The organism is Magnetovibrio sp. PR-2 (assembly GCF_036689815.1).
Classification (GTDB): Bacteria; Pseudomonadota; Alphaproteobacteria; order Rhodospirillales; family Magnetovibrionaceae; genus Magnetovibrio.
Genome location: NZ_JBAHUR010000006.1, coordinates 173,015 through 230,438, shown reverse-complemented (window position 1 = coordinate 230,438; position 57,424 = coordinate 173,015). Strand labels below are relative to the sequence as shown.

55 protein-coding genes (2 of these 55 cut by a window edge) are annotated in these 57,424 nt (G+C 55.6%); 34 read left to right on the top strand and 21 right to left on the bottom strand.

What is annotated here, in order from left to right; all coding sequences use genetic code 11:
* Positions 1-690, bottom strand: partial view of a tyrosine-type recombinase/integrase gene (locus V5T82_RS09510; RefSeq protein ID WP_332895390.1) — the 5' portion only. The gene continues 600 nt to the left of window position 1, outside the view; 690 of the gene's 1,290 nt are visible here — the first part of the coding sequence; the start codon lies at positions 688-690; the stop codon falls past the left edge of the window.
* Between the two features lie 415 nt (positions 691-1,105).
* On the opposite strand from V5T82_RS09510, the gene V5T82_RS09505 reads away from it, so the two are divergent.
* The 5 genes from V5T82_RS09505 to phnE all read left to right on the top strand — a co-directional run bounded on the left by V5T82_RS09505 (position 1,106) and on the right by phnE (position 5,564).
* Complete coding sequence (locus V5T82_RS09505; RefSeq protein WP_332895389.1) at positions 1,106-1,876, top strand: endonuclease/exonuclease/phosphatase family protein; 771 nt, start codon at positions 1,106-1,108, stop codon at positions 1,874-1,876.
* Positions 1,877-1,930: 54 nt separating this feature from the next.
* Positions 1,931-2,578, top strand: coding sequence for a DapH/DapD/GlmU-related protein (locus V5T82_RS09500; protein WP_332895388.1), 648 nt, complete (start codon positions 1,931-1,933; stop codon positions 2,576-2,578).
* A 131-nt stretch (positions 2,579-2,709) separates the two neighbouring features.
* Entirely contained in the window at positions 2,710-3,594 is an 885-nt protein-coding gene (gene phnC, locus V5T82_RS09495; RefSeq protein ID WP_332895387.1) for a phosphonate ABC transporter ATP-binding protein, read from the top strand.
* Positions 3,595-3,654: 60 nt separating this feature from the next.
* Positions 3,655-4,662: a phosphonate ABC transporter substrate-binding protein gene (gene phnD, locus V5T82_RS09490; RefSeq protein ID WP_332895386.1), complete on the top strand. Its 1,008-nt coding sequence runs from the start codon at positions 3,655-3,657 to the stop codon at positions 4,660-4,662.
* Positions 4,663-4,754: 92 nt separating this feature from the next.
* Complete coding sequence (gene phnE, locus V5T82_RS09485; protein WP_332895385.1) at positions 4,755-5,564, top strand: phosphonate ABC transporter, permease protein PhnE; 810 nt, start codon at positions 4,755-4,757, stop codon at positions 5,562-5,564.
* Positions 5,565-5,570: 6 nt separating this feature from the next.
* Here phnE and phnF read toward each other — a convergent pair whose 3' ends face one another.
* Positions 5,571-6,293, bottom strand: coding sequence for a phosphonate metabolism transcriptional regulator PhnF (phnF, locus tag V5T82_RS09480; RefSeq protein ID WP_332895384.1), 723 nt, complete (start codon positions 6,291-6,293; stop codon positions 5,571-5,573).
* A 124-nt stretch (positions 6,294-6,417) separates the two neighbouring features.
* Between phnF and phnG the strand changes: the two genes are divergently transcribed.
* From phnG to V5T82_RS09435, 9 genes are read left to right on the top strand one after another with little or no spacing between them, the layout of a single operon-like run.
* Positions 6,418-6,921 (top strand): phosphonate C-P lyase system protein PhnG, encoded by a 504-nt coding sequence (gene phnG, locus V5T82_RS09475; protein WP_332895383.1) that lies wholly within the window; start codon positions 6,418-6,420, stop codon positions 6,919-6,921.
* An 11-nt stretch (positions 6,922-6,932) separates the two neighbouring features.
* Positions 6,933-7,541 carry a phosphonate C-P lyase system protein PhnH gene (gene phnH, locus V5T82_RS09470; RefSeq protein WP_332895382.1) on the top strand — a complete coding sequence of 203 codons (609 nt, stop codon included), beginning with the start codon at positions 6,933-6,935 and terminating at the stop codon, positions 7,539-7,541.
* A gap of 1 nt (position 7,542) precedes the next feature.
* Positions 7,543-8,625 (top strand): carbon-phosphorus lyase complex subunit, encoded by a 1,083-nt coding sequence (locus V5T82_RS09465; RefSeq protein ID WP_332895381.1) that lies wholly within the window; start codon positions 7,543-7,545, stop codon positions 8,623-8,625.
* 2 nt (positions 8,626-8,627) lie between these two features.
* Positions 8,628-9,512, top strand: coding sequence for an alpha-D-ribose 1-methylphosphonate 5-phosphate C-P-lyase PhnJ (locus V5T82_RS09460; protein ID WP_332895380.1), 885 nt, complete (start codon positions 8,628-8,630; stop codon positions 9,510-9,512).
* A gap of 11 nt (positions 9,513-9,523) precedes the next feature.
* Positions 9,524-10,303, top strand: a complete 780-nt coding sequence (gene phnK / locus V5T82_RS09455) for a phosphonate C-P lyase system protein PhnK (protein ID WP_442917493.1) — start codon at positions 9,524-9,526, stop codon at positions 10,301-10,303.
* 10 nt (positions 10,304-10,313) lie between these two features.
* Positions 10,314-11,024, top strand: a complete 711-nt coding sequence (gene phnL / locus V5T82_RS09450) for a phosphonate C-P lyase system protein PhnL (RefSeq protein ID WP_332895379.1) — start codon at positions 10,314-10,316, stop codon at positions 11,022-11,024.
* Complete coding sequence (locus tag V5T82_RS09445; RefSeq protein ID WP_332895378.1) at positions 11,021-12,163, top strand: alpha-D-ribose 1-methylphosphonate 5-triphosphate diphosphatase; 1,143 nt, start codon at positions 11,021-11,023, stop codon at positions 12,161-12,163. The genes phnL and V5T82_RS09445 overlap by 4 nt, the downstream gene beginning before the upstream one ends.
* A 22-nt stretch (positions 12,164-12,185) precedes the next feature.
* Complete coding sequence (locus V5T82_RS09440; protein ID WP_332895377.1) at positions 12,186-12,920, top strand: DUF1045 domain-containing protein; 735 nt, start codon at positions 12,186-12,188, stop codon at positions 12,918-12,920.
* 45 nt (positions 12,921-12,965) lie between these two features.
* Positions 12,966-14,207 (top strand): MFS transporter, encoded by a 1,242-nt coding sequence (locus tag V5T82_RS09435; RefSeq protein ID WP_332895376.1) that lies wholly within the window; start codon positions 12,966-12,968, stop codon positions 14,205-14,207.
* A 16-nt stretch (positions 14,208-14,223) separates the two neighbouring features.
* Here V5T82_RS09435 and V5T82_RS09430 read toward each other — a convergent pair whose 3' ends face one another.
* Positions 14,224-14,889, bottom strand: coding sequence for a hypothetical protein (locus V5T82_RS09430; protein WP_332895375.1), 666 nt, complete (start codon positions 14,887-14,889; stop codon positions 14,224-14,226).
* A gap of 20 nt (positions 14,890-14,909) precedes the next feature.
* Complete coding sequence (locus V5T82_RS09425; protein ID WP_332895374.1) at positions 14,910-15,533, bottom strand: class I SAM-dependent methyltransferase; 624 nt, start codon at positions 15,531-15,533, stop codon at positions 14,910-14,912.
* 168 nt (positions 15,534-15,701) lie between these two features.
* Between V5T82_RS09425 and V5T82_RS09420 the strand changes: the two genes are divergently transcribed.
* A complete protein-coding gene (locus V5T82_RS09420) occupies positions 15,702-16,394 on the top strand; it encodes a c-type cytochrome domain-containing protein (RefSeq protein WP_332895373.1) in 693 nt (230 codons plus the stop codon).
* A 66-nt stretch (positions 16,395-16,460) separates the two neighbouring features.
* Here V5T82_RS09420 and V5T82_RS09415 read toward each other — a convergent pair whose 3' ends face one another.
* From V5T82_RS09415 to V5T82_RS09400, 4 genes are all read right to left on the bottom strand, one after another.
* Positions 16,461-16,766 carry a hypothetical protein gene (locus V5T82_RS09415; protein ID WP_332895372.1) on the bottom strand — a complete coding sequence of 102 codons (306 nt, stop codon included), beginning with the start codon at positions 16,764-16,766 and terminating at the stop codon, positions 16,461-16,463.
* Positions 16,767-16,835: 69 nt separating this feature from the next.
* Positions 16,836-16,994, bottom strand: coding sequence for a hypothetical protein (locus V5T82_RS09410; protein WP_332895371.1), 159 nt, complete (start codon positions 16,992-16,994; stop codon positions 16,836-16,838).
* A gap of 24 nt (positions 16,995-17,018) precedes the next feature.
* A complete protein-coding gene (locus tag V5T82_RS09405; protein WP_332895370.1) occupies positions 17,019-17,228 on the bottom strand; it encodes a cold-shock protein in 210 nt (69 codons plus the stop codon).
* Positions 17,229-17,466: 238 nt separating this feature from the next.
* Positions 17,467-18,225, bottom strand: a complete 759-nt coding sequence (locus V5T82_RS09400; RefSeq protein WP_332895369.1) for a FecR family protein — start codon at positions 18,223-18,225, stop codon at positions 17,467-17,469.
* 297 nt (positions 18,226-18,522) lie between these two features.
* Between V5T82_RS09400 and acnB the strand changes: the two genes are divergently transcribed.
* Positions 18,523-21,099, top strand: a complete 2,577-nt coding sequence (gene acnB, locus V5T82_RS09395) for a bifunctional aconitate hydratase 2/2-methylisocitrate dehydratase (RefSeq protein ID WP_332895368.1) — start codon at positions 18,523-18,525, stop codon at positions 21,097-21,099.
* Between the two features lie 60 nt (positions 21,100-21,159).
* Here acnB and V5T82_RS09390 read toward each other — a convergent pair whose 3' ends face one another.
* Positions 21,160-23,475 carry a response regulator gene (locus V5T82_RS09390; RefSeq protein WP_332895367.1) on the bottom strand — a complete coding sequence of 772 codons (2,316 nt, stop codon included), beginning with the start codon at positions 23,473-23,475 and terminating at the stop codon, positions 21,160-21,162.
* A 233-nt stretch (positions 23,476-23,708) separates the two neighbouring features.
* Here V5T82_RS09390 and V5T82_RS09385 point away from each other — a divergent pair, with 233 nt between their 5' ends.
* Together V5T82_RS09385 and V5T82_RS09380 are read left to right on the top strand one after the other, a co-directional pair.
* Entirely contained in the window at positions 23,709-24,491 is a 783-nt protein-coding gene (locus tag V5T82_RS09385) for a sensor histidine kinase (protein ID WP_332895366.1), read from the top strand.
* A gap of 17 nt (positions 24,492-24,508) precedes the next feature.
* Positions 24,509-24,859, top strand: a complete 351-nt coding sequence (locus tag V5T82_RS09380; RefSeq protein WP_332895365.1) for a hypothetical protein — start codon at positions 24,509-24,511, stop codon at positions 24,857-24,859.
* 73 nt (positions 24,860-24,932) lie between these two features.
* On the opposite strand, the gene V5T82_RS09375 is transcribed toward V5T82_RS09380, so the two are convergent.
* The 5 genes from V5T82_RS09375 to gatC all read right to left on the bottom strand — a co-directional run bounded on the left by V5T82_RS09375 (position 24,933) and on the right by gatC (position 30,156).
* Positions 24,933-25,313: a hypothetical protein gene (locus tag V5T82_RS09375; protein WP_332895364.1), complete on the bottom strand. Its 381-nt coding sequence runs from the start codon at positions 25,311-25,313 to the stop codon at positions 24,933-24,935.
* 68 nt (positions 25,314-25,381) lie between these two features.
* Positions 25,382-26,641: a Fic family protein gene (locus V5T82_RS09370; RefSeq protein WP_332895363.1), complete on the bottom strand. Its 1,260-nt coding sequence runs from the start codon at positions 26,639-26,641 to the stop codon at positions 25,382-25,384.
* A gap of 291 nt (positions 26,642-26,932) precedes the next feature.
* Positions 26,933-28,390: an Asp-tRNA(Asn)/Glu-tRNA(Gln) amidotransferase subunit GatB gene (gatB, locus tag V5T82_RS09365; protein WP_332895362.1), complete on the bottom strand. Its 1,458-nt coding sequence runs from the start codon at positions 28,388-28,390 to the stop codon at positions 26,933-26,935.
* Between the two features lie 2 nt (positions 28,391-28,392).
* Positions 28,393-29,865: an Asp-tRNA(Asn)/Glu-tRNA(Gln) amidotransferase subunit GatA gene (gatA, locus tag V5T82_RS09360; protein ID WP_332895361.1), complete on the bottom strand. Its 1,473-nt coding sequence runs from the start codon at positions 29,863-29,865 to the stop codon at positions 28,393-28,395.
* Positions 29,866-29,868: 3 nt separating this feature from the next.
* The gene (gatC, locus tag V5T82_RS09355) at positions 29,869-30,156 is read right to left on the bottom strand and encodes an Asp-tRNA(Asn)/Glu-tRNA(Gln) amidotransferase subunit GatC (RefSeq protein WP_332895360.1); all 288 of its coding nucleotides are present in this window, start codon (positions 30,154-30,156) and stop codon (positions 29,869-29,871) included.
* 187 nt (positions 30,157-30,343) lie between these two features.
* Here gatC and V5T82_RS09350 point away from each other — a divergent pair, with 187 nt between their 5' ends.
* Positions 30,344-31,123, top strand: a complete 780-nt coding sequence (locus tag V5T82_RS09350; protein ID WP_332895359.1) for a substrate-binding periplasmic protein — start codon at positions 30,344-30,346, stop codon at positions 31,121-31,123.
* Here V5T82_RS09350 and V5T82_RS09345 read toward each other — a convergent pair.
* The gene (locus V5T82_RS09345; RefSeq protein ID WP_332895358.1) at positions 31,111-32,022 is read right to left on the bottom strand and encodes an SH3 domain-containing protein; all 912 of its coding nucleotides are present in this window, start codon (positions 32,020-32,022) and stop codon (positions 31,111-31,113) included. The genes V5T82_RS09350 and V5T82_RS09345 overlap by 13 nt on opposite strands.
* Entirely contained in the window at positions 32,019-32,576 is a 558-nt protein-coding gene (locus V5T82_RS09340; protein ID WP_332895357.1) for a GNAT family N-acetyltransferase, read from the bottom strand. The genes V5T82_RS09345 and V5T82_RS09340 overlap by 4 nt, the downstream gene beginning before the upstream one ends.
* Between V5T82_RS09340 and ruvX the strand changes: the two genes are divergently transcribed.
* Together ruvX and V5T82_RS09330 are read left to right on the top strand one after the other, a co-directional pair.
* Positions 32,575-33,060, top strand: a complete 486-nt coding sequence (gene ruvX / locus V5T82_RS09335; RefSeq protein ID WP_332895356.1) for a Holliday junction resolvase RuvX — start codon at positions 32,575-32,577, stop codon at positions 33,058-33,060. The two genes, V5T82_RS09340 and ruvX, sit on opposite strands and share 2 nt — an antisense overlap.
* A 3-nt stretch (positions 33,061-33,063) precedes the next feature.
* Complete coding sequence (locus V5T82_RS09330; RefSeq protein ID WP_332895355.1) at positions 33,064-33,984, top strand: AEC family transporter; 921 nt, start codon at positions 33,064-33,066, stop codon at positions 33,982-33,984.
* Here the strand turns inward: V5T82_RS09330 and V5T82_RS09325 are convergent.
* Complete coding sequence (locus V5T82_RS09325) at positions 33,968-36,427, bottom strand: TPR end-of-group domain-containing protein (RefSeq protein WP_332895354.1); 2,460 nt, start codon at positions 36,425-36,427, stop codon at positions 33,968-33,970. The genes V5T82_RS09330 and V5T82_RS09325 overlap by 17 nt on opposite strands.
* A 134-nt stretch (positions 36,428-36,561) precedes the next feature.
* Between V5T82_RS09325 and V5T82_RS09320 the strand changes: the two genes are divergently transcribed.
* From V5T82_RS09320 to V5T82_RS09305, 4 genes are all read left to right on the top strand, one after another.
* Entirely contained in the window at positions 36,562-37,548 is a 987-nt protein-coding gene (locus tag V5T82_RS09320) for an aspartate carbamoyltransferase catalytic subunit (protein WP_442917524.1), read from the top strand.
* A complete protein-coding gene (pyrC, locus tag V5T82_RS09315; RefSeq protein WP_332895352.1) occupies positions 37,545-38,843 on the top strand; it encodes a dihydroorotase in 1,299 nt (432 codons plus the stop codon). Before V5T82_RS09320 ends, pyrC begins: the two co-directional genes overlap by 4 nt.
* Positions 38,844-39,021: 178 nt before the next feature.
* A complete protein-coding gene (gene plsY, locus V5T82_RS09310; protein WP_442917485.1) occupies positions 39,022-39,630 on the top strand; it encodes a glycerol-3-phosphate 1-O-acyltransferase PlsY in 609 nt (202 codons plus the stop codon).
* Between the two features lie 31 nt (positions 39,631-39,661).
* Entirely contained in the window at positions 39,662-40,108 is a 447-nt protein-coding gene (locus V5T82_RS09305) for a hypothetical protein (protein ID WP_332895351.1), read from the top strand.
* Here the strand turns inward: V5T82_RS09305 and V5T82_RS09300 are convergent.
* A complete protein-coding gene (locus tag V5T82_RS09300) occupies positions 40,077-40,295 on the bottom strand; it encodes an HAD family hydrolase (RefSeq protein ID WP_332895350.1) in 219 nt (72 codons plus the stop codon). The genes V5T82_RS09305 and V5T82_RS09300 overlap by 32 nt on opposite strands.
* Positions 40,296-40,426: 131 nt before the next feature.
* On the opposite strand from V5T82_RS09300, the gene dprA reads away from it, so the two are divergent.
* The 7 genes from dprA (at position 40,427) to rpmG (ending at position 52,488) form a co-directional block, all read left to right on the top strand.
* The gene (gene dprA / locus V5T82_RS09295) at positions 40,427-41,530 is read left to right on the top strand and encodes a DNA-processing protein DprA (RefSeq protein ID WP_332895349.1); all 1,104 of its coding nucleotides are present in this window, start codon (positions 40,427-40,429) and stop codon (positions 41,528-41,530) included.
* A gap of 34 nt (positions 41,531-41,564) precedes the next feature.
* Positions 41,565-44,207, top strand: a complete 2,643-nt coding sequence (topA, locus tag V5T82_RS09290; RefSeq protein WP_332895348.1) for a type I DNA topoisomerase — start codon at positions 41,565-41,567, stop codon at positions 44,205-44,207.
* A 64-nt stretch (positions 44,208-44,271) separates the two neighbouring features.
* Complete coding sequence (locus V5T82_RS09285) at positions 44,272-45,828, top strand: Lcl C-terminal domain-containing protein (protein ID WP_332895347.1); 1,557 nt, start codon at positions 44,272-44,274, stop codon at positions 45,826-45,828.
* Between the two features lie 115 nt (positions 45,829-45,943).
* Positions 45,944-48,121 carry a sensor domain-containing protein gene (locus V5T82_RS09280; RefSeq protein ID WP_332895346.1) on the top strand — a complete coding sequence of 726 codons (2,178 nt, stop codon included), beginning with the start codon at positions 45,944-45,946 and terminating at the stop codon, positions 48,119-48,121.
* A 52-nt stretch (positions 48,122-48,173) separates the two neighbouring features.
* Positions 48,174-50,486 (top strand): ribonuclease R, encoded by a 2,313-nt coding sequence (gene rnr, locus V5T82_RS09275; protein ID WP_332895345.1) that lies wholly within the window; start codon positions 48,174-48,176, stop codon positions 50,484-50,486.
* Between the two features lie 91 nt (positions 50,487-50,577).
* Positions 50,578-52,224, top strand: a complete 1,647-nt coding sequence (locus tag V5T82_RS09270) for a S41 family peptidase (RefSeq protein WP_332895344.1) — start codon at positions 50,578-50,580, stop codon at positions 52,222-52,224.
* 96 nt (positions 52,225-52,320) lie between these two features.
* On the top strand, positions 52,321-52,488 hold the full coding sequence (gene rpmG / locus V5T82_RS09265; RefSeq protein ID WP_069958166.1) for a 50S ribosomal protein L33: 168 nt from the start codon (positions 52,321-52,323) through the stop codon (positions 52,486-52,488).
* Positions 52,489-52,625: 137 nt separating this feature from the next.
* Here the strand turns inward: rpmG and V5T82_RS09260 are convergent, their stop codons facing one another.
* Entirely contained in the window at positions 52,626-52,991 is a 366-nt protein-coding gene (locus tag V5T82_RS09260) for a response regulator (RefSeq protein WP_332895343.1), read from the bottom strand.
* Positions 52,992-53,681: 690 nt separating this feature from the next.
* Between V5T82_RS09260 and V5T82_RS09255 the strand changes: the two genes are divergently transcribed.
* On the top strand, positions 53,682-55,754 hold the full coding sequence (locus tag V5T82_RS09255; RefSeq protein ID WP_332895342.1) for a methyl-accepting chemotaxis protein: 2,073 nt from the start codon (positions 53,682-53,684) through the stop codon (positions 55,752-55,754).
* 70 nt (positions 55,755-55,824) lie between these two features.
* On the opposite strand, the gene V5T82_RS09250 is transcribed toward V5T82_RS09255, so the two are convergent.
* Positions 55,825-56,511 carry a Crp/Fnr family transcriptional regulator gene (locus tag V5T82_RS09250; RefSeq protein ID WP_332895341.1) on the bottom strand — a complete coding sequence of 229 codons (687 nt, stop codon included), beginning with the start codon at positions 56,509-56,511 and terminating at the stop codon, positions 55,825-55,827.
* Between the two features lie 219 nt (positions 56,512-56,730).
* Here V5T82_RS09250 and V5T82_RS09245 point away from each other — a divergent pair, with 219 nt between their 5' ends.
* Positions 56,731-57,021: a hypothetical protein gene (locus tag V5T82_RS09245; protein ID WP_332895340.1), complete on the top strand. Its 291-nt coding sequence runs from the start codon at positions 56,731-56,733 to the stop codon at positions 57,019-57,021.
* On the opposite strand, the gene ggt is transcribed toward V5T82_RS09245, so the two are convergent.
* Positions 57,018-57,424 carry the 3' end of a gamma-glutamyltransferase gene (gene ggt, locus V5T82_RS09240; protein WP_332895339.1) on the bottom strand. Its footprint extends 1,156 nt past the window's final position, so only the last 407 of its 1,563 coding nucleotides appear in the window; the start codon falls outside the window, past its right edge; its stop codon occupies positions 57,018-57,020. The two genes, V5T82_RS09245 and ggt, sit on opposite strands and share 4 nt — an antisense overlap.

Here is a 57,424-nt window from a genome sequence, read left to right as displayed (position 1 = left end):
CATTTGGGCTAGGTTTTTTTCCCGCAATGCATTGTCGACCAGATTTTGTTTGGGTAGAGAAAGATGCTTGGACGGATCAGGAAAATCATCTTCAAGGATTTTCGCCGTTTTGGCCCATGTGAGGATGCTGGAAACCACCTCACCACACCGCCGGGCCGTGGTTGACCGCGTCTTGGCAATGTCATCAACCATGTCTTGGACATTATCTTTCGTTAGCATGTGGATTTGAATGTCACCAATCGTCGGATTGATGTCTTTGCGCAACCAGCGCCCGGCGTCATATCTATATTTGTCGCCGAGATCATCATTCTCGGCAATGTATCGAGTGGCAAGCTCCGAAAACCGGTCCTCTTTAGGATCGTCCGCAGCAGCCTTTATGGCTTTGTAGCGTTCTTTTTCAATGATGCGATGTTCAGAAGGGTCGATATGGTTCGCGACTTGTCCCGCCAGATTTCGAACCGTGGTGCGCACGTCTTCCAGCTTCAAGCTTTTGGCGTCTCCAATCGTCATGCGGCGTTGCTGGCCGAGCGCATTACGATAGTAATAGACGAACCGCTTTGTTCCAGAAGGGCGAACGCGGAGCCCAAAGCCCGCCTGATCAAGGTCCCAGATCGTGTAATCGCTCGTTTTTGGCTTTGCGGTAGCGATTACCGACTTCGTGATCCGCTCACCTTCGCGTTTTCGTCCCATTTTCGCACCTAAAACCAAAGAAACCGTGGGTAGCTATTGGGTAGCAAAATATTTGCAACCAACTCATTCCTCTGAAAAGGCTTCAGAGAGCGTTTCAGACCCAATAATGCTATTTTACAAGCAAATATAAGCGGTTATTTTCAGGCAGCAAGTGGTCGGAAGTGATTTATACGAGCTTGAAATAAGATAACAACTGGTTCAATCCCAGTCGTGCCCACCATGATAAGGCTTCAGGGAAACCTGGAGCCTTTTCTTGTTTCTAAAGTTCCTAGGCTGGAATTGACCTTTATTTGAGCGCATGCGCGCTCGGGGCCCAGTCGTGCCTAGCACAAAAACCATGCAAACACATTGTGTTCGCGGGCGTGCTTGGGCACGGCTTCATCTTGTTGCAATATTCAAGGCCTAAACATGTGCCATGAAGCAGCTGCGCACCGTGACGTTCAACACCTGGAATTGCCAAGGCCAACTTGAGGCGCGCTTGGCGTTGATGGAAGCTGGCCTTCAGGCCTTGGATGGCGATATAATCTTGCTTCAAGAAGTGTATTCTGAAGTCCCCAGCGGCTTGAACGTTGCCGACCATTTGGCGCAAAGCTTAAACCTGAACGTTGCTTTCGCCCCGGCCCGCAAAAAAATTCGCACCTATCGAAACGATCCCGTGTTGTGCCATTCGGGCCTGGCCGTGCTGTCAAAAGGCAACATCTCGGATCAATCCACCCGCCAACTTCCCCAAGATGAACGCGACGGGGAAAGATTGGCGCAGTTCGTTAGTTTACAAATGGAAGGAAACCGCGTTCTGGTCGCCAACACGCATTTGAGCCACTTGAGCGATGCGGGCGATTTGCGCCGCCACGAATTGGAAGTTCTGGCCGCACACCTCGAAGACTGTCCGCCCCATGACATGGTTATCGTCGGCGGCGATATGAACGCAGATGAAACCGATGACGTGTTCAACGTTTTGGCGGGATTCCAAGCCTTTCCAGTCTCAACCGTTTCCGACACAACCTTGAACGCTGTCAACGGGGCGTCGCCAAAACCGGGGTTTATCGACCACCTTTTTGTCGCAGCACAAGATGGTGAACTCGAAGGCCTCGCAACGCTTGCCCTCGACCAAAGAGTTGGTCCTTTGGATTTGTTCCCCAGCGATCACAAAGCCGTCGTTTTGGACCTGCCTCTCAATCCGTCATAAATCAGTCATCACAAAGACCTAAAAAGTTCGTTCCTTTTTTAAAGAGAGCGCCCCATGACGCCTTTGGACCAACCCGAAAATGCTTGGACCCGCACGTTGGGCGATAAGCCCTGCATTCATCCCACCGCTAAGGTCAAACCCGATTGTGAATTCGGCGCGTGGACCGAAGTGGGAGAACGCACCCATATGGCCGAAGCGACCATGGGCGACTACTCCTATATCTGTAATGATGGCGATGTGATCTACACCACCATCGGCAAATTCTGTTCCATTGCCGCTCAAGTGCGCATCAATCCGGGTAACCACCCGTTAGAGCGCGCCGCCCTGCACCACTTCACCTATCGTTCGGCTCTGTTTGAACTTGGGGAAGACGATCCCAGCTTTTTTGACTGGCGACGCCAATCCCACGTCACCATTGGCAACGATGTCTGGATCGGACACGGCGTCACCGTGATGCCTGGCGTCAGCATTGGGGACGGCGCGGCTATCGGATCTGGGACCATCGTGACCAAGGACGTCGAGCCGTTTTCCGTCGTCGTCGGCGTGCCGGGTAAAGTCCTGCGCAAGCGCTTTGACGATGAAACGTGTGAGAAATTATTAGCGCTGAAGTGGTGGGATTGGTCCCATTCACAGATCAAAGAGCGTCTGGGTGATTTTCGCACGCTTGGCGCAATAGCCTTTGCGGACAAGTACCTAGACTAAATCCTCCACAGGACAGAGCAGACAAGTCTCGAATTTGTCGCTTTTGTTTCGCATGGCTGTAACAGTTCTGACAAATAGGAGTCACCCGGTCCGACTAGATTCCCCCCCGTATTTAATGGAGGAATCGGCTTATGGCCCAAAGCATTCACGTCACTGGATTGAACAAAACGTTCAAGAAAGACAAAGCGCTCGACAACATCGATTTTTCGGCTGAAGCCGGAGAAATGGTCGCGCTGATCGGTGCTTCCGGTTCCGGTAAGTCCACCCTGATCCGTCATATTGCTGGCCTCATGCCCGCTGATAAAGGGACCGGCCGCGTGGAAGTTCTGGGCAACGTCATTCAAGAAAAGGGCAAGATCGCCCGCAACGTGCGCCATCATCGCCAACACATCAGCGTCATTTTTCAACAATTCAACTTGGTCAGCCGCATGAGCGTGCTGACCAATGTTTTATTGGGCAAGTTGGGTTCGATCTCCACATGGCGCGGATCCTTGGCGCTGTTTACGAAGGAAGAAAAACTGGACGCCATGCGCGCGCTTGAACAAGTGGGCATGGCCAAGTATGCCACGCAACGCGCATCGACCTTGTCCGGTGGTCAACAGCAACGCGTCGCCATTGCACGCGCCTTGTTGCAAAAATCCGACATCATCTTGGCGGACGAACCGATCGCATCGCTAGATCCGGAATCGTCACGCAAAGTCATGGAAGCCTTGGCGCACATCCACCGCGAGTTTGGCAAAACCGTGGTCGTGTCTTTGCACCAAGTTGACTACGCTTTGAAATACTGCCCGCGCACTTTGGCGTTGAAAGATGGCAAAACCCATTACGACGGACTGTCTCGCGACTTGTCCGTCAATTTTTTGCAGAACCTCTATGGGTCCGACAGTTTGGACATGCATATTCCGGTACCCCTGGATGTGGTGGATGAAACATCTGCCACGCCCCAACCCAACATGATCCAGGGTCCGGCCTCGGTATTCGGACTTGAATCCGAAACCGCTTTGGGAACGGCTTAACAGGCCGGAACGAACGGGCCATTTACAGGCCCACACTTAATCACGACAGGAGTGAGATACATGATGAAGAAGACCTTGATGGCTGTTGCCGCCACCGCCGTTATGATGGCCGGTGCTGCCAAGGCTGATTACAAACCGTTGGAAAAAGATCCCGAAGTCATCAACTTCGGCATCATCTCCACCGAGTCCACGTCTAACCTCAAGGACCAATGGATTCCGTTGATGAAAGACATGGAATCCGCATTGGGCATGAAAGTGAAGCCGTTCTTCGCACCTGACTATGCAGGTGTTATCGAAGCCATGCGTTTCGGCAAAGTGCACGTTGCTTGGTTCGGCAACAAATCCGGCATGGAAGCTGTTGACCGCGCCGGTGGCGAAGTCTTCGTTCAAACCTCCAAAGCCGATGGTGGCCAAGGTTACTACTCCCACATCATCACCAACGTCAAAAACACGGGCATCAACAAACTTGAAGACATCTTCAAGTGCGACAAGTCCTTGAATTTCGGCATCGGTGATCCGAACTCCACCTCCGGTTTCTTGGTTCCGTCCTACTACGTGTTTGCTCAAAACGGTGTTGATCCGAAGAAATGCTTCAAAACCGTTCGCAATGCCAACCACGAAACCAACTTGATGGCCACCGCCAACGAACAAGTTCACGTTGCCGCCAACAACTCCGAACAAATCGGTCGCTCCAAGCTGAAAGCTCCGGAAGCTGCTGCAAAGATCAAAGTGATCTGGACGTCTCCGCTGATCCCGTCCGACCCGATGGTATATCGCAAAGACATGACCAAAGAACTGAAGTCCAAAATCAAAGGCTTCTTCTTGGGCTACGGTCGCATCGGTAACACCGAGCACGCCACCAAAGTTCTGCACGGCATTTCCGACGGTCAAGGCTACTTCATGGAAAGCAACAACACCCAGTTGTACCCGATCCGTCAGCTGGCTTTGTTCAAAAACAAGCTGAAAATCGAAAACAGCGAAGCGCTTTCTGCTGCTGAGAAGAAAGAAAAAGTTGCTGCAATTGACGAGCAACTGGCTGAACTGGACGTTTTGGTCAAGCACCAATAAACGCCCAAACATTGAAACGTCGGGGCACATAAGCCCCGGCGTTTTGTTTGTCCCTTTTTAAATTTAAATAAACAATCCCCCGGAGAAGCCCCATGAGCACAGCAACCACACCGACGCAAAACGACGTGAGCTTGCCGCCGCGTGATTTGAAGCGATCAATCGGCAATTTGGTCATGTGGGGTATCGCGCTGGGGCTCTTGATGATGTCGTGGGAAGGTGCCGATATGCGCCCCATGGCTCTGTACGAAGACGCCGCCAACATGGCGTCTTTCATGGAAGGTTTCTTTCCGCCCAATTTCACCGAATGGAACCTCTATTTGGATGAGATGTGGATCACGATCCAAATCGCCATCTGGGGCACCGCGTTGTCTATTGTGACGGCCATTCCCTTCGGCATTTTGTCTTCTGAAAACGTAGCACCTTGGTGGATTTATCAACCCATCCGCCGTTTGATGGACGCCGCGCGCGCCATCAACGAAATGGTCTTCGCCATGTTGTTCGTTGTGGCGGTGGGCTTAGGCCCTTTTGCCGGTGTGTTGGCGCTTTGGATCCACACCACGGGCATTTTGGCCAAGCTGTTTTCCGAAGCCGTTGAAGCCATCGACCCGCGCCCCGTCGAAGGGGTGCGCGCCACGGGTGCGACGCCCATGCAAGAAGTGATCTTCGGCATCATTCCCCAAGTGCTTCCGCTGTGGATTTCGTATTCGCTCTATCGTTTTGAATCAAACGTCCGCTCGGCGACCGTTTTGGGCATCGTTGGTGCGGGCGGCATCGGCATGGTGCTGTGGGAAGCCATTCGCGGTTTTTATTACGCGGAAACAGCAGCCGTGATGATCATTATCATCATCTCAGTCTCGCTGTTGGACGTCATCTCACAACGCTTGCGCAAGATGGTCATCTGACGCGCGTTAAGACTTCGGTTCAAACACCAGCTGAACACGATCCCCAGCAAACAAGGTGCGCCCATATTCGATGGGCTCACCGTCCGCTGTGACGTTGATGTTTTCCGTTAACAACACGGGGCGCTGCACGGGTTGTTTCAACAGATCTGCTTCTTCCCGAGACGGAATGTGAGCGGTGACATACGACTTTTCACGCACATAATCCTCGACGCCAAATTCTGCCAGCGCTTTAGAGACAGAGCCAAATCCGGTAATGAGCTTTTCAATGCCGGGAAACCGCGACGCGACATAATGATGATCGCCAAGGCTCAACGGGCTGCCGTCGGCTTCCCCAAGAATACGCACCATCAACAACTGCGTGCCTTTGCGCACACCGAGCATCCGCGCCTGATGGGCGTCAGCCTTAAATTGATCCACGTTGAGAACACGGCTTTTGGGCACGCGGCTTTGCGCGGTCACAGCTTCGGAAAACCGCGTGCGTTTTTTGATGGCGTAATCGACAACCGTTTCAGGCACATACGTCCCCGCCCCTTGACGGGTGACCACAAGACCGCGTTCAGACAGCGCCTGCACGGCACGGCGCACCGTGTGACGATTGACGCCGAAACGATCGGACAGTTCTTTTTCCGTTGGCAGCATATCGCCTGGCTTAATCGTGCCTTCAAAAATTTCACTACGCAGAGCTTCGTAAATTTGCCGCCACAAGGCGACACCGCTTCCTCGTTCCATCTTTTGGCTCACGCTTCACAGAGTTGTTACAAAAAATTCATCCAATCGGTCTTTCTGCCGAAAAGGAATGTGTGTATGTAAACACTGAAAGATGCAGATGTCTAGACAAATTTAGGAAATGTCCATGACGACCGAAAACACGTCGAATGCGAATGGGGCGGGCGAGAACGTTACCTCGTTCCCCGTTTCAGAAATCAAAGACCGTCAAGCGTGGATGGCCGTGTTGGCCCGCGCCCATGCAAGCGAGCTGGAAACAGCTTGGCAAGACACGGCTGACAAGCCTGACTACAGCCTTTTGCGCGCACCCGAATGCGGCATGGTCATGGTCCGCGCACGTGCCGGTGGCGAAGGCCAGCGTTTCAACATGGGTGAAATGTCGGTGACGCGCTGTGTTGTGACGATTGGGGAAGGTCTGCAAGGACATGCCTATATCGCCGGGCGCGACAAACACCATGCACAGTTGGCAGCGGTGTTTGATGCATTGCTGCAAGACGAAACCCGGCGCGCGGACATCGAAAACCGTGTCTTAAAGCCGGTGCGCGAACGCCTCAGCACGGAACAAACACAAACGGACCGCAAGGTCGCAGCGACGCGTGTGGATTTCTTCACCATGGTCCGCGGTCACTAGGGAGAGTTCAGATGAACATGCAAACCACCAACCACCAGCCCATGCCCGGTTTCCAAAACCCTGTTCACGACGCAGGGCATGTGTTTCGCACAGTCTTGGATGCCATGTCCCATCCCGGCAAGGTGATCGAGCTGGCCGACATCCCCGAAGCCCCTACCCCATTGTTTAACACCACGGCCGCCGTGTGTTTGGCCTTGGTGGATTATGAAACCCCGCTTTGGGTCGATAGCGTGATTGCCGAAAGCGGCCAGGCCGTCGCTCATCTGCGCTTTTATTGCGGCTGCCCCATGGTCACCAACCCCAAAGAGGCCCGCAAAGCCTTGGTGACGTCCATATCGCAAGTCAAAAACTTAGACCGCTTTCACATCGGCACGGATGAACGCCCGGACACCTCCACAACCGTGGTTGTTCAAGTGGGACACGTGATCTCTGGGGAAGGCGTGAAGCTGACCGGTCCCGGCATTGAGACACAAACGCATTTGACTGTAGCTGGGGGGGATGAAGATTTCTGGCAATCCGTTCACAACAACACACAATTCTTCCCGCGCGGTGTCGATCTGATTTTGACCACACCGACAGAAGTGGTGTGTTTGCCGCGCACGACGCAGGTGGAGTTCTAAAATGTATGTTGCTGTCAAAGGTGGCGAAAAAGCCATCGAAAACGCTCACCGTCTGTTGGCTGAAGAACGCCGGGGTGAGACCTCTGTTCCCGAACTCACGGTCGATCAAATCAAGGAACAAATGACCTTGGCCGTGGATCGGGTGATGACCGAGGGATCGCTCTATGACCACAACTTGGCCGCCTTGGCGATCAAGCAAGCGCGTGGGGATTTGATGGAAGCCATTTTTCTGTTGCGCGCCTTTCGTACCACCTTGCCGCGTTTTGGCGAAAGCCATGCCATCAACACCACCGAGATGAAAGCACGCCGCCGCATCTCCGCCACCTATAAGGACTTGCCCGGTGGACAAGTCTTGGGCCCGACCTTTGACTACACCCATCGTCTGCTGGATTTCGCCTTGTTGGCAGAAGGCGAAGCGCCGCTCACGCAAGAAGAAGACAGCGGCATTGATGATATGCCGCGTGTCACGTCGTTGCTCAACAACGAAGGCTTGATCCAACAAGAGCTTGCCGACGACGATCAACCCGTCAGCGACTTGACCCGCGAACCCATCGACTTTCCGGCGGACCGCGATGTGCGTCTACAAAACTTAGCGCGTGGAGACGAAGGATTTGTGCTCGCCATGGGCTATTCGTCACAACGCGGCTATGGCAACACCCATCCGTTCGCCGGCGAAATTCGTATGGGCGAAGTCGAAGTCGTGTTTGAACCCGAAGAGTTGGGCTTCCCCGTTTCCATCGGCGACATCACCGTGACGGAATGCGAGATGATCAACAAGTTCGACGGATCCAAGACCGAGCCCGCGAAGTTTACTCGCGGCTATGGTTTGAGCTTCGGGGCAGGTGAGCGCAAAGCCATGGCCATGGCCTTGGTGGACCGCTCGCTGCGTGCTGCCGAACTGGGTGAAGAGGTCGTGGGCCCGGCCCAGGACGAAGAGTTCATGATGTATCACTCCGACAATGTTGAGGCGTCGGGCTTTGTACAGCACTTGAAACTGCCGCACTACGTCGACTTTCAAGGCGAGCTGGAAATGGTGCGCAATCTGCGCAAGGAACAAGAGCAACTGCTGAAAGCGGGAGAATAAAGATGTCTCAAGACCAAACCCTTGAAGGCTATAACTTCGCTTATTTGGACGAGCAGACCAAACGCATGATCCGTCGTGCAATCTTAAAAGCGGTCGCCATTCCCGGCTACCAAGTGCCGTTCGGGTCGCGCGAAATGCCCCTGCCCTACGGTTGGGGTACGGGCGGCATTCAGGTCACGGCGTCCGTCATCGGTGCGGATGACACCTTAAAGGTCATTGACCAAGGGGCCGACGATACCACCAACGCGGTGTCGATCCGGCGCTTTTTCGCGCGTACCACAGGCGTAAAGACCACGGAAAAAACCCGTGAAGCGACCATGATCCAAACCCGCCACCGCATTCCGGAAAAGGATCTCAAAGCAGGTCAAATCCTGGTCTACCAAGTTCCCATCCCCGAACCGCTGCGGTGGCTAGAGCCCCGCGAAACCGAAACGCGCAAGATGCATGCTCTGGAAGAGTACGGCATCATGTCGGTGAAGATTTACGAAGACATCGCGCGCTTTGGCCGCATCGCCACATCTTATGATTATCCCGTGGTGGTGAACGACCGTTACTTGATGCGCCCGTCGCCCATTCCGAAATTCGACAATCCGAAAATGCACCAGATGCCTGCGTTGCAGTTGTTCGGCGCAGGCCGCGAAAAACGCATTTATGCGGTTCCGCCTTACACCAAAGTCAAAAGCTTGGACTTCGACGATTATCCGTTCGAAGTGCAAAGTTGGGAAGAAAACTGCGCGCTCTGCGGTGCTGAAGACAGTTATCTGGACGAAGTCATCACCGATGACAAGGGCGGACGCATGTTTGTGTGTTCCGACACGGATTATTGCGAAGACCGCCGCGCCGATGGGCACTTAGGCCCCCTGGGCACGCCCCAAGCCGCTGAATAAGGAACTTAGAGATGATGGATAAAACACCACTGCTCAGCGTCCAGGATGTGGGCAAGGACTACGGCGCACAAATTGGCTGCACCGATGTGTCGTTCGATTTGTGGCCGGGCGAAGTGCTCGGCATTGTGGGCGAGTCGGGCTCCGGCAAGACCACGTTGATGAACTGCCTGTCCGCTCAGTTGAAAACGTCACGTGGTAAAGTCATCTATGACACCCGCGTGGACGGTCCCCGCAATATCTTTGATATGACCGAATCTGAACGGCGTTTGCTGATGCGCACTGACTGGGGGTTGGTACGCCAAAACCCACGTGACGGTTTGCGCTTGGGTGTGAGCGCCGGGGCCAATGTGGGCGAGCGCCTGATGGCTGTGGGCGCACGTCACTACGGCGACATCCGCCAAGTGGCGTCCGATTGGTTGGGCAAAGTTGAAATCGACCAAGGCCGCATCGACAACCTGCCGTCGACCTTTTCCGGTGGCATGCAGCAACGTCTACAAATCGCACGCAATCTGGTGACCGAACCGCGCTTGGTGTTCATGGACGAACCCACAGGTGGCTTGGACGTTTCCGTGCAAGCACGTCTGTTGGACTTGCTGCGCGGTCTGGTGAACCGTCTGGGGCTCAGCGCCATCATCGTCACCCACGACTTGGCCGTTGCGCGTCTATTGGCGCACCGCCTGATGGTGATGAAAGAAGGCCGCGTGGTGGAGCAGGGCTTGACCGATCAAGTGTTGGACGACCCGCAACACCCCTACACCCAGCTTCTCGTTTCCTCCATTTTGCAGCCCTAAGGACAAGAGCATGACTTTAGAAACCAAACCCATGATCTCAGCCGAAGGCTTAGCGAAAACCTTTGTGTTGCACAATCAAGGCAGCCAAAAAATCCCCGTCTTTGCGGATATGGATTTGACCATCAACGCAGGCGAATGCGTGGTGCTCCACGGCCCATCCGGTGCCGGTAAGTCGACCTTGATGCGCGCCCTTTATGGAAACTACCTGGTCAACGCCGGGTCGTTGAAAGTCCGCCACATGGGTGAGTGGATTGACCTCACCCAAGCCGAACCGCAAGAGATTTTGTCTGTGCGCAAACACACCATGGGCTATGTGTCACAGTTCCTGCGCGCCATCCCGCGTGTGACGTCCCAAGACATCGTGGCCGAACCTCTGGTGGCTTTGGGTGAAGACGAAACCTTGGCCCGCACGCGCGCAGGCGAGCTGTTGAGCCGCTTGCGCGTGCCTGAAAGCCTTTGGTCCTTAGCCCCCGCAACCTTTTCGGGGGGCGAGCAACAACGCGTCAACATCGCACGCGGTTTTATCGTCGATTATCCGATTATGTTGCTGGATGAGCCCACCGCATCGCTGGATGCCACAAATCGGCAAACTGTTACGGATATGATCTGCGAAGCCACTGAGCGCGGCGCCGCCATCGTCGGCATCTTCCACGACGAAGATGTGCGCGAAAAAGTCTGCACCCGTTTGTTTGAAGTCGAAGCCCAGGAGAAAGCCGCATGAGTTCCATGATCCTCACCAATGCCAAAGTCGTCACCCGCGATGAGGTTGTGACAGGCACCGTCGAGGTTGAAGCCGGGCGTATCGTTTCGGTGGAACGCGGCAACACCTCTTTGCCAATAGCCCAAGACTTGGACGGCGATTACCTGATCCCCGGCTTGATCGAGCTGCACACCGACAATATGGAAAAAAGCTTCACGCCGCGCCCCGGCGTGCGCTGGCCGTCTTTGCCGGCTGCGGTGGCGCATGATGTGCAAGTGATCGGTGCGGGCATCACCACGGTGTTCGATGCTTTGGCCGTTGGCGCCATCTTGGATGGATCCACGCGTTTGGCGCAGTTGAAGGATATGTCTGAAACCATCACCGATGTAAAAAGCAAAGGCCTGTTTCGCGCAGATCACTACCTGCACATGCGTTGTGAGTTGAGCTTTGAGACCGTGGTCGATTTGTTTGAGCCATTTGCACACCACGACTTGGTCAAGCTGGTATCCTTGATGGACCACGCACCGGGGCAACGTCAATTTGCCGACATTGAAAAATATCGCGAATATTATCAGGGCAAATATCACTTCTCGCCGGAAAAGATGGACGCGTTTATCAAAGAGCACATCGAAACGTCGGAAAAATTCAGCGCACCCAACCGCGACAAGATCGTTGAAATCAGCAAAGCGCACAACCTGCCCCTCGCCAGCCACGATGACGCCACCCTGTCCCACGTGGACGAAGCCAAAGGCGAAGGGGTCAGCATTTCTGAATTTCCCACAACCATCGAAGCCGCCCGTGCGGCCCGCGATGAGGGGCTTCACATCCTCATGGGCGCACCGAACATGGTCCGTGGCAAGTCACATTCCGGTAACATTTCTGCGCGAGAATTGGCCCAAGAAGGGGCCATGGACATTCTGTCGTCCGACTATTATCCCGGCTCCATATTGCAGGGCATTTTCACCATGTGCCAAGAGGTCGACGGCATTCATTTGCCCGAAGCTGTTCGCACGGCGACCGTCAACCCGGCCGACGCGGCAAACTTGACGGATCGCGGTGAAATTGCGCCGGGCAAACGCGCCGATTTGGTGCGCGTGCGCATGGCGGATAAAATGCCCTTGGTCAATCAAGTCTGGTGCGCTGGCGAACGGGCGTACTAAGCTCAATAAAAAGGGGGCCTCTATGGCCAAGGCGCGCTACGCGATCTATTACATGCCTGAGCCGGACAGCAAGCTGTGGCGCTGTGCGTCAAAACTGTTGGGCTGGGACAGTTTCCAAGGCGTTGACGTTAAGCCTCCCAAGCTGGACGGCATCAAACCGGAGCGTTTACGCGAGATCACCGCATCTGCGCGCCATTATGGGTTCCATGGGACCTTAAAACCGCCGTTTTATCTGTCCAAGACGACGGACCGGGCCATGTTGGACGAAGCCTTGGAAGCGTTCGCAGCCGGGCAAAAGCCGTTTAAGGTCCCGGCGTTGGAGCTGGCGGAACTCGACGGGTTTATCGCCTTGCGCCCGAAAAAGGCGTGTGAAGATTTGGACGCGTTCGCCAAGACGTGCGTCAAATCGTTCGACAACTTCCGCGCACCGCCCAGCGCAGAAGAAACGCAAAAACGCCTCAAAGCGGATCTCACCAAGTCGCAAAAAAAGATGCTTGATAAATGGGGCTATCCCTATGTGATGGATGAATTTCGCTTTCACATGACCTTGAGCGAACGCTTGAAAGACAAAGAGCGCAAAACTGTGTTCGACGCCATAGAGCCGGAAATCGCCAAGGTCTTGACCGACAAATCCTGGACCTTCAACCTGATCGCGCTGGTGCGTCAAAAATCAAAAGACGAACCGTTCACTGTGGTCAAAACCTACCCGCTTAAGCCGCACGCAAAAAGCCGCTGGCCGCTGAGAAAAAAGAAATAAACTGTGTCACACACGTTTGCGTGTCCGGCTCGCTTAGGTCCATAAATGCTTAAATCTGTGAAAACCATGGTCTTCAAAGCGGACCGCGCCGTTTGGTCCTTAGCGTTTGGGGAGACATTGGTTTGGGCCGGGCTGTTTTATATCTTCCCAGCCCTGTTGCTGCATTGGGAAACCGCCCAAGGGTGGAGCCGTGCGGAACTGGGTGCGGCGATGACCGCAGCGCTGGTGGTCTCTGCCCTTTGCGCACCCGTGATGGGCCGTTTAATCGATCGTGGCTGGGGGCGTTATGTCTTAACGACGTGCGCCGTTGTTGGCGGTAGCGCCGTTTTCATGCTCGGCTTTACACAAAGCTATGAAGTCTTCTTTGCCATCTGGATCCTCATTGGGCTGTGCATGTCGGGATGTCTTTATGAGCCGTGTTTTGCATACCTGACGCACTCTCGCCCCCGGGGGGCAAAACAAGCCATTACGCTGGTGACTTTGGCTGCGGGCTTCGCCAGCACATTATGCTTTCCCATCGCGAATTTTCTTGCGGCTGCGTTCAGTTGGCAAACAGCCACCCACGCCTTTGGACTGATCGTTATTTTTGTCGCCGCTCCGTTATTGTGGTTGGGGACCGGGGCCGCGCATGGTTTTCGGCGCACGGTTTCTCACAACAAGGGGCAAGTCGCGCGCGGACCGTCGCACATTTTGCGTCAACCGGCGTTTTGGCTGTTGGCCGTCACCTACACGGCCATTGGCCTCAACCACACCATGCTGGTGTCCCACATGTTGCCGATTTTGGAAGACAGGGGCGCGTCGGCCACCTTGGCGGTTGTGATTGCGTCCCTCATCGGACCCATGCAGGTCTTCGGTCGGGTGGCGATGATGGTTTTTGATCACCGTGTGTCCGTGTTCTTTATTTCGGGAATGACCTTCGTACTTTTGGCCTTGGCGTCTTCTTCACTGTATTTCGCAGGATTCCTTTTGGTGGGCCTTTTGGCCTTTGCCCTGTTCCAAGGTTCAGGGTATGGCGTCACCTCCATCACCAAGCCGCTGGTGGTGGCCGAAATCATGGGCCGTTCCGGTTTTGGGACCATTTCAGGCCTATTGGCCGTTCCGTATCTGATGGCCTACGCCTTGGCGCCGTCGCTGGCCGCGCACATTTGGACGGTCGCTGGTTATGACACCGTGTTATTATTGTGCATCAGCTTGCCGATTGTGGGCGGGGTCTGTTTTGGCTTCGCCAGCCGGCAAAACGCTGTAGACGCAAAAGCTGCAGCAGCATTCCAGGACACATCGCGTTAGGGGCAACAGCCCGCTCTTACGGTTTGAGAAACTCAGCGATGGCACGCACGGTTTTGTCCTCCAACCCTGCCAAGCCGTGATACGCATCTGGTCCACAAGGGTTGCCGCGATTCTGCCCGCCGTCCATCCACACAACTTTCACCTTCGCACCGGCCCACTTTTTAAAACCCTCAACGGCCGAAGGTGGTGTTTTTTGACAACCATCTTGGCGATGATGAATAACAAGGGTGCGCGGCAACTTGCCCGGATCTTTGAGCTTTTGACGCATGAAGTTCAAATCCCCTGCAACCAAGACCAGCCCTTTCAGTTTTAAGCTTTGCTTGGATAAGGTTTTTGTGACCCCCATCATGCCCCGGCTGACAGCGGCGACGTTAACGGGCTTGGCGATTTGCGACATCAATTTCGTGGCTGCCCGAAGCTTAGTTTTGCTGTCGACTGACAACACAGCAACCCCCTGGTTTGCAATGTCTTTTCTGAGACGTTGCAAAGGGTCGTTCTTTGACAATCCGCCACCACCCGGAACGATAACCAAACCGGCCACGGGATTGTCCGGCTTTTCCAACCAAGCCTTTGTCCCGCCAACTTTGATGTCTTCGCCAGCTTCGGTTTGGGCACAAACCGGTAAAATCAGCAACGCCGCTAAAACGGGTGCATACCACGATTTGAATGGATGAAGTCTCATGATGTTCCCCCTTTTTGTGGCTAAGCACGCCGCGCTAGCCCTTTGTAATGATACGTCAACAGCTTCGGGCCGTCCAAGAAGCCTTGTTCCATCTGCTCAATCTCAAAGCCAGCCTCAGCGATCAGTTGATCCGGGCGGCGGTTGAGGCGGCACCCTCCGGCAAAACACGACCACGCCGGGGTGAGGCGGTCTTGCCAGCGGGCCAGCCTCTCTGTCGGCGCGCGGCCATGCTCGACAAACAACAACTGTCCACCCGGTTTCAAAACCCGGAACATGCCGGCCAGCGCCTTTTCAACGTCAGCGATGGAGCACAGCGTCCACGTGGTGACGATGGTGTCCACCGACGCCGCCTCCAGGCTTAAGTCTTCGCCTTTTAGGGAAATGAACTCAACGGGAAAGGAGGTAGCCCCAGCTTTGCGCGCCGCCTTGGCGCGCAGTTTGTGGTTCGGTTCCAACGCCAACAGGTGCGTCACCTCAGCGGAATAATGGGGCATGTTTAAACCAGAGCCTGCGCCAATCTCCAACACGGAGCCCGAGGCCTGGGGTATCAACTGCTCACGCTCACGCGACGCCATCGGCGCACGCATGGCAACGTCGATGAGATGCGGCAGCACATGGGCGTCATAGTGGTCTCGCAACGGCATGACGCAAAGTTTGACAGCCTCGGGGCAAATATCAACCCCGTCCGAACCCCAAAATCACGTCAATGCCCCTATCAAAAAGAGGGAAAAACATTGATCTTATGCGCTGTTCGGACTAATAGATTAGCGCAAAGTCATATAAATAACGTTCTAAAGTCTAACAGGACCCGGATGAAGCCCTTGAAAACCTTGACGAACCGCCTTTTGAAACTCTCTGCCGCCCTTGTTGCAACGCTTTCGGCTCACACCGCTGTGGCCGCCGATACCAGCTACAAAGCTGACGTGCAGCCGATTTTCGACACCTATTGCGTCGAATGTCACAATGCAAATGGCGTCGGCACCCTAGCGAGCGGCCTGCGCTTAGACAGCTACGAAGGCGTGATGGCGGGCACCAAGCACGGCAAAATCATCGTCCCGGGCGATCCGCTGACGTCGAACTTGATGGCCGTTTTGGAAGGGCGCACGGATGCCTCCATCTCCATGCCGCACAACGACAAGCGCGACATGACCAAAGAAGACCGCCGCATCCTGCGCAAATGGATTGTCGGCGGCGCGACCAAGGCGGACTACGCCGGGCGCCCGTCGCAAGTGATCCAAGAGCTCTGCCTTGACTGTCACATCGCTGGCGGCAGCGGCTATGAAGCCAGTGGCCTGAACATGACGACCTACGAAAGCCTCATGAAAGGCACCAAACACGGCCCCATCATCGTGCCCGGCGATCCGGTCACGTCGAACATAATGGTTTTGATCGAAGGCCGCGCCGCAGGCGGGTTGAAGATGCCGCACAATGAACAGGGCGAGCCCAACAAAGCCGAACGCAAAAAGCTGCGCAGCTGGATCGTTCAGGGTGCAAAAAACAACTAAGCGCACAAAAAGCGCGCATAAAAAAAGAGCCGCCTGGCTCTTTTTTTTATGCGCAACGCACACCTTTTAATTGCTCATTTGATCCGCAATATAGACATATGCGATGAGAACGGCGCAAACGATTAGCACGCCGGTAATGATCCAACCCTTAAGCTGAGCCGCCGCATGTGTCTGTGGGGAATGCGCCCCTCCACCTTTCGGTTGAGAGCCCCCACGCCCCTTGCGCCGTTCGACTTCATTTTCAGCAAGTTGGCGCTTCCAGTCCCGGATAATGGTGTTGTCGTCCAATTTTTGGACAATCGCATCCGTTTCGCTGCGCCTTAGCAAAGCGAGAAACTTGGCCTGCTCTTGTGGATCGATGTCGTCCGACATTAGGCCGTATCTCCATATTGGTGAAGCCATGCAGAACGCAGCAAAGCTATCCCCAAAGAAGTATTTTGTTCAGGCTTCCGCTTCGCGGGCAAGACGAAGCGCACGCAAGCGGGATTTTTGTTCCGCCTTTTCCTGCGCCTCGATTTCTTTTTCGAGCTGAGCACGCTCAGCCCTGCGTTCGCTGGAAGCGCGCAGCTGGTCAGCGCGTGTCTTTTCGATCGTGATCACAGTCTTGACCTCTGGTTAATCGGATTAACCTTCAACGACTAGGTTCTCAGCGGAAGACTTTCCGTTTTGGCCAGCTTGCAGCTCGTACGTTACCTTTTGGCCTTCGCTCAACGTGCCCAGTCCAGCGCGTTCAACCGCAGAAATATGCACAAAAGCGTCTTTCGAGCCGTCATCGGGTTCGATGAAGCCAAAACCTTTGGTCGGGTTGAACCATTTTACAGTACCAGTCGCCATCTTATGTTTCCTTTAAACAGACACCCTGATGAAATCCCCCACACCATGTGGGGGCATCACGGGTTTTACGGTCACAATGTCAGGGGATAACTCAGCTTAAACAGCGCACCGATTATCTAGGTTAAGCCGAAACATATGTAATACGTAAGCGCCATAAGCCTCTCAAGCAGCCAAAAAGTCAAGCTTTCAATGGTTTTTGGGCCAGGCGACGGCAAGCGCTTTTGCCGTTCAGTTACGACTAGCTCGGCATTTTGATGGGCTCAGGACCAAACAGGGGGATGCGGCCCACCAGGGCTTCCAACATGATCAATTCTTCGTCTTGATGGTTGATCATCTTTTCCGGTGCAATGACCCGCCCGCCATGGGCCAAGGGGTCTGCGAACAGGTTGCGCGGGGTTTCATGGTGAAACGTATCTAAGTGTTGCACCAAGCTAGGCTTCAGTTTGGGGTGTAGTTCTGCTTTGCCATAACACAAACACACGTAATCGCGGTCCGCGTGCGCCTCCACATACAGGCCGGTGCCGCGAATGCCGATGGTCGCCAGCGGCGTGTCAATGGTGGCTTGCGTATTGGCAAAGCCCCCCAACAAAGCCCCCGCTGCCACGCGAATGCGCTGGGTGACGGTGCGGGACGTGTCGAAGCCTTCTTCGAAGTGTTCCACCTCAAACTCAACCTCAGCATTTTCACGCAGTAAAAACACGTGCTCCCCGATGATAATCACGCACGAACCGTCAGCCCCCGTGGTGCACACATCTGTGGGACGAACAACCATGCCCACCTGGGCGGGACGGCCATTGAGCCGCACATCACCGTCCACCGTTTGAAAGCCCTGGGTGATGGGCTCTTGCTGAGCGGCCGAGCCTGCCTTCAGCACCGCCATCAAAGCCGGCGACAAACAAGCCCCCATCAACAAGGTGCGGATCAGCTTTCGACGCGTGGGGTGGAACTGAGATAAATTCATGACGCCAAGTGTGCCGGAAATCGCCCGATCAGACAAACGTTGTGTTCCACATCGTCTGTGCGCTTTGCAAAAAAATCCTCTTCACAAAAATTTGCCTCGTAACGGGTAGGATTCCCCTACTGACCCCTTGATTTCCGCACTATATAAGCCATATGTGAAATAGATCAATTCACACCGTTTGCAGTGGCAATAGCCACCCTTTGGGGTGGAAAACCTATACAAACGGACTTTTTTGCAGTATCTAAGCGCCAGAAATTGATTCCCCGCTTTGTGCGCCGCAATATGATCCTTGCAAAAGAGACGAAAAAGGCGCGAACTGGAGATAGAAAAAACATGCTGGCTAAATACCGTGAACACGTCGCCGAGCGCGAAGCTCTAGGCATTCCCCCCCTTCCCTTGTCCGTCGAACAGACTTCTGAGCTGGTCGAGCTGTTGCAAAACCCGCCCGCAGGCGAAGAAGAGGTTTTGGTCGATTTACTGACCAACCGTGTTCCGGCAGGCGTCGATGACGCCGCGCGCATCAAAGCCGGTTTTTTGGCCGACGTCGCCAAAGGCAACACCGCGTGCCCGTTGATTTCCAACGTGCGCGCGACCGAACTGCTGGGCACTATGCTGGGTGGCTTTAACATTGAGCCGATGATTGAGCTCATCGACGACGGCGAATGCGGCGCTGCTGCGGCCGAAGGCCTGAAGAAAACTTTGTTGGTGTTCGACTACTTCTTCGACGTGAAAGAAAAAGCCGACAAAGGGTCCGAAAACGCCAAAGCCGTGATGCAATCGTGGGCCGATGGTGAATGGTTCACATCCCGCCCCGAAGTCGCGGAAAGCCTGACCTTGACCGTGTTTAAAGTCACCGGCGAAACCAACACCGACGATCTGTCCCCGGCACCCGACGCGTTCACCCGCCCCGACATTCCCATGCACGCGTTGGCGATGTTGAAAAACCCGCGCGACGGCATCACTCCGGAAGACCCCGGCGTGCGCGGCCCGATCCAATTCATCGAAGACTTAAAAGCCAAAGGCAACTTGGTCGCTTACGTGGGCGACGTGGTCGGCACCGGGTCTTCACGCAAATCCGCAACCAACTCCGTTTTGTGGTGGACCGGCGAAGACATTCCGTTCGTACCCAACAAACGCTTCGGCGGTGTGTGCTTGGGCTCCAAAATCGCACCGATCTTCTACAACACCATGGAAGACGCAGGCGCACTGCCCATCGAGCTGGACGTGTCGCAAATGAACATGGGTGACGAGATCGAACTGCGCCCTCTTGAAGGCAAAGCCCTGAAGAACGGCGAAGTCATTGCCGAGTTTAGCGTCAAATCCGAAGTCATCTTCGACGAAGTCCGCGCAGGCGGTCGTATCCCGTTAATTATCGGTCGCGGTCTCACGGCGCGCGCGCGCGAAGCTTTGGGCCTGCCTGCTTCTGATCTGTTCCGCGTTCCGGCGGAACCGGAAGACACCGGCAAAGGCTACACGCTGGCGCAAAAAATGGTCGGTAAAGCTTGCGGCTTGGGCGAAGGCAAAGGCATCCGCCCCGGCACCTACTGCGAGCCGAAAATGACCACCGTCGGGTCCCAAGACACCACCGGCCCCATGACCCGGGACGAGCTGAAAGACTTGGCCTGCTTGGGCTTCTCTGCTGACTTGGTGATGCAGTCCTTCTGCCACACCTCGGCGTATCCGAAGCTGGTTGACGTCAGCACACACAAAACCCTGCCGGACTTTATTGAGACCCGTGGCGGTGTCGCGTTGCGTCCGCAAGACGGCGTGATCCACAGCTGGCTCAACCGCTTGCTGTTGCCTGACACCGTGGGCACCGGCGGCGACAGCCACACCCGCTTCCCGCTGGGTATTTCGTTCCCCGCGGGCTCCGGCCTTGTTGCGTTCGGTGCAGCCACGGGCGTCATGCCGTTGGATATGCCCGAATCGGTTTTGGTCAAGTTCACCGGTGAACTGCAAGACGGCATGACGCTGCGCGACATGGTCAACGCCATTCCGTATCAAGCCATCCAAGACGGTCTGTTGACGGTTGAGAAGGCGGGCAAGAAGAACATCTTCTCCGGCCGCATTGTGGAAATCGAAGGCCTGCCCGATCTCAAGGTCGAGCAAGCGTTTGAACTGTCTGATTCTGCCGCTGAACGTTCCGCTGCTGCGTGTACCGTTCACCTCAACGAAGAGCCGATCATTGAATACATGCGCTCCAACATCGTGTTGATGAAGTGGATGATCAAAGAAGGCTACCATGACGAACGAACGCTCACGCGCCGCATCGAAGCCATGGAGAAATTCATCGCCGATCCGCAATTGATGAAACGCGACGACGACGCCGAATACGCCGCCGTTATCGAAATCAACATGAGCGACATCAAAGAGCCTTTGGTCGCCTGCCCGAACGACCCGGACGACGTAAAAACGCTGTCTGCCGTTCAAGGCGAAACCATCGATGAAGTCTTCATCGGTTCGTGCATGACCAACATCGGTCACTTCCGCGCCGCCGCCAATGTGTTGGACGGTCTGTCCGATCTGCCGACGCGTTTGTGGATTGCGCCGCCCACCAAGATGGACGCGCAAATCCTCACCGAAGAAGGTTATTACTCCATCCTCGGCAAAACGGGTGCGCGCATGGAAACGCCGGGCTGTTCTTTGTGTATGGGCAACCAAGCACAAATCCGCAAAGGCTCGACCGCCATGTCCACGTCCACGCGCAACTTCCCCAACCGTTTGGGCATCGACACCAATGTCTATCTGGGCAGCGCCGAGCTGGCTTCGGTTTGCGCCCTGTTGGGTAAAATCCCGACGAAGGACGAATACCTGGAGAAAGTCGCAAGCCTCAAAGACAAAGCGGACGATGTGTATCGCTACATGAACTTCGACCAAATCCCTGCATTTGCGGACGTCGCCAACGGCTAAACCTATTTCAGGACGACACAAAATTACAAAAAAAGCCCCGCTCAAACGGTGGGGCTTTTTTTATGCCGGGTGTAGCGCTTGGTCGAGCGCCGCCATCAAATCTTTGAGCACAACCGGCTTCGTTAAATACGCATCAAAGCCGGCACGTTTTCCGCTTTCGATGGTTTTGGGCATGGCGTTCGCACTGAGCGCTAAAACGGGGATCGACTTGGTCACGTCGTTTGTCTTCAACGCCTTGACCGCTTCAATGCCGTTCATACCGGGTAAGTTCACATCCAATACGATAACGTCAGGGGATTCTGCTTGCGCCATCGCCAAGCCCAGTTCTGCCGTGTGGGTCGATATCATATCCAGATGATCAATGCGGCCCATGATGCCTTCCATTAACGCCAAGTTGGCCGGATTGTCCTCCACATACAAGAGCTTGCGCACACCATCTTGAAGATGCAGATCAAAAGACACTTCACCTTGGTCTTCCAGAACTTTCTCGACCACTGCCAACTCGCTCACCGGCAAATCAATCCAAAACGTACTTCCTTCGCCGGGCGTACTTTGGACACCGATGGCGCCGCTCATTTCTTCGACGAGGTTTTTCGTCAGCGTCAAACCAATACCTGTCCCCTCGACCTCGCTCGCGTCGGCGCCCAATCGATTGAAGGGCTGGAACAGCTCTTCCATTTGATTTTGGGCAATGCCGTTCCCTGTATCGGAAACTGAAATGCGCAGCATCGAGCCGTTGACCAGCTTGGTGGCAATCGTGATTTCTCCGCCTTCGCGATTGTATTTCACGGCGTTGGACAACAGGTTGAGTAAGGCCTGTTTGGTGCGCAGATGATCCGCCCAGACATGGGCTACATTGCGCTGCACTTGATCGTGGATGGTGATGGCGCGTTTGTCCGCCAGTGTGGCGGCAAAGTTCAAGCACTCATCAATCAACTGGCCCGTATCGATGCTTTCCATCGACAAAGCAAGCTTGCCCGCCTCAATCTTGGCCAAATCCAAGACTTCGTTGATCAGTTCCAACAGATGATTGCCACCCTTGATCACGTGCTGCATGTAATCTTTTTGTTCATCGCTCAACGGTGCGCGCGGATCGATTTCCATCAACTGGGCAAACCCCAAAATGGCGTTCAAGGGTGTGCGCAGCTCGTGGCTCATGGACGACAGAAATTCCGACTTTGCCATGTTGGCATTTTCGGCGTCTTCTTTGGCCTGAGCCAGCTCCTCCCGGGCTGCCCTTTTGTCAGTAATGTCACTTACGACCCCGAGCATACGCAGGGGGTTACCATCTTCATCGCGCAACACATCCCCACGCTCATGCAGCCAGCGTACAGCTCCGTTGGGCCATACGACCCTGTGATCAATGTCGTACTCTGACCCGTTTTCCACACATGCCGTAACGGCGGATGTCACCGCTTCGCGGTCGTCTGGGTGAATGGCTGCGACGAAGTTGTCATAGCTGGTTTCCAACGCGCCCGGTTCATACCCAAACAGCGTGCCAATGCTTTCGGTCCAATACAGCTCACCCGTTTCAATGTTCCAATCCCAACTGCCGATGTTGGCGAAGCGCAAGCTGCTGGACAGTCGCTCTTCGCTCATGAGCAGTTTGGCTTCCATGGCTTTGCGCTCTGTAATATCGCGGAATATCCCAACAACCCGTTTGCGGCCATCGACCACCATGGGCGAAATGTTCAACTCGATGGGAAAGATTGAACCGTCTTTGTGTTGAGCCGTTAGATCACGCGCTTGATGGATGAGGCGGCGCAATTTCAAATCGGATTTGCGCACCAGTTCTTCATGTTCCGGGCGCTCGCCTTGAGGCATCAGCATCGAGACGTTTTCGCCCACGACCTCATCACTCTTATAGCCGAATAAATTTTCAGCGGCAGGATTGAAGACCTGAACGAGGCCGTCTCCATTGATCACGACCATGCCTTCGGTGGAATTTTCGAAAATCGCTTTAAACAGCTTTTGCGAAGCGACCTTTTGTTTGCGCTGTTGGTCGAGGCTTTCAATAATTTCCGGCAGCAACGTCAGGTACGTTCGCATGCTGTCCTTAATGACGTAATGCATCACCCCCAACGCCATCGCGTGGGCCGCCACTTGCTCATTCCCGGATCCGGTCACAAAGACGATGGGCAGCTCCGGATCCATCTCCAACAGCTTGCGTGCTAGCTCCAGCCCTTTCATGTCGGGCAGCTCGTAATCGATCGCGACCACGTCGTGTGCGTGCGCTTCGAAAGCGTCCAGGCCGTCTTGACCGGTTTCAGCCACGTCTACGCGATACCCCGCGTCCGTGATAACGGTTCTAAACAGATCGCCCAGTGGCGTTTCATCTTCGATATATAAAACGCGAGAGATATCCACGGTACCCATGTCCGATATCCATTTGCTGCCCAGCCCAGTCAGGCCAGCTTGTGAGTATGCCCGTCCACTTCTTATTTATAAGATGATAATATAACTTGAGGTACGCATTCAGGGCAATACTCACAAACGCGTAGTTTTCTGTTCATAACTTAATTACATTTGCCCCCTAGACCCTGATTTTGGAATCAGTAAAAATAGCCGTGGGGTATGTAAGTGGGGGCTCGGATTAAAGAGTATTTTGTATGTCTGATCATACCGATGCGAAGGACGCTCTGAAAGCTGCGGAAACGGCTCTTAAGGAGGCGATTGCGCGTCAAGCACAGCTGGAAATGCTGCATTCTCAAAGCATTGCAGAGATCGTGCACGATCTCAAAAACCCCCTCACAGCGATGCTGGGGTACTTGGCCATGCTGAAAAATGAAGTCAGCGGTCCAATCGAACCGCCACAGTACAAAGGGTTTGTCGAAACGCTGGACCGCTCCGCACATAGGCTATTGGACGTGTGCAATTCGCTTTTGGGCGAACACGCCGGGTTTAGCGGCCCTGCCAAACGCCCCAAAACCGTTCAAATCACTGACTTAGTCGATGAAATCCATGACATGTTCGCTGCCAAAGCCAAAGAGCGTGGAATCAGCTTGTCGTCTGAGGTTGCCGACGATTTCCCAACCCTGGTCGGTGATCCGCAAGATATGTACCGCGCACTGATGAACTTGGTATCCAATGCCATCAAGTTCACCCCCGAAGGCGGAAATGTTGCCATCAACACCGAGGTCGACCCCAAGGACAACACGTTTGTCATGGTTGTGCGCGATTCCGGGGTCGGCATGACCCGCGATCAAGTCGAAAAGATCAAAAGCGGCACCGTCTCGACCGTTTCGCCCCACGGCGATATCGGCACGGGCCAGGGGCTTGGCATTGTCAATTCCATGGTGGAAAGTTTAGGTGGTAAGCTTGACATCATCAGCACCGAAAACCGGGGGACCAAAATCAAAATGGAATTCCCCAACACACTTTCTCGCAGATAAATTTGAAAAGGTTTCTCATGAAAAAGATCATTCTCAGCGCAGCTACGGCTGTACTCCTGTCCACCCCGGCGTTGGCGCTGGACGGCTATTCGACTGAAACGCAAAACTTGTTCACTGGCTGGTGCACGGGCGAAGGCTACACCGCCAAAGTCTGTGGCTGTGCCTTGGACCAATCCATGGTGCAAATCCCGGCTGTGGCCATGACGTCCTTTTTGACGGCGGCTGAAGGCGAAGGCACAGCGGCCATGTCTACCAGTGTCGGTGTCAGCGCCGTGCAAATCGTCACCACCTGTGCGGCCACGTCCAGCAGCGGGTCGTCCGGCACAGGCAACGCCGTCAACGCGCTTGGCGGCATGTTCGGCAAGTAAGCCTTCTGCGCCCAAACAACAAAAAACCCGCCTCGGTCTGAGGCGGGTTTTTCTTTGGTCGCGTTGAAGTCTCTTACTTCATGGAGTCCATCAAAGCTTTGCGCTTTTCTTGGAATTCCATTTGCATTTTTTTCATGGCTTCGTTGTGATCCATGGAAGCTTTTTTGCGCTCGTCCGGCGTTTTGGCGGATTTCATAGCGTCTTGCATTTTTTCGTTCAGCTCTTTCACCGCTTCTTGGTGCTCTTTGTTGAGCTTCATCATGTCTTCGTTCATGGCTTTGGCTTTGGCTTGGCGCTCTTCAGCCATTTTTTTGTGCTCAGCGTTTTTGGCCTTCATTTCTTCCATTTTTTTGCCGTGTCCATCTGCGAGGACGGGGCTGGAAACCAAAACAGGGGCAGCCATCAAAGCCACGCCCAAAACACCTGCGGATAAAATCTTGGTCATCACGGACATAGTGTACTCCTCCACTGCTTGTATATGTCGTTGCGCGCATATTAGCATAATCTAAAATAATTGAAAGCCTATGTTTTCATCTGCTCTAAAGATCGCTCAGGGCGTTCGCCAAACGGGCGGCCAAGAATTTGGATCACCTCTTCAGCGGCAAAGACTCTATTGCGCTTATAGCCTGTTCTTTCTCGAATAATTTCGGCCTCGACCAACTGTTTCAATGCTTTAGCCGCAGCAGGTGCGCTGACGTTCAGTTGCTGTTGCAGCCCCGTCATGGTGATGATGGGCGTGTGCGTTAAGACCTCAAGGGCGCGCTCAGCCGCCGAGCCCTCACGGAACTTCCGTCTTTCATGCCACCGTTCAGGTAATACGCCAATAGCGCGTTTGGTCCACATTTCTTCGTCATACGAGCCCAAAATGGCTTCGCAGACGAATTTCACAATGTCGTGGTAGTCGAGCTGTTTTTGAGCACTTTGCAAAGCTGAATTGTAGGCCTCCCGATGGGCCTCCACATAGCCGGAAAGATAAAGCGGAAGCCGCCCATAGAGCATCATTTGCAAGGGCCATAACATCCGCCCAACACGTCCATTACCATTGGGAAAAGGGTGAACGGCTTCAAAATGTGCATGCCCGACCGCCATACGCACGGGCAACGCCATACCCATTCCGGCATCACCCATTTCCAAGATAACATCATCACGCATCCACGCCATGACGTCTTTTATACAACGTTGGACATGTTCGGGAGGGGCTGGGTTGTAGATCGCATCTTCTTTACGCCCACCTCCCCCAATTTGAACCACACTCCCGGCTAGGTCAGGCGCTCTCAGCTCGCCCGCGCGGTGCAAAAAGCTGGGATCTTTGGACATGAACATTTCATGGATCAAGCACACCAAATCAACATTCACGGATTTTGCACCGTACTCCTCAACGATGCCCAAGGCTTGATACAATGCCGTCGCATATCCGCGAACAGCCAGATTGTCCGACCGGCCTTCGTCGTCGTCATACGCTTCGCTCGGGGTCAGGACATGGTCGATCGTGGACCAGGTACCTTCCATGCGAGACGACGACAACGCTTCGCGCTTCGCCAGCAACAGCGCTGCCAATTGGTCACGCTGGGATGCGTCTTTCCAATGGGGACGTCGACTGATCACGTCGTTCGCCCGGGCGATCACGCCGCGCGGCATATTGGGCGGAATGTCGTTCGGCGGTGCGGGGGGAACCACGAACCACATGTTTTCATAGCCCGCCTCCTCAACATGCATGACCCCATAGCCCCTTTTGGGGGTATAGGGCACACGCAGTTCAGCTGTGAGGTCCGTGCGTTTCATGAGATAACCTTAAACATGAGGCCTTATATTTAACTTTATAAAATAAAGATAATCAAGGATTCTCATGTTTAATGTTTCTGCCCCATTGCATCTCAAACCCAGCAAGAGGCAAGAACCAACCGTCGTTCCCACGAAAACGGGAATCCAGGGGCGAGCGGTCCGAGCCTTGAGGCCCATGGACCCCGGATCAAGTCCGGGGTGACGGAGTTGTGAAAACCAACCTAGTCCGCGCAGCAAAAAGCCCGCTCCATTTCTGAAGCGGGCTTTATCTGTTTTGAGGATGAGGAGGCCTTAGCCGTCCAACTTTTCCTTCAGCAACTTGTTCACCTGGCCGGGGTTGGCTTTGCCTTGGGTGGCTTTCATCACTTGGCCGACGAACCAGCCGAGGATTTTTTCGTTGCCGCCTTTGTATTGCTCAACCTGTTTAGCACCGTTGGCAATGGCTTCGTCGACCGCCGCTTCGATGGCACCTGTGTCGGTGATTTGCTTGAGACCTTTTTCTTCGACGATCTTTTCGGGATCATCTCCGGTTTCGATCATGATCTCGAACACTTCTTTGGCGATCTTAGACGAAATGGTGTCGTCCGCCATCAAGCCCAACAGCTTGCCGAGGTTGTCCGCCGTCACCGGGCATTCGGTGATGCCGATACCCTTGTCCGACAGCACGGCAAAGATGTTGTTGATCACCCAGTTAGCCGCCGTTTTCGGATCGCGGCCATCTGCCACGGCTTCGAAATACGCCGCCGTGTCTTTTTCCGCGACCAACACACCCGCATCATAGGGCGACAGACCGAAGTCATTGATGTAGCGGTCTTTGCGTTCATCCGGAAGTTCCGGCAGCGTGGCTCTGATTTCTTCCACCAAGGCGTCGCTAAACACCAAAGGCAGCAAGTCCGGGTCCGGGAAGTAGCGATAATCGTGCGCATGTTCTTTGGACCGCATGGAACGCGTCGTGCCCGTAGAGGCGTCAAACAAGCGGGTTTCCTGCACCACCTCTTCGCCGTTGTCGTACAGTTCGACTTGGCGCTTGGCTTCATATTCGATGGCTTGCATGGCAAAGCGCACCGAGTTCACGTTTTTGGTTTCCGCACGGGTGCGCAGTTCGTCCGAGCCCACCGGGCGGACCGAAACGTTCACGTCACAGCGCATGGAGCCTTGGTCCATGTTGCCGTCACACGTTTCCAAATACCGCACGATGGAACGCATTTTGCGCAGATACGCACCAACCTCTTCGGGGCTGCGCATATCCGGGTCGGACACGATTTCCATCAAGGCCACGCCCGTGCGGTTCAAATCGATGAACGAACGCTTGGGGTCTTGATCGTGCAAAGATTTGCCCGCGTCTTGTTCCAAGTGCAACCGCTCAATCCCGACCGAGCGTGACGTGCCGTCGGGCATATCCAAGATGATGGTGCCCGCACCGATGATCGGCTGGTCCGCTTGCGAGATTTGATAGCCTTGGGGTAAATCGGCGTAGAAGTAATTTTTGCGTGCAAACACGGACTTGGTGTTGACCTGTGCTTTCAGACCCAAGCCCGTTTTGATGGCTTGGCGCACACATTCTTCGTTGATGACAGGCAGCATGCCGGGCATGGCCGCGTCCACCAAGGACACTTGCGTATTGGCTTCGGCACCGAAGTCGGTGGCCGCACCGGAAAAGAGCTTGGCGTTTGAGATCACTTGGCAGTGGACTTCCAAACCGATGACGACTTCCCAGTCACACGTTTCGCCTTTGATAACGTATCCCATGATTAGCCCTCCTTCCCTGGTTTGAAGTTGAAGGCGGCAGCGTCCTCAAGCGCGGAGGCCACGTTTAACAGCGTGCCTTCGTCAAACGCTTTGCCAATCAATTGCAAACCCAGCGGCAAACCTGCCGAGCTGAGCCCTGCCGGAACTGAAATGCCGGGCAAGCCCGCCAAGGACGTCGGCACCGTGAACACGTCGTTCAAATACATGGCCACCGGATCGTCTTGGTTTTCGCCGATGCCAAATGCCGCCGACGGCGCGGTCGGGGTGAGGATTGCGTCCACGTCTGCGAACGCGGCTTTGAAATCATTGCTGATGAGCGTGCGGACTTTTTGCGCCTTGATGTAGTAAGCATCGTAGTAACCAGAGCTCAGCGCATACGTGCCGATCAAGATGCGGCGTTGCACCTCGTCACCGAAGCCTTCACCACGGGTATTCATGTACATGTCGTCCAAGCTTTCACCCGGAACGCGCAGGCCGTAACGCACACCGTCATAGCGCGCCAAGTTGGCGGATGCTTCGGCAGGCGCGACGATGTAATAGGTCGCCAAGGCATACTTGGTGTGGGGCAGCGAGATGTCTTTGATGGTGCAGCCCTTGGACTTCAGCCACTCAACACCCTTGTCCCACAGCGCAACGATTTCCGCATCCATGCCGTCCATTTTGTATTCTTTAGGAATACCGATGGTCAGACCGGATACATCACCCGTGATGGCAGCTTCAAAGTCCGGCAAATCGATCGGAGCCGACGTGCTGTCTTTGGGGTCATGCCCGGCCATAGCACCCAGCATGATGGCGGCGTCTTGAACCGTTTGGGTCATCGGACCTGCTTGATCCAGCGAGCTGGCAAACGCCACCACGCCCCAGCGCGAGCAACGCCCATAGGTGGGCTTCAGACCCACAATACCGCAAAAGCTTGCGGGCTGGCGGATGGAACCACCCGTATCCGTGCCCGTAGCCGCCATGGCCAAACCACCGGAAACGGCAGCCGCCGAACCGCCTGAGCTACCACCTGGAACCAGATCTTTGCCTGCGTTGACGCTCCACGGGTTTTTGACGTTGCCGTAATACGACGTGATGTTGGCCGAACCCATGGCAAACTCGTCTAAGTTGGCTTTGCCCAACATCACCGCACCGGCGCTGCGCAGGTTGGCCGACACGGTGGATTCATAAGGCGGCACAAAACCGTCCAGGATGTGGCTGCCTGCGGTGGTCAACACGCCTTCGGTGCAGAACAGATCTTTCATGGCGATGGGGATACCCTCCATCGCGCCCAAGTTATCACCCTTAGCACGGCGGTCGTCGGACTGGCGGGCGCGTTCCAAAGCCACTTCGGGGCTTTCGGTGATGTAAGCGTTGAGATCGCGGCCCGCTTCCATAGCTTGGATGTAGGCTTCAGCCAGCTCGGCTGCGGAAAAATCGCCCGCGTTCAGGCCATCGCGCGCCGAGGCAATATTCAAATCGGTCAGTTTCGTCATGACTTACTCCACCACCTTGGGAACCGTGTAGAACCCGTCTTCGGGGTCCGGCGCATTTTGCAGCACAGCCGACTGGCAATTGCCGTCGGTCACAGCGTCTTTGCGCTGGGGCAAAGTCACGTCGGAAACAGACGCCATGGGCTCAACGCCATCGGTGTCGAGTTCCTGGAGCTGTTCGATCCAATCCAAAATTGAAGACAGTTCGCCGGCCAGCGGCTCAAGCTTTTCATCAGCCACGCGCATGCGGGCCAGATAAGCGATTTGTTTGACGGTGTCCTTATCGAGGGACATGGAGTGCCATCCTTACAAAACGGGGTGAAAATTACGTCGAAATGAAGGGCGGAAAGTACCACCCGGCGGGACGCTCTGCAACCCAGAAACCTTACGTTTTTCAGGGGGCGCAAGAAGCCCTACCAATCATAATACTATGTGGTATTGTGTGCGTGGCAGGGGTGTCGATTACAGGATTTAGAAGACCGTGTTAAAACCATTGCCACTCGCCCTTTTGGGCCTTGCCCTGCTTCTTTTTGACGCATCCCCCTCCCGCGCAGAGCACTTCCGCTTTGTCTCCGGCCAAATTCCACCCTTTGCCATTGGCTCAGAAGACACCTTGCATGCTGGCATCGCCATCGACATCATCCAAGCCGTCTTCCAAGACATGGGCCATACGGTCGAAATCGAAGTCTATCCTTGGCCGCGAGCGCTGAAAAACGTGCAAACGGGCCAATACGATGGAATATTTCCGCTGTTTAAAACGCCTGAACGCGAAAAATTCCTCACCTACCCCGACCAGCCGTTGGTCAGCATGGGGTTAGCGTTTTTCACCCAAAAGAATTCATCATTGCAAGACATCACCCTGGACGACGCGTTTGATTACTCCATCGTCAAAGTGCGTCGGGCATCCATGGGAGAAAAGTTCGCTACGGCTGCCAAAGGGTTCGAAGAGAACATCACAGAAGTCAACAACACGCAGACAGCCTTAAAAATGTTGACCCGTGGACGGGTGGATTTGTTTTCCAGCGTCACCGACATCGCCATGTTCAACGCCAAGGAGTTGGGGATGGACAGCCAGATCAAAAGTGCAGGCCCCATCTTCGACACACTGCTGGCTTATCTGGCGTTCAGCAAATCCAGCGGCAAATCCATCAACCTCAATGCGTTCAACTGGACCATGATCAAGCTGAAGCAAAACGGCACGTTGCATGACATCTATGCGAAGTATCTGAGCGAGGACAGCCTCAAAATTCAGCCCAAATGATCGCCCTGGGCCTCGTCTTGGACATCGTCGCCCTCTGGTGCGACGTCACTTTTGTCGTCGCTTTGCAATAAGGCTTCCCAGGCGTCGCTGGTCCAACTGTCAATGCACGATTCCAAGGCCTGCACCAACGCGTCCTTGATGTTTTTGGTCTGGAATTCCTGCGGCTTGGGTGGGGTGGCAAAGCGCGGCAGAGAATGGCCGTTGAACTTCATTTTTCCGGTTTTGGGATTGTAGAGGAAGCGGCTGGACAGATATTCATCCATGCCATCGCCGATGGACCGCGTGTCCAGCCCAATCAGATGTTGGCCCGAGCTTGATTTCACCGGGGCTTCGGTCAAAAACATGTGAGCATAAAAAATCCGTGCCCCTTGTTGGCTGGCGCAGCGAAAGCGGACTTCGTAGTCCGACGTGGAAAAGCTGTCGCCTTCGACCTTCACTTTGCCGTCAAAGCGGAAACGATAATCGCACGCAATGCCGCCTTGCTTGGTTTGGTGCATGTATGAACCAAAAAACTGCTCGCCCAGCGTACCGTCGATCACAGGCTTGAGGATTTTGGCAAAAACAAAACCCAAAGTCTCTCCGTCTTGTGAGACCGCAATCCATTTCCCATCTTTCGAGTTGCCTATGGCACGCACGCGCAAGCCGCCTTTGAGCCCGTCGATGCGTTTGAAATTGGTGCCCGGTCCGCCCCGCACATTGACGTCGTCGGTCGCCACAAAAACCCCGATTAAGGGTTCGAGCTCATGGCCCATGACTTCAACAGCGTCGTGGCCTTGGTCGGGCACGTCGACTTCGGCCTCGTCTTCATGGACCGTGCGCGGGGTCATGTCCAATTGCGCCCAAGCGCTCAACGGACTGAACAGCAAAACAACAGCTATGGAGGAAACGAACTTGTTCACGAAGCCTCACCCAACACTTGATACATCACCAAAACGTCTTGAAACCCGTCCCGGCCCTTGAAGGCCTGGGGCAAGCGGCCAATGGTTTCAAAGCCTAAACTTTCCCACAGTTTAATGGCGCTGGTGTTACGCGCCACCACAAAATTGAACTGCATGGCGCGGTAGCCCAGCGCGCGCGCCTGGTCCAAGGCATGCACGCCCAAGCTCCGGCCCAAGCCTCGGCCCCGCTGGTCTTCGTGCACCATGAAGCCTGCGTTGCACACATGGCTGCCTTGGCCCACTTGATTGGTTTTGATGTAGTACGTGCCCACCACGTCGTCACCGTCCACGGCCACATAGGTCGCTTTGGGTGCTGCCATCCAAATCTGTTTGGCGTCTTCTTCGGACGTGTCGGGGGCATAGGCATAGGTGTCGCCGCGTTTCACGACGGCGCTGAAAATGTCCCAAATGCCCGGCCAATCCTGGGCGGTGGCTTCACGGATGTGAATCATGGCCGCGATTATGCGCGTTTGAGACGTTGGAGCAAGCCACAAGTCCATGGTATGAATGGTCATGCCTATCATTGATCTCAAAGACTTAAGCCCCAGCCTCAAACGCGGCGAAAAACTCATGGCCTTGGATTTGGGCTCCAAGACCATCGGCTTGGCCCTGTCCGACACCTTGTTGTCGGTGGCGAGCCCCCTGGAAACCATCAAACGCAAAAAATTCACGCCCGATGCAGAGCGCCTAGAACACCTGATCAGCGAACACGAAGTCGGCGCATTGGTCTTAGGCCTGCCTCTGGAAATGGACGGGACGGAGGGCGCGCGCTGCCAATCCACCCGCGATTTTGTGCGCAATCTGTTGGACCGTCCCGCCAATGCGGACCTGCCCATCACCTTTTGGGATGAGCGCCTGTCCACATCCGCCGTGGAGCGCATGTTGGTGGACGATGTAGACATGACGAGGAAACGCCGCGGTGAAGTCATCGACAAGCTCGCCGCCACCTACATCTTGCAAGGGGCGCTCGACGCCATTGCGTTTCAGAACAGGTCATAGACGATGCTCGGCGTGATCAATGCCCTGGCCCCGGTGTTTGTGCTGATCTTGATCGGCTATGGGCTCAAGCGCGGCCAGTGGGTGGAGGACGCCTTTTGGGCCCCGGCGGAACGCATCACCTATCGTGTCTTTTTCCCCGCGCTGCTGATCGCCAGCGGGGCGCGCGCGGATTTATCGGGTGGGGCCGCGTGGGACATGGGGCTAGCGTTGTTTTTGGCGACGTTGGGCACGGCGGCGGTGGCGCTTGTCTTAAAACCCGTGCTCAAGCTAGAACCCGCATCGTTCACCTCCTTTTTCCAAGGCACCATCCGCCCCAACACCTACGTCGGCGTGGTCGCCGCGTTTTTGTTTTGGGGCGAAGAAGGCTTGGGCCTGATCTCCATCGGCATTTTGGCCGTGGTGCCGCTGGTCAATGTCTTGAGTGTTTTGGTGCTGGTGGTGTGGGGAGAGGGCCACGAAGGCCAACGCACCCTGGGCAAAGCCGTCAACGAGGTGATCCGCAACCCGCTGATCCTGGCGTGTCTCACCGGCCTCGCCATCAACTTGAGCGGCTTTAGCCTGCCCCCAGTGATCGAACCCTTGCTGGACATCCTGGGCCGCGCCGCCCTGCCCATCGCCTTGATGGCCGTCGGCGCCGGCCTGAACTTCCCGCATTTAAAAACCAACGCCAAGATCGCGGGCCTGTCGTCGAGCCTCAAAATCCTCATCCTCCCCGCCATCGCCTGGACCTTGGGCACCCAATTCGCCCTACCCGACCAAGCCTTCCAAGTGGTGATCCTCTACGCCACCATGCCCGTCTCAGCCTCGGCCTACGTGCTGTCCAGAGAACTCGGCGGAGACAACCCGCTGATGGCCGGGATTATCACGGCGAGTACGCTGGCGGCGATGGTGACCATGCCGGTGTGGATTACGTTGGCGCGTTAGGTTTATTTTGTTGCGCTTTCTCAAGAAGTTCCTTGAACCACCCTTCATCACGCACTGAAGCAAAGTCAGGGTCCTCTTCCATCCCATCCAAGGCAACCGCACCACCAACCTCATAGGCCTTTTCCAACCACTCCCGACACCCCGCCACGTCCCCCATAAACGTTTTGAGACACGCCACATTATATGCGGTCTCGTGCTTATCGGGATTGATCGCCAGGGCTGCGGCGTATTTCTCACCCGCTTGAACAAAGAGGGCATCCGCCGCTGCGCCCGTTTGCAACCGCGCTTGGCCCGAAAGGGCATTGCCCCAGTTGTAAAGCGCCTCGTGCAGGTCGGGCTTGATCGCCAGGGCTGCGGCGTACTTCTCACCCGCTTGAACAAAAAGCTCATCCGCCGCTGCACCCGTTTGCAACTTCGCTTGGTTCGTAAGGGCATTGCCCCAGTTGTTCAGCGCCTCGTGCTTGTCGGGCTTGATCGCCAGGGCTGCGGCGTATTTCTCACCCGCTTGAACAAAAAGCTCATCCGCCGCTGCACCCGTTTTCAACTGCGCTTGGTCCGATAGGGCCGCGCCCCAGTTGTAAAGCGCCTCGTGCAGGTCGGGCTTGATCGCCAGGGCTGCGGCGTACTTCTCACCCGCTTGAACAAAGAGGGCATCCGCCGCTGCGCCCGTTTGCAACTGCGCTTGGTCCGATAGGGCAAGACCCCAGTTGTTCAGCGCCTCGTGCAGGTCGGGCTTGATCGCCAGGGCTGCGGCGTACTTCTCACCCGCTTGAACAAAGAGGGCATCCGCCGCTGCGCCCGTTTTTAACTTCGCTTGGTCGGCTAGGGCACTGCCCCAGTTGCTAAGAGCCTCATGTTTGTCGGGTTTGATCGCCAGGGCTGCGGCGTACTTCTCACCCGCTTGAACAAAAAGCTCATCCGCCGCTGCGCCCGTTTGCAACTTCGCTTGGTCCGATAGGGCAGTGCCCCAGTTGTGTAGCGCCTCGTGCAGGTCGGGCTTAATCGCTAGGGCTGCGGCAAACTTCACACCCGCTTGAACAAAAAGCTCATCCGCCGCTGCGCCCGTTTGCAACCGCGCTTGGTCCGATAGAGCAACGCCCCAGTTGTGTAGCGCCTCGTGCAGGTCGGGCTTAATCGCTAGGGCTGCGGCAAACTTCACACCCGCTTGAACAAAAAGCTCATCCGCCGCTGCGCCCGTTTGCAACTGTGCTTGGTCCGATAGAGCAACGCCCCAGTTGTTCAGCGCCTCGTGCTTGTCGGGATTGATCGCCAGGGCTGCGGCGTACTTTTCACCCGCTTGAACAAACCGGTCTTCCGCCGCTGCGCCTGTTTTCAAGCGTGCTTGGCCCAAAAGAGCATCGCCGTCAATGACGTATGCCCAGGCCAGCACATCTGCGAATTCCTCGGTTTGCGGGGCTTGACGGAGGACACTCTCCGTTTGGCCGAGGGCTAGATCTTGGTGAGCTTGAGACACCGTGTAGGCGCGTTCATTACCCTTGTCGTCAGCATCATTTTCGAGAGTTTCAATGGCCTGATCGATTTTTGCATTGGCATCGTGAAGCCAGTCCAGATGGGAGCTGTCCATTCCCGGGACGGACAACTGCGCGACGGTGCTCAAAACAACCTTTTGGTGAGAAAAAGGTTTTTGGGCAAATTCAGGAGGCCAACAACCCATCGCATCAGCAATTTTCATAAATAAGGCATCCGCATCTTCTGCATGCACCCAATAAGCAGCCTTACCATCTTTGCTTAATGCATCCCGAACTTCCTTCGACGGGCCCTCTTTTTCGCGCACCACCCAATACAGTTTGCGATCAAAATCATGAAGCTCCGCCAGCTGACGGAACACGGGGTCATTTCCGCCACTATAGCCTACGACGATCCACATTCGATTTGTGTTCGTATCTGAAAACAATGGTTTTAAGTAATGTTCTAGGGCTTTAAACTGGTCATCTTTATGCAGATGAGCAAACCCATTGCGTTGACCGTGAAGATGAAACACAGCCTTGTTTCGCACCATACTTCCCGAAAACTTAGGTGAAGCGGCCATGTCATACACAGCCGGAAAGAAGTGCGCCAAAGAACACGCCCGGATCACGAGGGGGTCGAAGTTTGTGGTCAGGACGCGGTCTACATATTCTTCCTTCATCAATTGCGCGATGGCGATATGAGCGGGATTGATTTCAGCGTTATCAATATATTTGGAGATTAAAGCGTGGCGATCTGCAGGGCATAGAGCCCCCATGCAGTGGGCATAGGTTTTTTCCTTAGCCCGGTCATAGTCCTTGCGATAATCGGCCTTGATTTCATCAATGAACCCTTGGGCCAAAGGAATACCAGCACTTTTGGAACAGCCTGCCCCAATCAGCAGAGCCGTTGAGTATTCATTCTTGTGATTATCGGCCAAATCTTCGATCAGATGATCAAGTGTGCACTGATCCATACCCATCCCCTCATTTTTGATTGAGATGATCATAATACCCCCAAAGCGTGCACGGCAACATTTATCAACACCGTGGCGTTTTCAGCCACTTGCACCCCAAAACGGGTGGGCGTATAGTGCGGGCCATGTCAAATATGTCCTTTGATTCGTCTGTATTTCCCAAGCGCCATTTATTGGGCATCGAAGGCCTTTCCCCCGTTGATATTTCACTGCTTTTGGATCGCGCCGACGAGTATGTCGAGCTGAACCGGTCCGTCGGCGGGAAGCTCGAGACCCTTGCGGGCCACACCATCATGAACCTGTTCTACGAAGACAGCACGCGCACGCGCACGTCTTTTGAGCTGGCCGCCAAGCGTTTGGGCGCGGATGTGGTCAACATGTCGGTGGCGACGAGCTCGGTCAAAAAGGGCGAGACCTTGATCGATACCGCCATGACGCTGAACGCCATGCACCCCGACGTTTTGGTGGTGCGCCATGCGGGTTCCGGTGCGGTGAAGCTGCTGTCGGAAAAGGTCAACTGCGCTGTGGTCAACGCGGGCGATGGACGCCACGAACACCCGACCCAGGCTTTGCTGGACGCGCTGACCATTCGCCGCCGCAAGGGGCATTTGGACGGCCTGCAGGTTGCCATCTGCGGCGACATTCTGCATTCGCGCGTCGCGCGGTCCAACATTCATTTGCTCAACATCATGGGCGCGCGTGTGCGTTTGATCGCACCCAAAACGCTGCTGCCCGCCGACGCGGAACGGCTGGGCGTTGAAGTCTTTCATGACATGAAAGCGGGGCTCAAAGATTGCGACATCGTCATGATGCTGCGCCTTCAAATGGAGCGCATGAAAAGCAATTTCTTCCCCACCATGCGCGAATACTATCACTTCTTTGGTCTCGACTACGCCAAGCTGGAAGCCGCGAAGCCCGACGCCTTGATCATGCATCCCGGCCCCATGAACCGCGGTGTGGAGATCGCGTCGGACGTCGCCGACGACATTGGCCGCTCCGCCATTCGCGAACAGGTGGAGATGGGCGTCGCCGTGCGCATGGCGTGCTTGGAAGTGTTGAGCCTCAACAACGACAAGGCCGCACCGTCTCCCGAAGTTTTAGACGCGGAGGGTGAAGCATGATCCAAAAACTTCCCCAAGCCCACGGCAAAACCGCCTTCGTCAATGCCCGCTTGCTCGACCCCACCACGGGTCTGGACGCCAAGGGGGGCGTGCTGACCGACGGTGAGTTTATCGCCGAAGTCGGTGCAGGCCTGTTCGAAGACGGCGTGCCCGAAGACGCCGCCATCGTCGACTGCCAAGGCCAGTGCTTGGCCCCGGGCTTGGTCGACATGCGCATTCAGATCAGCGGCAAAGATTTCGACAACGTCGGTGCGTCGGCAGTCGCCGGCGGTGTCACCACGGCGGTGTGTCAGCCCAACACCACGCCCGTCGTTGATGACCGATCGGTCGTGGAATTCATTGCCCGCGCCGCACGGCGTGCGGGGCTCACCAAAGTGTATCCCTACGGTGCCCTAACCAAAGAGCTTAAAGGCCAGGAGCTGGCCGAGATGGGCTTGCTGTCGAACTCCGGCGCACTTGGCTTTACTGATGGCACCCTGGCCGTGCCCAACGCGCGCACCATGGCGCAAGCTTTGAGCTATGCCTCCACATACGGCCTGATGTTGATCCAACACCCTGAAGAGCCCACCTTGGCCGAAGAGGGCGTGATGAACGAAGGCGAGACCGCGACGCGGTTGGGCCTCACCGGTATTCCCAAAGAAGCCGAGCTGATCATTATCGAGCGCGATTTGCGCTTGGCTGAAATGACCGGCGGGCGGCTGCACTTTGCCCACGTCTCAACCGCTGAGAGCTTGGACTTGATCCGCGCGGCCAAAGACAAAGGCATTTCGGTCACCTGCGACACGGCCCCGCCGTACTTCGCCCTGAACGAAACGGCTGTGGGCGACTATCGCACCTTTGCCAAACTCACGCCGCCGCTGCGCGCCGAAGCGGACCGTGAAGCCATCATCGTTGGGCTCAAAGACGGCACCATTGATGCCATTGCCTCCGACCACACCCCCAAAAGCGAAGACATGAAACGCCTGCCCTTCGCCGACGCGGCTTATGGTGGCCTCGGCATGGAAACGCTGCTGGCCATCACGTTGGAGCTGGTGCACAACGGACATCTGAATTTGTTGGAGGCCTTAGGGCTCATCACCCAACACCCGGCGGAATTGCTGGGCCTGTCCGCAGGCCGCTTGAAGGCCGGGGCGGCGGCCGACTTCATCGTCTTCGATGCCGAACGCGGCTGGAAAGTGACCGAGCAGGTCTTGATCTCCAAAGCCAAAAACACGCCGTTCGACGGCCGCCCGGTGCAAGGCCGCGTGCTGAAAACCATCATCGATGGCCGTTTGGTCTTTGACTTGGATGGCTGATTGGTGCTGTAATTTTTCACCACTGCGGGCACAGAGTACACACACCGTCACCCCGGACTTGATCCGGGGTCCATGGGTGCGTGCTACGACATGATTGAGAGAGACACCGCACCGTGAGGCCCATAGGCTCCTGCCTTCGCAGGAGCGACGAAAAAAGAAGTAAAGCAGGACCACCTATATGGACGACATGTTCACCATTCACGCGCTTGCAGGCATTGGCGGCTATCTGTTGGGCTCGGTGCCCTTCGGCATCGTTATCGCCAAACTGTTCGGCCTGGGCGATCTGCGCCAGATCGGGTCCGGCAACATCGGCGCCACCAACGTTTTGCGCACGGGCAACAAGTTTGCAGCATTCCTGACGCTGGTGTTGGACATCGGCAAGGGTGCCATTGCGGTGGGCATCACATACCTGCTGACCGCCGAGCCGTTTGCCATGCTCGCCGCAGGCTTTTGGGCCGTCATGGGCCACAACTTCCCCGTCTGGCTGAAATTCAAAGGCGGCAAAGGCGTCGCGACGACGCTTGGTGTTTTGACGGCAACAGCCTGGCCCGTCGGCCTCGCCGCCATCGCCACGTGGATCGCCACGGCGGCCATCTTCCGCTACAGCTCCCTGGCCGCCCTCATCGCGCTGGGTGCCGCTCCGATTTACTCGTATTACCTCGACACCCCCCAGCACGCCGTGATGGCGGGGCTATTGGGGCTGCTCGCCTGGGTACGCCACCATCAAAACATCCGGCGGCTGCTCAAAGGGGAAGAGAGTAAGATTGGGAAGAAGAAAGACAAATAGCCACTATTCAAATGCTACAGGGTCCATTTAGATGTTTGAAAAACAAGTCTTCCTTCAATTGTCGCTTGGCTATTTGGTTTATACTCCCCCCTATGTCTTGATCTGCGCCGCTGGCGTCGGGCGAGCCCGAAATGGGTTCTTGATATCAATCTTCCCTGCATTTCTCACAGCCTATTGGGGGTTGAGCCAAAGAATCCCTGAACTCAAAGTTTTAGAAGAGGGGATGGCAGGATTTTGGATCTTCTTTCTCGGCACTGCCGCAACAGCCAGCGCTCTACATTTGCAATGGCGGAATAAATGGCCGGTATTTAGCCCTTTCAGTAACGAAACACCTTATTCCCTACTGACGATTTTTTCCGCAATGCCCATGCTCGGCATTCTCGTCTCCTATCCGTTTGCAATATCGCTCACAATTTACACGCTGTGGAAAAAACGTCAGTCTTCATCTAAGCCTCGGCGTAGTCCCAGTGATCCATAAACTCGAACGCGTCTTCGACTATGGCGCTTTGCACAAGCTCCAGATGACGTCCGGTCACGTACGCCAACGACACATCCGGACAGCGGACAAAACGTGAAACCAGCTCACGCACGCGCGGGCTTTCCGCATGACACCCATTGGAGATGAGCGCGCGGTCCATATCGGTACAGAGCAACCGCGATTGCATAAGGCAAACACTATCAAAAGCTTATGAAGGTTGTGTAATAGCGATGCACAGCCCCGCCTGCAACCAAGACGGCCTTGACCACACGCATAGAATACAGCACTCTAACTCGACCATAAGAAGAGCTTGTATTTATGCCTCAACCGAAAAATGAAACCCTGAATTGGCTTCGCCTATTCCGCAGCCAAAACGTCGGGCCCATCACGTTTTACAAACTGATGGAACGCTTCGGCACGGCCAAAGCTGCCCTGAACGCTTTGCCGGACATGGCCAAGCGTGGCGGGGCGAAGACATTTAAAGCGTTTCCCAAAGCCGAAGCGGAGCGCGAGTTGGAAGCGCTGGACAAGCTCGGCGGTCAGATGCTGATCCAGACCCACGAGCATTTCCCGCCCCTGCTTTCCCAAGTCGAAGACGGGCCGCCGTTGCTCTCGGTCTTGGGTCACACACATCTTCTAAAAAAACGCGCCATTGCCGTGGTGGGGGCGCGCAATTCTTCGCTGAACGGCAAGAACTTCGCCCGGCGTATATCCGCCGACCTGGGCCTTGCGGGGCTGTGCATTGTCTCGGGCATGGCGCGCGGGCTGGACGCGGCAGCGCATGAAGGCGCCATGGACAGCGGCACCGTGGCCGTGTTGGGCGGCGGTGTGGATGTGGTGTATCCCAAGGAAAACGCGGCACTTTATCAAGAGCTGACAGAACGCGGCACCGTAATCTCCGAGGTCCCTCTGGGCACCAAACCCCAAGCCCGCCATTTTCCCAGACGCAACCGCATCATTTCCGGTATGGCGCGGGGCACTTTGGTGGTGGAAGCGTCGTTGAAATCCGGCTCGCTCATCACCGCGCGCATGGCGCTCGAACAAGGCCGGGAAGTGTTCGCGGTTCCGGGTAGCCCAAACGATCCGCGTGCCGTTGGGTGCAACAAATTGATCCAAGACGGTGCGAACCTCACACAAAATGCAGAAGATATTTTGGAGGTCCTCAGACCCATACTCAGCAGTCCATTATCCGAACCTAAGTCATTGGATTTTCAACAACAAAAACCCGAGCGTGTGGATGAGAAAGAAGTCGATCAAGCCCGCTCAACGGTTCAAGAAATGTTATCCCCATCGCCAGTAACAGTTGACGAAATCGTTCGTAGCTGCCAATTCTCCCCTTCGGCGGTGTCGCTGGTGCTCTTGGAATTGGAGCTCGCGGGCCGCTTGGAACGCCATCCCGGTAACCGGGTGTCACTTATATAATAGTGTCAACACAGCATGTACGTTTGGGGACTGAATGCACGTCGTCGTCGTTGAATCGCCTGCAAAGGCCAAAACCATCAACAAATACCTTGGAAACGATTACAAGGTTCTCGCCAGCTATGGTCACATCCGCGACCTTCCGTCGAAGGACGGTTCCGTGCGCCCGGATGAAGACTTCGCCATGGATTGGGAAATCGATGGACGGTCCGCCAAACAAGTCAAGGAAATCGCCGACGCCATGAAGGGCGCGGACGGTTTGTACCTCGCCACTGACCCGGATCGCGAAGGGGAAGCCATCGCCTGGCACGTGCGCGAAGTGTTGGAGAAGAAAAAGCTTCTCAAAGACAAAGACGTCAAACGCGTCGTTTTCAACGAAATCACCAAAGCCGCCATCCAAGAAGCCTTCAATCAGCCGCGCGAGCTGGACGACGAGCTGGTCGACGCCTACATGGCGCGCCGCGCGCTGGATTATTTGGTCGGCTTTACGCTGAGCCCGGTTTTGTGGCGCAAGCTTCCGGGGTCCCGCTCGGCAGGACGCGTGCAATCGGTGGCCCTGCGCATCATTTGCGAACGCGAAACCGAAATCGAAGCGTTCAGGCCGCAAGAATACTGGTCGGTTGCCGGTCAATTCGACACGGGCTCGGGCGTGATGGTGTCGGCCAACTTGACGCATCTGAACGGCGAAAAGCTCGACAAGATGAGCTTGGGCTCCGAAGACGCAGCCATGAAGGCCAAAGCCGCCATCGAATCGGGACCGTTTTCCGTCGCCAAGATCGAAAAGAAAAAGACGCGGCGCAATCCGCCGCCGCCGTTTATGACGTCGACCTTGCAACAAGACGCGTCGCGCAAACTGCACTTTTCCGCCAAAAAAACCATGCAGGTCGCCCAGCGCCTGTATGAAGGTGTCAACATCGGTGGCGAGACGGTTGGTCTGATCACCTACATGCGGACCGACGGTGTGACTTTGGCGGGCGAAGCGGTGGCGGCTGCGCGCTCGCTCATCGGCAAGAATTATGGCGAGGCTTATGTGCCCGCCCAGCCGCGCGTCTTCAAGTCAAAGGCTAAAAACGCGCAAGAGGCCCACGAAGCCATTCGTCCCACCGACGTCTTTCGCCATCCCAAACAAATGGCCGGACACTTGGACGCCGATCAACTCAAACTTTATGAGCTGATCTGGAAGCGCACCGTGGCCTGCCAAATGGAACCGGTGGTTTTGGACCAAGTCGCCGTGGACATTGCCCAGGCCGAGCGCACCGTTGTGATGCGCGCCACGGGCTCCATGATTGCGTTCGACGGTTTTTACCGGGTCTATCAAGAAGCCAGCGATAAATCGTCCGACAGCGAAGACCGCATCCTGCCCGACATGACCGAAGGCCAGGCATTGGGTCTTAAAGAAGTCCTGCCTGAACAGCACTTCACCCAACCCCCGCCGCGTTTTTCGGAAGCGAGCTTGGTGAAAAAGTTGGAAGAGCTGGGCATTGGGCGTCCGTCCACCTACGCGTCGATTATTTCGGTTCTGCAAGACCGCAACTACGTCACGTTGGACAAACGCCGCTTCATCCCCGAAGACCGGGGCCGCGTGGTGACCACGTTCCTCACCAGCTATTTCGAACGCTACGTGGAATACGGTTTCACGGCGGATTTGGAAGAACAGCTGGACGACATTTCCGGCGGACGTATTGACTGGAAAACGGTGCTGAAGGATTTCTGGTCGAACTTCTCAGCCGCCGTGGACGGCATCAAAGAGCTGCGCGTGCGCGAAGTTTTGGACACCCTGGACGAAGTCTTGGCGCCGCACTTTTTCCCCGAACCGGAAAAAGAAGGCGACACGGATCCGCGCAAATGTCCGACCTGTGGCGATGGCCGCTTGTCGTTGAAGCTGGGCAAGTTCGGTGCGTTCATTGGCTGTTCCAACTATCCCGAATGCCGTTTCACCCGCCCGTTGGTCACACCGGAAGCGGGCGAAAACGCCGATCCGTTCCAAGCCGAGCTGGAAAAAGGCCCGAAGGTTTTGGGCACGGATCCCGAAACCGGGTTGGAAATCACCGTGCGCAAAGGCCCCTACGGCGTCTATGTGCAACGCGGTGAAATCGATCCCGAAGACAAAAAATTCAAGCCCAAGCGCTCCTCCATCCCCATGGGTGAAAACGCTGCCGAGGTTGGGTTCGAGCGCGCCTTGGGTCTGTTGAGCCTGCCGCGCAAAATCGGCCTGCACCCGGAAAACCAAGAAATGATCCAGGCCGGCATCGGTCGCTTCGGCCCCTATCTGCAATGGTCGGGCTTGTACGTGTCGCTCAAAGAAGACGATCCGGTGGAGGTTGGTCTCAACCGCGCGGTCGCCTTGATTGCCGACAGCGGCAAGACCCCGCCGGTGCAACTGGGCAAACACCCGGACGACAAAAAACCGATTTTGATGAAGATCGGACGTTGGGGGCCCTTCGTGTCGCACGGTCGCGACAAGGCCAACCTGCCCAAAGATTTGGACAAAGATGACGTGACGCTGGAAAAAGCGTTGGAGCTGTTGGCTGCCAAATCCAAAGGTGGAGCCAAGAAAAAAGCCGCGTCCAAGAAAAAGGCTGCCCCGAAGAAAAAGGCTGCGACCAAGAAGAAGGCCGCTTCGAAGAAAAAGGCCGCCACCAAAAAGAAAGCGGCTGCGAAGAAAAAAACCGCCAGCTAAGGCCTTGTCTACACCTAAACGTTGACGCAAACTCTTCTCCTGGACGAAACACAGGGGAGGCGTCATGAAAACCGTTTTGGCTGGGTTGGCACTGTTTGCTGCGGCTGGTGTTTGCACACCTTCTCTAGCCCAATCGGGCCTTACCTTTCCCATGGTCGATACCGGCCAGACCAAGTGTTATGGCACCCGTGGCGGTGCCAGTTGGTCGTGTCCCAAAGCCGGCGAAGACCAATTCGGCCAAGACGCCAACTACACCAAGAACCCGCCCAAGTACCAAGACAACGCAGACGGCACCGTGACGGACTTGGTCACGGGGCTCATGTGGGAAAAGGACTTTCAGGCCAATGTTGAATGGTCATCGGCACCGTCCATGGCGCGCCGCGCCAACACGGGCGGACATAACGACTGGCGCGTCCCGACCATCAAAGAGCTCTATTCTTTGATGAGGTTCGATGGCGCGACGGGGAACATGGGAAACATGACATCAACGCCAAGCGACGCCAAACCGTACATGGACACGAAGGTCTTCAATTTCGAATACCCCACCGACCGAGGCGCTAAGGCGAATAACGCCAACCGCTTTATCGACGCACAGTACGTGACGTCGACGGCCTACGTCGGCACCACCATGGGCGGCAGTCCGACCTTCTTCGGTGTGAACTTCGCCGACGGACGCATCAAAGGCTATCCCCAGCGCCCCATGATGCGCTCTGGGGGCTACTACCTGCGCTTGGTGCGCGGCAATCCGGCGTTCGGCCAAAACGATTTCGTCGAAGCAGGCCATGACATCGTCTTGGACAAAGCCACGGGCCTGGAATGGATGCAGCTGGACACGGGACACCCGGATTTAAAATCCAGTGTTTCGGGCACCAAAAAAGGCGACGGGCAGCTCGATTGGGTGGAATCCTTGGCGTACTGCGAAACGGCAAGCTATGGGGGCAAAAGCGACTGGCGCTTGCCCAACGCCAAAGAACTGCAAGCCATCTTGGACTACACCCGCGCCCCGCAAACCACGCGCACCGCCGCCATCGACCCGATCTTTTACACCACTGAAATCACGGATGAGACCGGCAAACCCAACTTCGCCGGCTATTGGACCTCCACCACGCATTTGGACGGGCGCTATCCCGGCACCGACGCCATTGTGGTCTACTTCGGTGAAGCACTAGGTGCGTTTAAATCACCCGGCGGGGGGCAAATGGGTGGCAGCATGCCTGAGCGCCGTCAACAAAACATGAGCGGACCACGTGGAAACCAAGGCCCACCTCCCATGGGCGGTGGAGGCGGGATGATGCCCCCACCGCATATGATGGGCCCAGGGGGACAAGGCGGCATGATGCCTCCACCCCACATGATGGGCCAACAAGGCGGGCCTCAAGGTGACATGCAAGGCGGGCCCAGAGGCGGTCCAGGCTCAATGAGTCGCCCACGCATGGGCGGTGGAAGCGGCCCCAGCGGATCCGCCGACAAAGAGGATTTCCAAGACGTCCACGGTGCGGGTGCGCAGCGTTCAGACCCCAAAGTGGGTTCTGTCGACCAGTACCCGATCTGGGGTCATGGTCCCCAAGGCGACGTGCGCCGGGTCTTCAACCATGTGCGGTGTGTGCGAGACGCGGGTTAAACCAAAGCACTAAGACTTAAGGGCCAGATACATTTTCGTTTGCTTTCGCCCATAATCGTCCAAATATCTAAGACTGTGGGGAAACGGATTTGCGGGGCATTCCCCGTATGGGCAAATGAAAAAAACGACTTCACTGTTGAGCACTTCGAACGATTCTATTTTGTTCGAAGCCCTGGAGGGGACGCCTGTCGCCACCTTTGTGATCGACCACAACCATGTCGTCGTGCACTGGAATCACGCCTGCGAATTGATCACCGGCACCCCGGCGTCCGAAATCGTCGGTACCTTGGACAGTTGGAAGCCCTTCTATCCGTTCGAACGCCCCACCATGGCCGATTTGGTTTTGGATCAGCGCACGGCGGAAATTCCGCTGTACTACAAAGGCAAGTTCCATCCTTCCGAAATCGTTAAAGGCGCCTGGGAAGCGGACGACTTCTTCCCGCACTTTCCCGACGGCGGCAAATGGCTGGCGTTCACCGCGCAAAAGCTCCACGACAAAGACGGCAAGGTCATCGGCGCCATCGAAACGTTACGCGACGTCACGCAACAAAAACGATCCGAAGAAGAAACCCAAAAAACGCTGCATCTGTTGAACGAAGTCATCGACGGCTGCCCGGTGCCCATGTTCGTGTTGAACGCGGAACACGAAATCACCCATTGGAACAAAGCGTGCGAAACCACCATCAACAATTCCTCCCAAGACATGGTCGGCACAAAAAACCAGTGGCAGCCCTTTTACGGTCATGAGCGTCCCGTCCTGGCCGACTTGTTGATCAGTTCCGAGACCAACAAGCTTGCCGACTACTACAGCGGCATCTGGAAAAAATCGCCCCTGGTCGATGATGCCTGGGAAGCGACGGATCACTTTCCCGATCTCTGCTCCGGGCCAAAGTGGCTTTACTTCACCGCAGCCCCCCTGCGCGATCCCGACGGTTCCATGATCGGGGCGGTGGAGACGTTGCAAGATATCTCCGCCCAAAAACAATATGAAAGCGATCTGGAACACCAAGCCAAACACGATGCCCTGACAAAACTGCCCAACCGCGCTTTTTTCGCCGACCGTTTGAGCCAAGCCATCGCCCAGGCCGAGCGTAGCGCACAGCACTTGGCCGTGATGTTCATCGACTTGGACGATTTCAAAACCATCAACGACACGCTGGGCCATCAAGCGGGCGATGTGTTGTTGATTGAAATCGCAGACCGCATCAAACAAAGCATCCGCGCCGTTGACACGGTTTGCCGCATCGGTGGTGATGAGTTCGTTGTGCTGTTGGTCAATCCCGACAACGAAGGGCACGTTGCCTACGTCACCCAACGCATCATCGAAGAACTTGCCCGGCCCATCACAATGGGCAACAGCAATCACCGCGCGCGCTGTTCCATCGGTGTGTCCATGTATCCCCAAGACGGCACCCGACCGTCGCAACTTCTGATGCACGCGGACAGCGCCATGTACACAGCCAAGGCCCGGGGCAAGGGCGGCTTTGTCTTTTTCACCCAAGACATCAACACTGAAACCCAAAACCGTCTGCATGTGGAACAAGGGCTTTACGAAGCACTTGCTGAAAATCATTTAGAGCTCTACTACCAACCCAGCTTCGACTTGCTCACCGGGCGCATCACCGGGGCCGAAGCGCTCTTGCGCTGGAACCATCCCGAACGTGGTGTGATCGAGCCCGACGACTTTATCACCATCGCCGAAGACATTGGCCTGATCGTGCCCATCGGGGATTGGGTGCTGAAAACCGCCTTGGCCGAAGCCCAAACGTGGACGTCCTTAACCGACCAACCGGTGCGGGTCTCCGTCAATGTATCGGCGCGCCAGTTCCACGGCGATGAGATTCTCAATTCCGTACAGCGCCATCTCGAAACCTATGACGGCAATAACCTGCAAATCGATTTGGAGATCACCGAAAACACCGTGATGTTCGACCCAGACAATGCCAGCGCTTTGCTCCACAAACTCAAAGACCACGGTGCCAACCTCGCCATGGATGATTTTGGCACTGGGTATTCCAGCTTGGCGTACCTACGTCGCTTCCCCTTTGATATGGTGAAAATCGACAAATCCTTTGTGAACGACTTGGGCCAAAACGCCGAAGCCGATGCGATTGTGAAGGCGATGTTGGATTTGGGCTCAGCCCTTGGTCTGCGCATGGTCGCCGAGGGCGTCGAGACCGAACCGCAAAAAGCGTTCTTGGAACGCGAAGGTTGTCACGAAATGCAGGGCTTCTTGCTTTCCATGCCGCTTCAAGTGGACGATTTCCGCAAAATGCTCCGCCAGAATGGCTAAGCGGCGAACAATTTCTGCCCCGATCCAGCCGAAACGTGTATAAGCTGGAGACATGTCAAAACAATCGTCACACCCCGCCCCGTTCCCGTCCAAAGACCAAATCCTTGAATTCATCAAGGACAGTCCCGGCCGCGTCGGCAAGCGTGAAATCGCGCGTGCATTCCGCTTAGACGCCGAGCAAAAGCTGCAGCTCAAAAAGGTTCTCAAAGAACTCAAAGACGACGGCATGCTGTCTTCCAAACGCAAGAAACTGTCCGACCCTGGCGCCCTGCCGCCGGTCACTGTGGTGCAAGTCATGGACGTGGACACGGATGGCGAACTGTTGGGCAAGCCCGTGGTGTGGGACCCAGAAATTACACCGCCGGTTATCTACATGGCTCCGGTGCGCCGTGGCCAAGGGGCGCTGGGCGTCGGCGATCGCGTCTTGGCGCGCATGAAACGCATCGAAGACATGGACGATGGCCGTTCGGCTTATGAAGCCAGCACCATCCGCCGGTTGGAGCACGCGCCCGCAGACGTGCTGGGCGTTTACAAACTTGATAACGCAGGGCATGGGCGGTTGCGCTCCACCGACAAGCGACACAAAGCTGAATTTGTCGTTCTCGACACTGGCGGTGTGGATGTCAGCGAAGGCGACTTGGTCCGTGCCGAAGTCCTGCCCGGCAAGAAGCTCGGCCTGCGCCAAGTGAAGCTGTGCGAAAAGCTCAACCGCGCCGGCGCCAAAGCGATTTCTCAAATCGCCATTTACGACCACTCCATCCCCACGGCCTTCTCTGAAGAAGCCCTCAAACAAGCCCGCGCAGCCACTGCTGCTGATTTGGGCACAGGCAAAAACAAACGCACGGACCTGCGCGACGTGCCGTTGATCACCATCGACGGCGAAGACGCCCGCGACTTCGACGACGCGGTTTTTGCCGAGCCCGATCCCAATGTGGACGGCGGCTGGCATCTTATGGTCGCCATCGCGGACGTAAGCTGGTACGTGCGTCCGAACGACGCTTTGGACCAAGGGGCGTTTCAACGGGGCAACTCGGTCTACTTCCCCGATCAAGTGGTGCCCATGCTACCCGAAGAACTGTCCAACGGTTGGTGTTCGCTGAAGCCTCAAGAAGAACGGCCGTGCTTGGCAGCGCACTTGTGGATTGACGCCACCGGGGGGCTGACCAAATACGAATTCGTGCGTGGGCTGATGAAGTCCAAAGCGCGCACCACCTATACCCAAGTTCAGCGTGCCTTTGATGGCGAACCCGACGAGCTCACGGCACCGCTGGTGGACGACATCATCAAGCCGCTGTACGGCGCATACGAGGTGTTGCTCAAGGCGCGTGCAGAACGCGGGGTGTTGGAACTGGATTTGCCTGAACGTCAAATCTTGCTGGGCGACAACGGCGAAGTGGACCGTGTGATTGAGCGCGAACGCTTTGACAGCCACAAGCTCATCGAAGAGTTCATGATCTTGGCCAACGTCGCCGCCGCTCAGCAGCTGGAAAAACTCAAACAGCCGTGCATGTACCGCATCCACGATGTGCCCTCGCCCGAAAAGCTGGAGGCACTGCGCGAGTTCTTGGACAGCGTCGACATTCCGTTTTCCAAGGGCCAAGTGATCCGGTCTAGCCACTTCAACCGGATCTTGCAAAAGGCCAAGAACTCGCCCAACAGCCATATGGTTTCAGAAGTGGTGCTGCGCTCCCAAGCCCAGGCCGAATACAATCCCGACAACTGCGGGCACTTTGGATTGGCGCTGAACAAGTACTGCCACTTCACCTCACCCATCCGCCGCTACGCAGACCTTTTGGTCCACCGCGCGCTGGTGCGCGGCCTGCATCTGGGGGATGGGGCGCTCGAAGACGACCACAAGAGCTTTCGCGAAGTGGGTGAACACCTTTCCGTCACCGAACGCAACGCATCGGGTGCGGAACGCGATGCGGTGGACCGCTTCACCGCGTTGTATCTATCCGCACAAATCGGCACCATCAAAAAGGGCCGCATCAACGGTGTGACACGCTTTGGCTTGTTCGTGACACTGGACGACACTGGCGCCGACGGTTTAGTGCCGATCCGGTCGTTGGGTGAAGACTTCTTCAACCACGACGAAGCCCGTCACATGCTCAAAGGCCGCGAAACGGGCTATGAGTACCGTCTGGGCGACCCGGTCGAATGCTTGATCAAAGAAGCGGATCCCATGTCGGGCTCCACGGTGTTCCAAATCACCACTGGCGGACGCCCCGGAAAACCCGAGCGCCTCATGGGCAAAAAAGGCAAATTTGCCCCCCGTGGAGGAAAAGGACGGGCGGATTCCAAGTCCAAAAACCGCAAAAAGCCCAAGGGTAAATCCCGCGCATCACGCCGTAGAGAACGGAAATAATTGAATATTTCCTGATTAAGCCTGCTGGATTAATACCAATGCACAGAATTTTCTGAGTGACGAAATGCCCCAAATAGTGGACTATTTCGCTATGGTACTGTCTATTGCCAAACCCAGTGGGTCTTTTGGGAGTGTTGGTGCGGGGATTTTGCTCGCCCTCACCCTGGCCGCGTGTGCGCCTGAGCAGGCCGCGACGACGCTTGAAACGACCAAGCCCACAGAAGCCCAAATCCAGGCCCAAGAAACCCGCCACAATGCCATCTTGCGCACCATCCGGGCGGGGTTGAGCGGCATACAACAGCGCTATATCGAACCGGTTTATACTGACGCTCTGGCGCTTGGTGCCGTGCAAGGCTTAGCGACCATCGATCCCACGTTCACCGTCAGCGAGTTTGACAGCGCCGTGCATTTGCACAAAGCCGACAACATCATCGCGTCCCATCCGCGCCCGCTGAGCAAATCCCCGGACGACTGGACGGCGCTCATCGTCGCCATGGTCGAAGCGGCGCAAAAACACTCCGACGAATTCGAAAACATCGACAACGAACGCGTTTTTGAGGCTGTGTTCGACGGCATGCTCTCGGGCTTGGATATCTATTCGCGCTACGCCGGAGCTGATGAGGCCCGCGCCAACCGAGCCCGGCGCGACGGTTTTGGCGGCATTGATATCCGCTTTGCCAATTTTCAAGGTGACATCACCATCACCCAGGTCCAAGACGGCGGCCCTGCCGACACAGCCGGGATTAAAAAGGGCGACGTTATCCTGAGTGTCAACGGCCACAAAACCCCGGGACTGTCCGTGCACAAGGTCGCACGCCTGCTGCGTGGGCCTGTGGACAGCCATCTGACCGTTCACGTCAAGCGCATCAACGAGCTGCCCGACCTGCCGGAGCGCACCATTGGTTTTCGCGTCAAACGTGCCCACGTGGTGCGCCAAACCGTGAAAGCCAAAACCGAAGACGATGTGTTGTTCCTGTCCGTCACGGGCTTTAACAAAAAAACTGCCAAAACCATGCGCACGATTTTGAAATGGAATGAAGACGCCATTGAAAACAATGCGCTCAGTGGCATCGTTATCGATCTGCGCGGCAATCCGGGTGGTTTGTTGTCACAATCGGTTGACGTTGCGGATTTGTTTTTGCGTGACGGGCGCATCATCGCCACGCGAGGCCGCCACCCTGACAGCTTTCACGATTACCGCGCCGAAGGCCGCGATGTGGCGGAAGGCACGCCATTGGTGGTCTTGATCGACGGCGGCAGCGCATCGGCCGCAGAATTGGTCGCAGGGGCCCTTCAGGACTTGGGCCGGGCCGTCGTGGTGGGCTCGACCTCTTACGGCAAAGGCACCGTGCAAACCGTCTTGCGCCTCCCCAACGATGGAGAAATCACCCTGACATGGTCGCGATTGGTCACGCCGTCCGGCTACGCCATCCATGGTTTGGGTGTGCAGCCCAGCATTTGCTCCAACCGCCCCACGCCTTATGTCAAAGCCCCGCATTTGGCCAATCAGACGCGAATTGACCAACAACGCGCCGTCATGGTGTCTTGGCGCAAAGCCGGGCTGGCGTTTGACGGACGGCGCGCCAAATTGCGCGAATCCTGCCCCGCCAAAACCTTCAGCACTGGCGCTTCAGAAGACATCTGGAAGGGCATTGCCAAAACCATCTTGAACGACCCGGAGCTGTATCACTACGCGCTCAGCCCCTCCAACACCAGCAACACCGCAGAACGGTTTTAGGTTTCCAGGCGTTTGCGCTTGACATCGGCGAAAAGCGCCGTATTTTACGCCGCTCAAGCGTTTATACGTTCACGAAAATTCTAGCGGAGCAGAAAGATGGCCAAACCGGCAACTATCCTGATCAAGCTGGTCAGCACCGCTGACACCGGTTACTACTACGTGACCAAGAAGAACCCGCGCAACACGACCGAAAAACTCGAACTTCGCAAGTACGATCCGGTTGTGCGCAAGCACGTGGTCTTCAAGGAAGCCAAAATCAAATAAGGCTTTCTCAGCGACAAGATCATCAAAGAATCAACAAAGCGCGCTCCTCATGGGGCGCGCTTTTGTTTTGGGCCTTTGCAGCCAAAAAATAAGGCCCGCCAAATCGGCGGGCCTTATGAAATACCTGTTGGGCCGGGTTAGCCTAAGAATTTCGACAACGTTTCCAAGAAGTTCGGAACCGAAATCGGCTTGGCGATGTAACCTTCGCAGCCCCCTTCGCGGATTTTTTCCTCATCACCTTTCATGGCGAATGCGGTCACGGCGATCACCGGGATATGCTTGAGCTCGTCATCGGCTTTGAGCATCTTGGTGATTTCCAGGCCAGAGATTTCCGGCAATTGGATATCCATCAAAATCAGGTCAGGTTTGTGTTCGCGCGTCAAATTCAGAGCGTCGCGCCCATCCTTGGTTTGGACGGTTTCGTATCCGTGAGCTTGCAAAAGATCGTTGAAGAGCTTCATGTTCAATTCATTGTCTTCGACGATCAAGATGGTCTTGGCCATTTTCTTTCCTTCGGTTTCAGACGGTTATTATGGGCAACCTGCCTGGAACATTTCGATACTAAGTCTCGAATTCCCCCAAGGGACGCACTCGCCCCGCGTTTGATTTGATGATGGATCATTCCGCACAACAAGTCAAACATCTCAAACGCTTCGAACTTAGCAGTAATCGAGCACAAGACAAAGGCCAAGACGACCATTTTACACAAAAAAAAGACCGCCAGAGAGCTGGCGGCCAAAAGGTTTGGGAGAAACACGAAAGAGAAACCGAAAAGACGGTGGAAATGGGACCGATTACATCCAAATATTCGGGTCCAACAAGGCCGTGGACATCAGCAGCAACGATAATGCGAGGCCAAAGGCTTTGAGAGAAGTCATGTTCGTTTCCATCGTCTTGAGTATTCGGTGATGGCTCGGTGGCCATCGATGCGTTCAATATGGCGAGATTCCCCTCCCGTCGCTGTGACGACCATCACGCCTTCTCCGAAAAAACCCAAAAAAATTGTGATTTCTGCCCAAAAACGGGAATCTGTTCACTTTTTGGAACTATTCTCGAAGAAATCTGTTGAGAAATAAGTGTTCTCGAAGGAATATTCACCTTAAGGCCTAAATAAATAAAAAAAGCTGACAGGAGTGGCAGTAATACCCTGGGCACGTATTGCGGACACAAAACCCAGAAAAGGGGAGACACCCTTGCTGAAATCGCTGAGTGCAAAGATCATAGCAGCAGCCGTTTTGCTGATTACCGTCAGTTCTGCGGCCGATTTCATCATTGCTTCGAGCATCACACACACGCTTAATGAAGAGACCGAATCGCTCACCCATGTCATGCATAGCGCCATCGAAGATAAAGACGCCTTAATTGACGAGCTGCTAAACGACAACCTTAAAAATTCTGAACAGAATCTTGAAGCGCAACTGTCCAAGTCCGTTGCCGAAAACACACTAAGCACCGAACAAACCCGCAAATTCTTGGAAGGCACGCGCAACGGCATTGCTGCGTCGAGCCTGACGTTGATCAAAAACGCCATGATGATGGGTGAAGCCGCTACGGCCCAAGATATGATGGACACGCTGCTGGAAAACCCGGCGATCTATGCCATCAACCTGTGGCGACCGTCCGGCGAAATGTCCTTTCGCGATAACAAGACCATCGACGAAATCAATATACTGGCTGGCGGTGATGCGTTCGAAAAACGCGATCCCGAGGATCCCGTTTTCATTGATGAAGGCCCACGCGCTGACACCTTGAAAAAAGCGGTAGAAGAGCGCAAAATCGGCCTTTCCACCAATGGTGAAGCTGAAAACGATGACGGTGAATTGGAGCCCGTCGAGTTTGCCTACTACATCATGGAAAACGACGAAGACTGCCAGGCATGTCACGGTAAAAATACCAAGCTGCGCGGCGTCTTGGAAGTTGCCGTGTCACGTGCTGCTTTGATCGAGTTGGAAAAAACCGCAGCTGCACAGATGGCCGAAATGGAAACGGTCGCCCAACAGCAACGCGCCAAACTCAAAGAAGACAGCGCGGCGAGCAAAGAGCGGGTCCACACCCAAACCGAAGCTGTGGATGCCAAGGTCAACGACGGTCGGACACGCTTGGCGGATGAACAGTCAAGTGCTTCGACCATGTCGTTCCTAACCAAAGCAGGCTTCTTCATCGCCACGGTTGGTGTCTTGTTCTTCGTTTTGAATACGCTGTTGACCAAACCTGTGAACGTCATGACCGACGCCATGAAAAAACTGGCCCATGGCAATCTGGAGGTCGAAGTCCCCGGTGTTGGCAAAGAAGACGAAATCGGTCAAATGGCCGAAGCGGTTCAGGTTTTCAAAGACAACGCCATCGAGGTCAAGAGGCTGGAATCCGAACAGGCCAACGCTGCGCGCATTTCAGCGCGTGATAAAGCGCGCGCCATGTTGGAGCTGGCCGACAACTTCGAAAACTCTGTGGGCTCCATCGCCAAGAACGTGCGCGATGCAGCAGGCGGTATGGAAGGCAATGCAGAAGGCCTGACATCAACGGCAAAGATCACGTCGGAACGTTCGCAAACCGTGACCAATGCGGCCATGCAAGCGTCCGAAAACGTCTCAACCGTTGCGTCTGCAGCAGAAGAGCTGTCCAACGCCATCAGCGAAATTTCGCGCCAAGTGTCTCACTCAACCCATATTTCGAGCGAGGCTGTGACCGAAATCCATGCCACCAACGAGAAGGTCCAAGGTCTGGCGGAAGCCGCCAACCGGATCGGCGAGGTTGTGGCGTTGATTACGGATATTGCGGATCAGACCAACTTGCTTGCGCTCAACGCCACCATCGAGGCGGCGCGTGCGGGTGAAGCCGGCAAAGGCTTCGCGGTTGTCGCCGGTGAGGTCAAAAACCTCGCCAACCAAACGGCCCGGGCCACGGATGAGATTTCGGCGCAAGTCGATGAGATCCAAGACGCCACATCGGACGCGGTCCAAGCGATCAAATCCATTGGCGGAACCATCGATTCCATCAGCCAAATCGCGTCAACCATCGCAGCCGCAGTGGAAGAACAAGGTGCTGCGACCCAAGAGATTGCCCGCAACGTCGAACATGCCGCCCAAGGCACGACGGAAGTGTCAAACTCTATCGAAGAGGTCAACCGTGCTGCTGAGGAAACGGGGTCTTCGGCGGAAAATATCCGCTCTGCCGCTCACGAACTCAGCTCTCAATCCGCCCACCTGCGCGAAGAGATGAAACGCTTCTTGGAAGAAATCCGCCCCAGCCAAGACGAACTGGCATAAAAGCGGACACCAAAACGACAAAAGGCCGGGGATTGTCCCGGCCTTTTTTGTTGTCCGCAATTGCGAAGCCTCAGTCCCCACGCACGTCTTCGACCATGTCTTCCAAACGCTCCATGTCCAAAATCACCAGAGCGTCTTTCTGACGTTCCACAATGCCTTTGCGCGCCAAGTCGTTCATGACCCGCGCCACGGTTTCACGTGTGGTACTGACACGCGACGCCACATCGGAATGAACCGGAATGGGTTTGATGGACGCGGTCATGTCGTCTTCAGTTATGCTGCGGCCCAAACGCAAAAGGTCAGCGTGAATACGGTTGTTGGCCCCAAGGGTGGACAAGTCCATGATGCGCGTCGTTGACGTGCGCACCAAATGCGCCAGATGCTTCATCAGCTTCAACGCAATTTCGGGGTGGTCCAAGACGATTTGGTGAAACTGTTCCGATGGGAGCGCTGCAATGCGCGTCTCTTTCAAGGCCATGACGCTGGCCGATCGCGGCAAACCGTCAATAGCTGCAAGCTCACCAAAATGGCTTCCGGCTTCCAAATCGCTAAAGGTGATTTCACGCCCCGAAACAGAATAGTTCACCACCCGCACACGCCCATCGGCTACGAACAAGATGTCGCGGCTGTTGGAGTACTGGTCAATGATCTGCTCGTTCGCGCCATAGGTCTTCCAGGCGCAATTCCGCTCAACAACACTTAACTCTTTTTCATCCAACTCGGACAAGAGCCGGATGTCTTTGAGTGAATCGCTCACCGGTATGCCCTCCCTAAATGGCTTCCGAGGTTCGCTCACATTCTGATTATAGGTTTACGACAATTTAGCCGCCAATCCTAGAGTTAACTAATTTTTGAGTTTTATCGACCAGACTCGCGCAGTGAGCAAGATGCGCCTGTTCACGAGCAGTTCAGGCCAACGTCTTATTAATCTACCCCGCACGACAGAACACGTTGCGGGACTATTGGAGGACACAGCATGGCAAAAACGGCCCATAAGGCCGTGCCTCAAGAGGACGAGAACCGTTCAGAGGGATATGCGCACGGGCCCAAAGAAGGCCCGGACGGAAGTGCTCCGCGTGTAGAAACACACTCACTCAGAGGTACGTTTGCAAAATCCATATGCCGGGCCCATGGCTTGGCAACCCTGAAACAACGCGCGGCCTGCGAAGAAGGTGTGCCGTGTGAGCAGTTGTCCGAATGCATGGACCAAGCCGACGCCACCGTGCGTTATCTGGATTTGCGCAAGCGCTTATTAGGCACAGACTAAACGACTAAGGCCGCGCCGCCACGGCGTTGATCGCCGCTGCCCGACAGCGTGCCCGTCCGCGCGTTGTATTCAACCGCGTGCACGCCGCCAAAGAACAAGTTTTGGCCGTCCCATAGTTTGCAGTTTTCAAACGCTTGGGACAGCTGGTGAGCCACCCCTTCGTCAAACCCGGATTCGACGTTCAAAAGGCCCCGTTCAAAATGAATGCGCGGACGCGTCACGGCTTCTTCGATGTGTTGACCAAATTCCAAAACGTCCAGCAAGACTTGCAAAATCGCCGTGCGGATGCGGTTAGAGCCGCCAGAACCCAGCGCGAGGCTCATGCCGTCTTCGCGTTGCAACAAGCTTGGCGCCATCATGGACGACATGCGTGTGTCTTGGGGCCATTGGTGGAAACCTTCGG

Bases quoted from the DNA above. Each gene is read 5' to 3' on its own strand.
- V5T82_RS09260 (WP_332895343.1), bottom strand. From the start codon at position 52,991: ATGGCCAAGACCATCTTGATCGTCGAAGACAATGAATTGAACATGAAG.
- V5T82_RS09445 (WP_332895378.1), top strand. From the start codon at position 11,021: ATGAGTTCCATGATCCTCACCAATGCCAAAGTCGTCACCCGCGATGAG.
- V5T82_RS09270 (WP_332895344.1), top strand. From the start codon at position 50,578: ATGGTACTGTCTATTGCCAAACCCAGTGGGTCTTTTGGGAGTGTTGGT.
- V5T82_RS09440 (WP_332895377.1), top strand. From the start codon at position 12,186: ATGGCCAAGGCGCGCTACGCGATCTATTACATGCCTGAGCCGGACAGC.
- V5T82_RS09465 (WP_332895381.1), top strand. From the start codon at position 7,543: ATGTATGTTGCTGTCAAAGGTGGCGAAAAAGCCATCGAAAACGCTCAC.
- V5T82_RS09320 (WP_442917524.1), top strand. From the start codon at position 36,562: ATGTCCTTTGATTCGTCTGTATTTCCCAAGCGCCATTTATTGGGCATC.
- V5T82_RS09375 (WP_332895364.1), bottom strand. From the start codon at position 25,313: ATGTCCGTGATGACCAAGATTTTATCCGCAGGTGTTTTGGGCGTGGCT.
- rpmG (WP_069958166.1), top strand. From the start codon at position 52,321: ATGGCCAAACCGGCAACTATCCTGATCAAGCTGGTCAGCACCGCTGAC.
- V5T82_RS09460 (WP_332895380.1), top strand. From the start codon at position 8,628: ATGTCTCAAGACCAAACCCTTGAAGGCTATAACTTCGCTTATTTGGAC.
- gatA (WP_332895361.1), bottom strand. From the start codon at position 29,865: ATGACGAAACTGACCGATTTGAATATTGCCTCGGCGCGCGATGGCCTG.
- topA (WP_332895348.1), top strand. From the start codon at position 41,565: ATGCACGTCGTCGTCGTTGAATCGCCTGCAAAGGCCAAAACCATCAAC.
- pyrC (WP_332895352.1), top strand. From the start codon at position 37,545: ATGATCCAAAAACTTCCCCAAGCCCACGGCAAAACCGCCTTCGTCAAT.
- ruvX (WP_332895356.1), top strand. From the start codon at position 32,575: ATGCCTATCATTGATCTCAAAGACTTAAGCCCCAGCCTCAAACGCGGC.
- V5T82_RS09330 (WP_332895355.1), top strand. From the start codon at position 33,064: ATGCTCGGCGTGATCAATGCCCTGGCCCCGGTGTTTGTGCTGATCTTG.
- V5T82_RS09370 (WP_332895363.1), bottom strand. From the start codon at position 26,641: ATGAAACGCACGGACCTCACAGCTGAACTGCGTGTGCCCTATACCCCC.
- V5T82_RS09430 (WP_332895375.1), bottom strand. From the start codon at position 14,889: ATGAGACTTCATCCATTCAAATCGTGGTATGCACCCGTTTTAGCGGCG.
- phnE (WP_332895385.1), top strand. From the start codon at position 4,755: ATGAGCACAGCAACCACACCGACGCAAAACGACGTGAGCTTGCCGCCG.
- V5T82_RS09500 (WP_332895388.1), top strand. From the start codon at position 1,931: ATGACGCCTTTGGACCAACCCGAAAATGCTTGGACCCGCACGTTGGGC.
- V5T82_RS09285 (WP_332895347.1), top strand. From the start codon at position 44,272: ATGAAAACCGTTTTGGCTGGGTTGGCACTGTTTGCTGCGGCTGGTGTT.
- acnB (WP_332895368.1), top strand. From the start codon at position 18,523: ATGCTGGCTAAATACCGTGAACACGTCGCCGAGCGCGAAGCTCTAGGC.
- V5T82_RS09505 (WP_332895389.1), top strand. From the start codon at position 1,106: ATGAAGCAGCTGCGCACCGTGACGTTCAACACCTGGAATTGCCAAGGC.
- V5T82_RS09280 (WP_332895346.1), top strand. From the start codon at position 45,944: ATGAAAAAAACGACTTCACTGTTGAGCACTTCGAACGATTCTATTTTG.
- dprA (WP_332895349.1), top strand. From the start codon at position 40,427: ATGCCTCAACCGAAAAATGAAACCCTGAATTGGCTTCGCCTATTCCGC.
- V5T82_RS09325 (WP_332895354.1), bottom strand. From the start codon at position 36,427: ATGGATCAGTGCACACTTGATCATCTGATCGAAGATTTGGCCGATAAT.
- plsY (WP_442917485.1), top strand. From the start codon at position 39,022: ATGGACGACATGTTCACCATTCACGCGCTTGCAGGCATTGGCGGCTAT.
- V5T82_RS09425 (WP_332895374.1), bottom strand. From the start codon at position 15,533: ATGCCGTTGCGAGACCACTATGACGCCCATGTGCTGCCGCATCTCATC.
- gatB (WP_332895362.1), bottom strand. From the start codon at position 28,390: ATGGGATACGTTATCAAAGGCGAAACGTGTGACTGGGAAGTCGTCATC.
- rnr (WP_332895345.1), top strand. From the start codon at position 48,174: ATGTCAAAACAATCGTCACACCCCGCCCCGTTCCCGTCCAAAGACCAA.
- V5T82_RS09435 (WP_332895376.1), top strand. From the start codon at position 12,966: ATGCTTAAATCTGTGAAAACCATGGTCTTCAAAGCGGACCGCGCCGTT.
- phnF (WP_332895384.1), bottom strand. From the start codon at position 6,293: ATGGAACGAGGAAGCGGTGTCGCCTTGTGGCGGCAAATTTACGAAGCT.
- V5T82_RS09415 (WP_332895372.1), bottom strand. From the start codon at position 16,766: ATGTCGGACGACATCGATCCACAAGAGCAGGCCAAGTTTCTCGCTTTG.
- V5T82_RS09305 (WP_332895351.1), top strand. From the start codon at position 39,662: ATGTTTGAAAAACAAGTCTTCCTTCAATTGTCGCTTGGCTATTTGGTT.
- V5T82_RS09420 (WP_332895373.1), top strand. From the start codon at position 15,702: ATGAAGCCCTTGAAAACCTTGACGAACCGCCTTTTGAAACTCTCTGCC.
- phnH (WP_332895382.1), top strand. From the start codon at position 6,933: ATGAACATGCAAACCACCAACCACCAGCCCATGCCCGGTTTCCAAAAC.
- gatC (WP_332895360.1), bottom strand. From the start codon at position 30,156: ATGTCCCTCGATAAGGACACCGTCAAACAAATCGCTTATCTGGCCCGC.
- V5T82_RS09380 (WP_332895365.1), top strand. From the start codon at position 24,509: ATGAAAAAGATCATTCTCAGCGCAGCTACGGCTGTACTCCTGTCCACC.
- phnL (WP_332895379.1), top strand. From the start codon at position 10,314: ATGACTTTAGAAACCAAACCCATGATCTCAGCCGAAGGCTTAGCGAAA.
- phnD (WP_332895386.1), top strand. From the start codon at position 3,655: ATGATGAAGAAGACCTTGATGGCTGTTGCCGCCACCGCCGTTATGATG.
- V5T82_RS09385 (WP_332895366.1), top strand. From the start codon at position 23,709: ATGTCTGATCATACCGATGCGAAGGACGCTCTGAAAGCTGCGGAAACG.
- phnG (WP_332895383.1), top strand. From the start codon at position 6,418: ATGACGACCGAAAACACGTCGAATGCGAATGGGGCGGGCGAGAACGTT.
- V5T82_RS09405 (WP_332895370.1), bottom strand. From the start codon at position 17,228: ATGGCGACTGGTACTGTAAAATGGTTCAACCCGACCAAAGGTTTTGGC.
- phnK (WP_442917493.1), top strand. From the start codon at position 9,524: ATGATGGATAAAACACCACTGCTCAGCGTCCAGGATGTGGGCAAGGAC.
- V5T82_RS09245 (WP_332895340.1), top strand. From the start codon at position 56,731: ATGGCAAAAACGGCCCATAAGGCCGTGCCTCAAGAGGACGAGAACCGT.
- V5T82_RS09390 (WP_332895367.1), bottom strand. From the start codon at position 23,475: ATGGGTACCGTGGATATCTCTCGCGTTTTATATATCGAAGATGAAACG.
- phnC (WP_332895387.1), top strand. From the start codon at position 2,710: ATGGCCCAAAGCATTCACGTCACTGGATTGAACAAAACGTTCAAGAAA.
- V5T82_RS09300 (WP_332895350.1), bottom strand. From the start codon at position 40,295: ATGCAATCGCGGTTGCTCTGTACCGATATGGACCGCGCGCTCATCTCC.
- V5T82_RS09340 (WP_332895357.1), bottom strand. From the start codon at position 32,576: ATGACCATTCATACCATGGACTTGTGGCTTGCTCCAACGTCTCAAACG.